The sequence below is a fragment of the Polyangium mundeleinium genome (genome assembly GCF_028369105.1).
GTDB classification, from domain to species: Bacteria; Myxococcota_A; Polyangia; order Polyangiales; family Polyangiaceae; genus Polyangium; species Polyangium mundeleinium.
Genome location: NZ_JAQNDO010000001.1, coordinates 12,736,200 through 12,793,870, shown reverse-complemented (window position 1 = coordinate 12,793,870; position 57,671 = coordinate 12,736,200). Strand labels below are relative to the sequence as shown.

44 protein-coding genes and 1 tRNA gene (2 of these 45 cut by a window edge) are annotated in these 57,671 nt (G+C 67.8%); 14 read left to right on the top strand and 31 right to left on the bottom strand.

Annotation, left to right across the window (positions count from 1 at the left end; translation table 11 throughout):
- A protein-coding gene (locus tag POL67_RS50685) for a reverse transcriptase domain-containing protein (RefSeq protein ID WP_271929846.1) crosses the window boundary here: on the top strand, nt 1–919 show its 3' portion. 47 nt of this gene lie to the left of the window's left edge; only the last 919 of its 966 coding nucleotides appear in the window; its start codon lies beyond the left edge, outside the window; the stop codon is at nt 917–919.
- Nucleotides 920–1,227: 308 nt separating this feature from the next.
- On the opposite strand, the gene POL67_RS50680 is transcribed toward POL67_RS50685, so the two are convergent.
- Complete coding sequence (locus tag POL67_RS50680) at nt 1,228–2,370, bottom strand: hypothetical protein (RefSeq protein WP_271929843.1); 1,143 nt, start codon at nt 2,368–2,370, stop codon at nt 1,228–1,230.
- 456 nt (nt 2,371–2,826) lie between these two features.
- On the opposite strand from POL67_RS50680, the gene POL67_RS50675 reads away from it, so the two are divergent.
- The 4 genes from POL67_RS50675 (at nt 2,827) to POL67_RS50660 (ending at nt 7,515) form a co-directional block, all read left to right on the top strand.
- Nucleotides 2,827–4,566 carry an AAA family ATPase gene (locus POL67_RS50675; RefSeq protein ID WP_271929841.1) on the top strand — a complete coding sequence of 580 codons (1,740 nt, stop codon included), beginning with the start codon at nt 2,827–2,829 and terminating at the stop codon, nt 4,564–4,566.
- A gap of 59 nt (nt 4,567–4,625) precedes the next feature.
- The gene (locus tag POL67_RS50670; protein WP_271929839.1) at nt 4,626–5,180 is read left to right on the top strand and encodes a glutathione peroxidase; all 555 of its coding nucleotides are present in this window, start codon (nt 4,626–4,628) and stop codon (nt 5,178–5,180) included.
- A gap of 32 nt (nt 5,181–5,212) precedes the next feature.
- Complete coding sequence (locus tag POL67_RS50665) at nt 5,213–6,067, top strand: SDR family NAD(P)-dependent oxidoreductase (protein ID WP_271929836.1); 855 nt, start codon at nt 5,213–5,215, stop codon at nt 6,065–6,067.
- Nucleotides 6,068–6,216: 149 nt separating this feature from the next.
- Nucleotides 6,217–7,515: a PAS domain-containing protein gene (locus tag POL67_RS50660; protein WP_271929833.1), complete on the top strand. Its 1,299-nt coding sequence runs from the start codon at nt 6,217–6,219 to the stop codon at nt 7,513–7,515.
- Here the strand turns inward: POL67_RS50660 and POL67_RS50655 are convergent.
- Nucleotides 7,494–8,117 carry a TetR/AcrR family transcriptional regulator gene (locus POL67_RS50655; RefSeq protein WP_271929832.1) on the bottom strand — a complete coding sequence of 208 codons (624 nt, stop codon included), beginning with the start codon at nt 8,115–8,117 and terminating at the stop codon, nt 7,494–7,496. The genes POL67_RS50660 and POL67_RS50655 overlap by 22 nt on opposite strands.
- Nucleotides 8,118–8,284: 167 nt before the next feature.
- Between POL67_RS50655 and POL67_RS50650 the strand changes: the two genes are divergently transcribed.
- A complete protein-coding gene (locus POL67_RS50650) occupies nt 8,285–9,034 on the top strand; it encodes an SDR family oxidoreductase (protein WP_271929830.1) in 750 nt (249 codons plus the stop codon).
- An 89-nt stretch (nt 9,035–9,123) separates the two neighbouring features.
- Nucleotides 9,124–10,746 carry a PAS domain-containing protein gene (locus POL67_RS50645; protein ID WP_271929827.1) on the top strand — a complete coding sequence of 541 codons (1,623 nt, stop codon included), beginning with the start codon at nt 9,124–9,126 and terminating at the stop codon, nt 10,744–10,746.
- Between the two features lie 3 nt (nt 10,747–10,749).
- Here POL67_RS50645 and POL67_RS50640 read toward each other — a convergent pair whose 3' ends face one another.
- From POL67_RS50640 to POL67_RS50605, 8 genes are all read right to left on the bottom strand, one after another.
- Nucleotides 10,750–11,652, bottom strand: coding sequence for a class I SAM-dependent methyltransferase (locus POL67_RS50640; RefSeq protein WP_271929824.1), 903 nt, complete (start codon nt 11,650–11,652; stop codon nt 10,750–10,752).
- A gap of 19 nt (nt 11,653–11,671) precedes the next feature.
- Nucleotides 11,672–13,309 carry an Aq_1262 family (lipo)protein gene (locus tag POL67_RS50635; RefSeq protein WP_271929822.1) on the bottom strand — a complete coding sequence of 546 codons (1,638 nt, stop codon included), beginning with the start codon at nt 13,307–13,309 and terminating at the stop codon, nt 11,672–11,674.
- On the bottom strand, nt 13,306–15,537 hold the full coding sequence (locus POL67_RS50630) for a PhoX family protein (protein ID WP_271929820.1): 2,232 nt from the start codon (nt 15,535–15,537) through the stop codon (nt 13,306–13,308). The genes POL67_RS50635 and POL67_RS50630 overlap by 4 nt, the downstream gene beginning before the upstream one ends.
- Before the next feature lie 107 nt (nt 15,538–15,644).
- On the bottom strand, nt 15,645–16,943 hold the full coding sequence (locus tag POL67_RS50625) for a hypothetical protein (RefSeq protein ID WP_271929817.1): 1,299 nt from the start codon (nt 16,941–16,943) through the stop codon (nt 15,645–15,647).
- 54 nt (nt 16,944–16,997) lie between these two features.
- Nucleotides 16,998–18,617 carry a golvesin C-terminal-like domain-containing protein gene (locus POL67_RS50620; protein WP_271929814.1) on the bottom strand — a complete coding sequence of 540 codons (1,620 nt, stop codon included), beginning with the start codon at nt 18,615–18,617 and terminating at the stop codon, nt 16,998–17,000.
- A 184-nt stretch (nt 18,618–18,801) separates the two neighbouring features.
- A complete protein-coding gene (locus POL67_RS50615) occupies nt 18,802–20,934 on the bottom strand; it encodes a hypothetical protein (RefSeq protein ID WP_271929812.1) in 2,133 nt (710 codons plus the stop codon).
- Nucleotides 20,935–21,014: 80 nt separating this feature from the next.
- Nucleotides 21,015–21,878 carry a phosphoribosylformylglycinamidine synthase subunit PurQ gene (locus tag POL67_RS50610; protein ID WP_271929810.1) on the bottom strand — a complete coding sequence of 288 codons (864 nt, stop codon included), beginning with the start codon at nt 21,876–21,878 and terminating at the stop codon, nt 21,015–21,017.
- Nucleotides 21,868–24,849, bottom strand: coding sequence for an AIR synthase-related protein (locus POL67_RS50605; RefSeq protein WP_271929807.1), 2,982 nt, complete (start codon nt 24,847–24,849; stop codon nt 21,868–21,870). Before POL67_RS50605 ends, POL67_RS50610 begins: the two co-directional genes overlap by 11 nt.
- A gap of 166 nt (nt 24,850–25,015) precedes the next feature.
- Here POL67_RS50605 and POL67_RS50600 point away from each other — a divergent pair, with 166 nt between their 5' ends.
- A complete protein-coding gene (locus POL67_RS50600; RefSeq protein ID WP_271929804.1) occupies nt 25,016–25,426 on the top strand; it encodes a hypothetical protein in 411 nt (136 codons plus the stop codon).
- Here the strand turns inward: POL67_RS50600 and POL67_RS50595 are convergent.
- The 11 genes from POL67_RS50595 to POL67_RS50545 all read right to left on the bottom strand — a co-directional run bounded on the left by POL67_RS50595 (nt 25,377) and on the right by POL67_RS50545 (nt 41,044).
- On the bottom strand, nt 25,377–25,742 hold the full coding sequence (locus POL67_RS50595) for a hypothetical protein (RefSeq protein ID WP_271929801.1): 366 nt from the start codon (nt 25,740–25,742) through the stop codon (nt 25,377–25,379). The two genes, POL67_RS50600 and POL67_RS50595, sit on opposite strands and share 50 nt — an antisense overlap.
- A gap of 84 nt (nt 25,743–25,826) precedes the next feature.
- A complete protein-coding gene (locus tag POL67_RS50590; RefSeq protein WP_271929800.1) occupies nt 25,827–27,137 on the bottom strand; it encodes a VWA domain-containing protein in 1,311 nt (436 codons plus the stop codon).
- A 5-nt stretch (nt 27,138–27,142) separates the two neighbouring features.
- Nucleotides 27,143–29,542, bottom strand: coding sequence for a DUF5682 family protein (locus POL67_RS50585; protein ID WP_271929798.1), 2,400 nt, complete (start codon nt 29,540–29,542; stop codon nt 27,143–27,145).
- Nucleotides 29,543–29,548: 6 nt separating this feature from the next.
- Nucleotides 29,549–30,679: an ATP-binding protein gene (locus tag POL67_RS50580; protein WP_271929797.1), complete on the bottom strand. Its 1,131-nt coding sequence runs from the start codon at nt 30,677–30,679 to the stop codon at nt 29,549–29,551.
- A 48-nt stretch (nt 30,680–30,727) separates the two neighbouring features.
- On the bottom strand, nt 30,728–32,611 hold the full coding sequence (locus POL67_RS50575) for a HEAT repeat domain-containing protein (protein ID WP_271929796.1): 1,884 nt from the start codon (nt 32,609–32,611) through the stop codon (nt 30,728–30,730).
- Nucleotides 32,612–32,624: 13 nt separating this feature from the next.
- Nucleotides 32,625–34,133 (bottom strand): SWIM zinc finger family protein, encoded by a 1,509-nt coding sequence (locus POL67_RS50570; protein ID WP_271929793.1) that lies wholly within the window; start codon nt 34,131–34,133, stop codon nt 32,625–32,627.
- Between the two features lie 88 nt (nt 34,134–34,221).
- On the bottom strand, nt 34,222–36,960 hold the full coding sequence (locus tag POL67_RS50565; protein ID WP_271929790.1) for a WD40 repeat domain-containing protein: 2,739 nt from the start codon (nt 36,958–36,960) through the stop codon (nt 34,222–34,224).
- A 41-nt stretch (nt 36,961–37,001) separates the two neighbouring features.
- A complete protein-coding gene (locus tag POL67_RS50560) occupies nt 37,002–38,231 on the bottom strand; it encodes a phosphatase domain-containing protein (RefSeq protein WP_271929787.1) in 1,230 nt (409 codons plus the stop codon).
- A gap of 45 nt (nt 38,232–38,276) precedes the next feature.
- Nucleotides 38,277–38,780: a deoxycytidylate deaminase gene (locus POL67_RS50555; RefSeq protein WP_271929785.1), complete on the bottom strand. Its 504-nt coding sequence runs from the start codon at nt 38,778–38,780 to the stop codon at nt 38,277–38,279.
- A 119-nt stretch (nt 38,781–38,899) separates the two neighbouring features.
- The gene (locus POL67_RS50550; protein WP_271929783.1) at nt 38,900–40,039 is read right to left on the bottom strand and encodes a right-handed parallel beta-helix repeat-containing protein; all 1,140 of its coding nucleotides are present in this window, start codon (nt 40,037–40,039) and stop codon (nt 38,900–38,902) included.
- A gap of 417 nt (nt 40,040–40,456) precedes the next feature.
- Nucleotides 40,457–41,044: a hypothetical protein gene (locus POL67_RS50545; RefSeq protein WP_271929782.1), complete on the bottom strand. Its 588-nt coding sequence runs from the start codon at nt 41,042–41,044 to the stop codon at nt 40,457–40,459.
- 41 nt (nt 41,045–41,085) lie between these two features.
- Here POL67_RS50545 and POL67_RS50540 point away from each other — a divergent pair, with 41 nt between their 5' ends.
- On the top strand, nt 41,086–41,691 hold the full coding sequence (locus tag POL67_RS50540) for a hypothetical protein (RefSeq protein WP_271929781.1): 606 nt from the start codon (nt 41,086–41,088) through the stop codon (nt 41,689–41,691).
- 16 nt (nt 41,692–41,707) lie between these two features.
- Nucleotides 41,708–42,127, top strand: a complete 420-nt coding sequence (locus tag POL67_RS50535) for an NUDIX domain-containing protein (RefSeq protein ID WP_271929778.1) — start codon at nt 41,708–41,710, stop codon at nt 42,125–42,127.
- A gap of 58 nt (nt 42,128–42,185) precedes the next feature.
- On the opposite strand, the gene POL67_RS50530 is transcribed toward POL67_RS50535, so the two are convergent.
- From POL67_RS50530 to POL67_RS50520, 3 genes are all read right to left on the bottom strand, one after another.
- On the bottom strand, nt 42,186–42,308 hold the full coding sequence (locus POL67_RS50530; protein ID WP_271929776.1) for a hypothetical protein: 123 nt from the start codon (nt 42,306–42,308) through the stop codon (nt 42,186–42,188).
- Nucleotides 42,309–42,391: 83 nt separating this feature from the next.
- On the bottom strand, nt 42,392–43,000 hold the full coding sequence (locus POL67_RS50525; RefSeq protein ID WP_271929774.1) for a thrombospondin type 3 repeat-containing protein: 609 nt from the start codon (nt 42,998–43,000) through the stop codon (nt 42,392–42,394).
- A gap of 112 nt (nt 43,001–43,112) precedes the next feature.
- Entirely contained in the window at nt 43,113–43,568 is a 456-nt protein-coding gene (locus tag POL67_RS50520; protein WP_271929772.1) for a thrombospondin type 3 repeat-containing protein, read from the bottom strand.
- Between the two features lie 534 nt (nt 43,569–44,102).
- Between POL67_RS50520 and POL67_RS50515 the strand changes: the two genes are divergently transcribed.
- A complete protein-coding gene (locus POL67_RS50515; protein WP_271929769.1) occupies nt 44,103–45,404 on the top strand; it encodes an IS701 family transposase in 1,302 nt (433 codons plus the stop codon).
- Nucleotides 45,405–45,535: 131 nt separating this feature from the next.
- On the opposite strand, the gene POL67_RS50510 is transcribed toward POL67_RS50515, so the two are convergent.
- Nucleotides 45,536–46,828, bottom strand: coding sequence for a thrombospondin type 3 repeat-containing protein (locus POL67_RS50510; protein ID WP_271929766.1), 1,293 nt, complete (start codon nt 46,826–46,828; stop codon nt 45,536–45,538).
- Nucleotides 46,829–47,213: 385 nt separating this feature from the next.
- Nucleotides 47,214–48,566 carry an NAD(P)/FAD-dependent oxidoreductase gene (locus POL67_RS50505; protein WP_271929763.1) on the bottom strand — a complete coding sequence of 451 codons (1,353 nt, stop codon included), beginning with the start codon at nt 48,564–48,566 and terminating at the stop codon, nt 47,214–47,216.
- A 234-nt stretch (nt 48,567–48,800) separates the two neighbouring features.
- Between POL67_RS50505 and POL67_RS50500 the strand changes: the two genes are divergently transcribed.
- Both POL67_RS50500 and POL67_RS50495 read left to right on the top strand, forming a co-directional pair.
- Entirely contained in the window at nt 48,801–49,154 is a 354-nt protein-coding gene (locus POL67_RS50500; protein WP_271929761.1) for a helix-turn-helix transcriptional regulator, read from the top strand.
- 164 nt (nt 49,155–49,318) lie between these two features.
- Nucleotides 49,319–49,408: transfer RNA gene (locus POL67_RS50495), tRNA-Ser, on the top strand.
- Nucleotides 49,409–49,440: 32 nt separating this feature from the next.
- Here the strand turns inward: POL67_RS50495 and POL67_RS50490 are convergent.
- The 4 genes from POL67_RS50490 to POL67_RS50475 are packed head-to-tail and all read right to left on the bottom strand — an operon-like array spanning nt 49,441 to nt 54,140.
- On the bottom strand, nt 49,441–51,492 hold the full coding sequence (locus tag POL67_RS50490) for an ATP-binding protein (protein ID WP_271929758.1): 2,052 nt from the start codon (nt 51,490–51,492) through the stop codon (nt 49,441–49,443).
- Complete coding sequence (locus POL67_RS50485) at nt 51,489–52,313, bottom strand: methyl-accepting chemotaxis protein (RefSeq protein WP_271929756.1); 825 nt, start codon at nt 52,311–52,313, stop codon at nt 51,489–51,491. The genes POL67_RS50490 and POL67_RS50485 overlap by 4 nt, the downstream gene beginning before the upstream one ends.
- Entirely contained in the window at nt 52,310–52,750 is a 441-nt protein-coding gene (locus POL67_RS50480) for a chemotaxis protein CheW (protein WP_271929754.1), read from the bottom strand. Before POL67_RS50480 ends, POL67_RS50485 begins: the two co-directional genes overlap by 4 nt.
- A gap of 4 nt (nt 52,751–52,754) precedes the next feature.
- Nucleotides 52,755–54,140, bottom strand: coding sequence for a DUF4388 domain-containing protein (locus POL67_RS50475; protein ID WP_271929751.1), 1,386 nt, complete (start codon nt 54,138–54,140; stop codon nt 52,755–52,757).
- A gap of 152 nt (nt 54,141–54,292) precedes the next feature.
- Between POL67_RS50475 and POL67_RS50470 the strand changes: the two genes are divergently transcribed.
- The gene (locus tag POL67_RS50470; protein ID WP_271929748.1) at nt 54,293–56,197 is read left to right on the top strand and encodes a hypothetical protein; all 1,905 of its coding nucleotides are present in this window, start codon (nt 54,293–54,295) and stop codon (nt 56,195–56,197) included.
- Nucleotides 56,198–56,210: 13 nt separating this feature from the next.
- Here POL67_RS50470 and POL67_RS50465 read toward each other — a convergent pair whose 3' ends face one another.
- Nucleotides 56,211–57,671, bottom strand: the 3' portion of a protein-coding gene (locus tag POL67_RS50465; RefSeq protein ID WP_271929745.1) for a transglutaminase TgpA family protein. 711 nt of this gene lie beyond the right edge of the window; 1,461 of the gene's 2,172 nt are visible here — the last part of the coding sequence; the start codon falls outside the window, past its right edge; the stop codon is at nt 56,211–56,213.

Here is a 57,671-nt window from a genome sequence, read left to right as displayed (position 1 = left end):
CCGCACGGCGGGTTCTGCGAGGGGGGACGAGCCCAAGGGAAACCAAGGGCCCGTCCCTACCCACCATGCCATCGACCACGGATGGCTACTCAGATTCGTCGAGCACAGGATTGCGGATAGGAAAACCCTGCGGCTCGTCCGCAAATGGCTGAGAGCAGGTGTGATGGAGGATGGTACGTGGACGGAGGGCAAGGTGGGTACGCCACAGGGGGCGACGATATCGCCGCTCCTGGCGAACATCTACTTGCACTACGTACTCGACCTGTGGATCCAGCAGTGGAGAACGCGGTACGCCACCGGCGACATGATCGTCGTGCGTTATGCCGATGACTTCATCGTGGGCTTCCAGCGTCACGCCGATGCGGTGCGGTTTCTCGAGGGGCTACGCGAGCGATTGCGCGGCTTCTCGCTGGATCTGCATCCCAAAAAGACGCGACTGATCTCCTTCGGGCTGTTCGCAGCCAGTAAGCGAGAAGAGCGTGGCTTGAAGGGCAAACCGGAGACTTTCAATTTCCTCGGCGTCACGCACATCTGCGGTAAGACGAGGAAAGGCAAGTTTCTTCTCATGCGGCGGACGATGCGGGACCGGCTGCGCGCCAAGCTCAGGGAGCTCAAGGGCGAGCTGATGCAAAGGCGCCACTTACCGATCCCGGAGCAGGGGAGGTGGTTGGGGCAGGTGGTGCGCGGCTATTACGCGTATCACGCGGTCCCGGCCAACATCGAGGCACTGCAAGCCTTTCGAACCCAGGCCGAGCGGCACTGGCGATTCGCGCTCGCGCGACGCAGCCAGCGAGGCCGGCCGAACTGGGAGAAGATGCGCAAGCTGTCAAAACGATGGATCCCGACCCCGAGAATCCTGCACCCCTGGCCCTTCGATCGCTTCGACGTCCGTACCCAAGGCAGGAGCCGAGTGCGTTAGCAGCGCACGCTCGGATCTGCGCGGGGGGCGGCCCGAGTCGGTGGTGACATCGAGGAAGGGCCGTCCCTACCGCGACCGCGAATTCCTGGCAAACGCCCCCTTCCGCGGTTCCTTGCCACCCCCAACCCCTCGAAACCACTCACTAAACCCATGCCACCCCCACCAGCACCCTCGTTTTTGAAAACCGCCGTACCCGGAAGGGTACCAGGGGTTCGAATCCCTTCTCCTCCGCTAGATCAAGACACCTGCGTTCGCTCAGGACGCGCTGTTCCCGCGATATCCATCGCTGCTGAGGAAAAGGCGCGCTTCTACACGCCGGCCTCCGAGAGCCACTTCAAGAGCGCTGCTTTGCGCGCGTGCCGGGTTCGAAAACCCTCGAGCAATGCCTGGAAGTCGACCGCTCCCGATCTTGCAGCGAGGTCGCGAAGGTCCACGAGGACCTTCACCGCTGCGAGGTATTTCTTGGGCTGTTTTGCCGCGACGAGCGCCTCGACATCCGCCCAGAGTTGCGTCTCCTTGCCCGCCAGCGCGTCCAGATGCTGCGCCCGCTCACGCGCTGCTTCTCGCTGAAGTCTCTCCGCCTTGGCAGCCGCTTTTCGTTCGGCGGTCTTCCTTCGATCCGCGGCGTACGTCTCGGCGATGCGGCGAAGCTCGCCGACGGTTCGCCGTTGCGGCGCCGCCGGGCTCGCCTTGCCCGGGGCTTGGTCCTGCAAGAACCGACGATGGAGCTCTGCTGGCACGGACCGCGTGTCCTCGGCAAACACGCGCGCGAGCCACGCATCCTTTGCCGCCAGCGGAATGGTGGCGAGCCACGCCATGAGCTCTTTCCGGCTGGGCGAGGGGTTGGACATCTGCGCGCTTGCATCGGCGGCCGCACGAAGCCAATCTGGGTCGATACGCAGAAACTCGACCAGCGCCTCGAGCGAAGCGCTGAGCTGCCCAAGCCCTGGCGGCACGGGCGGCTCCAGCTCGTCGTCATCGAGGTCGTCGGCCTGCACGGCGAGCAACCAGCCGAGGTACAGCGCCCTGCGATCGCGCCTGGCGAGCTCCGCGCGAATTGCGATGAGGGAGGAGAGGATGCCCTCGCCGGTGTCCCAATCCTCGGCATCATCGTCCTGCGAGGTGAAGGTCAGGACGATCTGGTCTTTGTCCTTGCGCGTGGCGAGGCAGTTTCCCGTGCAATACGGACGCACATCGGCGGGGTTGAGGAGCTGCAGGGGCAGGCGTACTTTGAATACGTGTGTGCCCCAATTCGCGAGGTAGAGGAACACGTCGAAGTAGCGGAACATCCAGGCGTCCTCGTCGCCCTTGAAGTTCCCCCACTCGTAATGGTTGACGAAGCTCGCCGGCGTGATGCGGGCGCGCGTGGAGTAGGAACGCAGCTCGGCCATCTCCTTTTCGGTGAGAGCTCTGTCAATGGCTTGAAATTCGTAATATTGATACTCGCTCATAGCAACAGTCCCGGCGACGCCAGATTTCGCATGTTCCGAGGCAAACTGCAAGAGCGGACAAACCGCTCCCTCCGGGGCTTCGACACGGACTCCTCCGGGCACGAGTTCTTGCCGCGGTGAGGAGGGACGAGCGCGGGCCGTCGGGGCGCGGTTTGGTAGCCCTGACGCTCGTGTGCCGGTTCGTTCGTACGCGTCGCCGAGAGCCGCCAGGAACTCGCGCACGGGCAAAAACCGACGTTCGGGCTGAACGGCAGAGCGTTCGCCCCTTGAGTTTGGCCGCGGACCGGCGTACATGGCAAACGGACCTGGAGACAACCCCGCCAGGAGCACGACCCATGGCGAAGTCCCGCCGGAAACCGCTCATCTTCTGGACGCCTGGTCAAACGCAAGGTTTTTCCGTCGTCCTGCGCCGAACCGTCGTGGTTCGTCAGGGCACGCGCGTGCATGGGGGTGTTCATGCGACCGCTTGATGTTCCCATCGGGGTTTCGGACTTCAAGGCGTTGCGCGAGGGCGGCAAGTACTACGTCGACAAGACGGCGTTCATCGGCGAGGTCCTCCGGGCGCCGCCGCAGGTGCTGCTGTTCCCGCGGCCGAGGCGGTTCGGCAAGTCGCTGAACCTGTCGATGCTCAAGTGCTTCCTCGAGCGGAGCCCGGAGGACCGGAGGCCGCTGTTCGAGGGGCTCGCGGTCATGCGCGACCCGGACGCGCTCGCTCATTTCCAGCAATACCCGGTCATCTACACGCGCCTCGGGACCGTGTGGGCTGGTGATCGCGTGGAGGCCCGGGAGACGCTCCGCGAGGAGGCTCGGCGGATCTACGAGGCGCATTCGTATCTCCTGACCGAGGGTGCCCTCACGCCGCACGAGCGAGCGCGTTTTCTGGAGATCTTCGAGCGTCGCGCAGACGAGGCCCTGTTGTGCTCGGCGCTGGATGATTTGTCCAGGTTCCTGCACCGGTACCATGGCAAGCGCGTGGTCATCCTCGTGGATGAATACGACGCGCCCCTGCACCTGTCTCATGTGCACAAATCGTTCGCCGAGACCGTCGACCTGATTCGAAAGTTTCTTCATTCTGGCATCAAGGACAACCCCCACCTGTTCAAGGGCGTCCTGACGGGCATTCTCCGGGTCTCCAACGAGAGCATCTTCTCGGGGCTCAACAACGTCGTGACGTATTCGATCCTGTGTTCGGAGTGCGCGACGTCGTTCGGGTTCACGGAGGAGGAGACGACGAGGATCCTCCGTGACGCCGAGACGTACGATCAGCTCGAGCGGGTGCGCAGGTGGTATCAGGGGTATCTGTTTGGCAAGCAGTCGATCTTCAATCCATGGTCGGTGCTCAATTTCGTGCGCCAGAGCGACGTACGGTTTCTCGATTACTGGGCGAGGGAGAGCCCGAGCGACATCTCCGAAGAGCTCATCGCCCGGTGGTTCACCCAATGTTACGAGGACTTCGAGAAGCTCCTGCGCGACGAGGCCATCGAGAAGCCCATTCAGGACCACATCGCGCTGCGGGACGCGACGAGCCACCAAGAAACGGTGTGGAGCATTTTGGTGATGGCCGGCTACCTGCGGGCCGAGGTGATCGCACAGCGCGAAGAAGACGAGGACGGCGAGCCGATCTGCAAGCTGTTTTTCCCGAACCGAGAGGTCCGGGGGAAGTTCACGCGCATCTTCAAGCGGTGGATGGAGGCTGGCATCGGTGGCAAGCCGGGGCTTGCCGAGCTCGAGATGTCCCTTTTCGAGGGGAACGCGGAGCGGCTCGCCGTCCTCCTGGAGGGCTTCCTGCTCAAATTATCCACCTACGATCGCGCGCCGAAAGAAATCGAAGCGCATTATCACGTGTTCCTCATGGGATTGCTCATCACGCTCGAAGGGCGAATCTTCGAGATAAAATCGAACCGTGAATCGGGGTATGGGCGATACGACGTGATGCTGATCCCGAAGAGGCCGGGCTTGCCTGGTGTGGTGATGGAGCTCAAGGTCCTGCCGGCGCGAGGCTCAAGGGTGCCCAGCAAGGCAAAGGTCGAGGCCACGCTGGAGGCCGCGCTCTTGCAGATCGAGACGCTCGAGTACGCACAGGATCTGCGCGAGCGAGGCGCGAAGCCCATCCATCAGATCGCGGTCGTCTTTTCGGGCAAGCGCGCCTGGGTGCGGTCGCGTCGTGCATCACCGAGGCGCTTGCCGCCACTGTAGCCGCCTCGGGGGGCAGGTCCCGGATTGCGCCCCGTGTCCGGCCCGAGTAATGCCACCTCATGGCATCTCCCCTCGAACGGATCCCCGTCAACACCATCGATGGCCGTCCCTCCTCGCTTGGCGCGTACAGCGGCAAAGTTCGCCTCGTCGTCAACGTCGCCTCGCGGTGCGGGCTCACGCCTCAGTACACGGCGCTCGAGGCCCTCTATCGCAAGTACAAGGACCAGGGGTTGGAGGTCCTCGCCTTCCCTGCGAACGAGTTCGGCGCGCAGGAGCCCGGGACCGACGCGGAGATCCAGTCGTTTTGCTCCACCTCGTACGACGTCACCTTCCCGCTCTTCTCCAAGATCGTCGTCAAGGGCGAGGGCCAGCACCCGCTCTATGGCGCGCTCACGTCGGCCAAGCCCGAGGCGCGCGCGCTCCCTGGCAGTGATTTCCGGGCGCGGCTCGTCGGCTACGGCATCGACCCGGGTGCGCCGCACGAGATCCTCTGGAACTTCGAGAAATTCCTCGTCGATCGCAACGGCGAGGTCGTCGACCGGTTCTCGCCCGACGTCCCGCCCGATGCCGACCTCCTCGTGGCCGCGATCGAGCGCGCGCTCGCGCAGACCTGAAAACCCCCGCGATTCTCACCGCAGGAGATGACATGATGCACCCCGCTTTCCTTCCGGGCGCCGTTGCCGTCGTCACGGGCGGCGCCTCGGGTATCGGGCTCGCGGCCGCGAAGAAACTCGCATCGCTCGGCCTTCGTGTTTGCATCGCCGACCTCGGCGCAGATCGGCTCGCACGGTCGCGTGAGGCGGTCGTGGCCGTGGCGAAAGGCGGCGACGCCGACGTGATGGCCTCCGAGACCGACGTCAGCCGCGTGGAGGCGCTCGTCGCGCTCGAAGCCGCCGTCACCGCGCGGTTTGGCGGAACGAACGTCCTCTTGAACAACGCCGGCATCGGCCCTCGAAGCACCGTGCTCGGACCCGCGGAGAGCTGGGCGCGCACGATCGACGTGAACCTCTGGGGCGTCATCCACGGCACGCAGGTCTTCGTGCCTCGGATGATCGAGCAAGGGCGGCCCGGCCTCGTGATCAACACCGGCTCGAAACAAGGCATCACCACGCCGCCCGGCAACCCGGCATACAATGTCTCGAAGGCTGGCGTGAAGGCATTCACCGAGGCGCTTCAGCATGAGCTTCGCAACACCCCGGGTTGCCAGGTCAGCGCGCACCTGCTCATTCCGGGATTCGTCTTCACGGAGCTCACCGCGTCCGGCCGTACCGACAAACCGGCGGGGGCGTGGACGCCGGAGCAGACGATCGACTTCATGATGGAGCGTCTGGCCGCGAATGATTTCTACATTCTCTGCCCTGACAACGAGGTCCCGCGCTCCCTCGACGAGCGCCGGATTCTCTGGGCGGCCGGCGACATCGTCGAGAACCGCCCGCCGCTCTCGCGGTGGCACCCCGACTACGCCGAGGCATTCAAGGCGTTCGCGTCGCAGCAGAAATAGCACGGTACCGTCGACGCGGTCGTTCCTCCGAGCTTGACGGCAAGCACGCCCACCCGGTAACTTCATCCCCAAGACGCGCAGGCGCGCAAGCTCACGGTTTTGGCCGTCGGGGGGCCAGGGCCGGGGCTCGGGTTTCGGGGGGAAGTTACATGCTGAAGGACACGCCGTCGTCCGGGAGTTCGTCCCATTTGGCCGAGGGGCCGTGGTCTGCGCTCGATGCGCTCACGGATCCGGTTGCGCTCGTCGACGCGCGCGGGGGAATTCGGTACGCCAATCTCGCATGGTATCGGCTCGCCGGCGACAGCGAGCCGGGGCGACGGAGCCGTGAGCTCACCGCAGGTACGGCGCCCGCAGCCATGCTCGACATGCACGAGACGGACCGAGAGGCGATGCGCGTCGGCATCGGCGAGGTGATCGCGGGCAGCCGCGCGCGCTTCGACCTGGAGCTCGGGACGAGCCACGCTGCGAACGAGGCGCAGCGATGGTTTTCGCTCGTCGTGACGCCGTGCCAGGTCGACCCGGAGGGCGGGGCGCTCGTCCATCTTCGCGAGGTGACGGCGCACAAAAAGACGGAAAGCGCGCTCCGCGCGAGTGAAGAAGGTCTGCTATGGGCGCAGCAGATCGGGAACATGGGCAATTGGGATTGGGACATTCCCACGGGGGGCTTGACCTGGTCCGACCAGATCTTCCGCATCTTTGGTTACGAGCCGCGCACATTCGACGTCAGCTATCAGGCGTTCATCGGCACGATTCATCCCGACGATCGGGCCATGGTCATCGAGGCCGTGAACAAGACCGTGAACGAGCGCGCCCCTTACAGCATCGAGCACCGCATCGTGCTGCCGACGGGCGGGATCCGCGTCGTCCACGAGCAAGGCAAGGTCTTTTACAGCGAATCGGGCACGCCGCTGCGGATGCTCGGCACCGTGCAGGACATCACGGAGCGCAGACAGTCCGCGGATATCATTCGCCTCCAGGCGGGGCGCCTCGAGCAAGAGCTCGCGGCGCGCGAGCAGGCCGAGCAAGCGCGTGCTGCCCTGCAGGACGAGGTGATCCGCGTGCAGCGCGCGCTCCTCGAAGAGCTGTCCACGCCCCTCATCCCCATCCGCGAGGACATCATGGTCATGCCGCTCATCGGCGTCGTCGACGCAAGGCGCGCCGACCAGATGCTGGAGACGGTGCTGCATGCGGCCGTGGGCAAGCAGACGCGGGTCGTGATCATCGATATCACCGGCGTCAAACAGGTGGATGCCCACGTCGCCAATACGATCCTGCGCACGGCGCAGGCGCTCGGGCTCGTCGGTGCGGACGTCGTGCTGACGGGCATCCGGTCGGATGTCGCGCGAACCCTGGTCGAGCTCGATGTCTCCCTCGCGTCGCTGGTCGTTCGCGGCACGCTGGCGAGCGGCATCGCCTACGCCACCGGTCAGGGTGGTCGACGGCGCTGACGCCGCGCCGGGGCAGCGCCGAGCAGCCTCGCCACGGCCGCCTCGCCGATTCGTCCGAGCGCCTCGCGTTCCATCCCCGTCTTGGCGAGAAACTCCATTCCTTGCAGGACCGCGAGCAGCAGCCGGCCGACTTCGCACGCGTCCGTGTCCGGCGGCAGATCCCCCGCGTCGCGCGCCTCCGCCACCAGCCCGACGAGTAGGTCTTCGAGCGCGCCGAACGTCTCCCGTGCCCGCTGGCGCACCTCGGGGTCGTGGGACGCGAGCTCCGAGGCGCTGTTGACCAGCAAACACCCCCGGTCGCAGACGGCGGCTGTTTCGGGGGCCGGAAGGTCCATCCGGAAGAGGCCACGAAGGCGGTCGATCGCGGGCGCGTCGCCGCCGAGCGCGGCGCGCATGGCGTCGAGGCGCCAGGCGGCGTAGGCGTCGAGCACGGCGAGGAAGAGCTGGTGCTTGTCGCCGAATGCCGCGTAAAGACTGCCTTTTCCGAGCCCCGTCGCCCGCATCAGGTCGTCGAGCGACGTCGCCGCGTACCCCTTCTCCCAGAACTGGTCCCGCGCGGCCTCGAGCACCTGTTCCACCTCGAACTTACGTGGACGACCCATACCTCTCTCTATGGTACTTGACCGATCGGTCCACAAGTCCAATACTGGACCACGTGGTCAACAACGCCGACGCGGACGTCCTCCTCGGCGGCGGCATGTCCTACCACGTCGGAGCGCGTGCCCGGCGAACCAAACCGAGCGGATCTCAAAGAAACGGGAGAATGATCATGGGTGCACTCGAAGGAAAAGTTGCCGTCGTCACGGGCGGGAGCACGGGCATCGGATTCGCCGCGGCCAAACGGTTCGCCTCGGAAGGCGCGCGCGTTTTCATCACGGGCCGGCGCCAGGCCGAGCTCGACGCCGCCGTCGCGGCGATCGGGAGCAGCGCCATCGGCGTCCGCGCCGATTCGTCGAACCTCGCGGATCTCGACCGCCTCTATGACGTCGTCCGCGAGCAGGCGGGCCGCATCGACGTCGTGTTCGCGAATGCCGGTGGTGGAGAGTTCCTCCCGCTCGGCGCGATCACCGAGGAGCATTACGACAGGACCTTCAACACGAACGTGAAGGGCGTGCTCTTCACGGTGCAGAAGGCATTGCCTCTTCTGGTCGACGGCGGCTCGATCATCCTGAACGCCTCGACCACGTCGACGATGGGCACCGAGTCCTTCAGCGTGTACAGCGCGACCAAAGCGGCCGTGCGAAATTTCGCACGAAGCTGGATTCTCGACCTCAAGGCGCGCCGCATTCGCGTGAACGTGATCAGCCCCGGACCCATCAAGACCCCGGGCCTCGCTTCGCTCGCGCCGACAGAGGAGCAGGCAAAGGCGCTTCTTCAGGGCCTCGCCACCACGATTCCCCTCGGCCGGCTCGGTGATCCGGACGAAGTCGGCAAGGCCGCCGTGTTCCTCGCCTCCGACGCGAGCAGCTTCGTCAACGGCGCCGAGCTCTTCGTCGACGGCGGGTACGCGCAGATCTGAGGGTAGCAGGATGGTTCGTCCAAGCGCTTGACGTTCCTGGAAAGGTGAGGTGTCGTGTTCTCCGTCACGGGCGGACAGAGGAGAGCGACATGAGCGACCAGGGGGCGACCACGTATCGCGCGTTTCTCGAAAGCCAGGCGCGCGACTTGGCGCTGGTGATTGCCGGCGACGCCACGACCGAGGTCGCGTGCCTCGGCAAGGCGACGACGGCGGAGGTCGCTGCGTGGTCCGAGGCCCTCGTGAGCGCGACGATCGACGCGCTCCTCGGAGACGATGCGGCCGCCGAGCGCGTCACGGCGGCCGCGCTCGGCCTCGGGCGTCGCGGCGCGCCCGCCGACGAGGTGCACCACGCGCTCTCCAAGGCCCGCCGCCATTTCCAGCGCGTGCTCCGCGCGTGGATTGCATCCGGGGGCGACGCCGCGACCCACGCCGACGCGCTCGACAGGTTGCTCGCCGTCTTCGACGAAGCGACGTACGCGCTCGCGCGGTGCGCCGTCTCCGCCACCGCTGCCGTTCGCTGCGATGGCGACGCGCGTTTTCGTAGCCTGATGAACGCCGTCAAGAGCGTCGTGATGCTCATTGGCGAGGACGGCACCATTCTCGAATGGAACACCGAGGCCGAGCGCGTCTACGGGTGGTCGAGGGAGGAGATCCTCGGGAAAAACTACCTCGAAATGTTCGTGCTGCCCGAGGCGTGGGCTGAAGTCGCGGCCGACATGCGCAAGGTGCTCGGGGGCGAGGAGACGCGCGGCTTCGAGAACCCGGTCGCGTCGCGGGACGGGGCTGTACATATCCTGCAATGGAACGTCGGGCGTCTGCTCGACGGCGAGGGACGACCGACCGCGGTCGTGGCCAGCGGCCATGACATCACCGAGCAGAAACGGGACCGCGAGGCGCGCGAGCGGAGCGAGGCGATCCTCCAAGCGGTCATCTCCAACGCGCCCATCTTCCTCTTCGTCAAGGACATCGAGGGACGTTATACCTTGACGAACCGCGGCTTCGACGAAGGGTTGGGCTTTGAACCGGGCTGCGCCGTGGGCAAATTGGACGCCGATGTCTTTCCGCCTGACGTCGTCGCGAGGAATCGCGCGGATGACCGGCGCGTCTTCGACGGGGGCGTGCCGGTCCAGCTCGAAGTGGAGATTCCCACAAAAAACGGCCCGCGCATCTTTCTCGGGTCGAAGTTCCCGCTGTTCGACGCGCAGGGCAAACCTTATGCGGTTTGCGCCATTGGCTCCGACGTCACCGACCTCCGGCGTGCCGAGGCGGAGCAGGCGACGTTCCAGGACCGGCTCATTGCGGCGCAACGCGAAACCTTGCGCGAGCTGTCGACGCCGCTCTTGCCGATTGCCCCGGGCGTCGTGCTCATGCCGCTCGTCGGCGCCATCGACGAAGGACGGGCGGCGCTCGTGCTCGAGGCGTTGCTCCAGGGCGTCGTCGCGCATCGCGCCGACGTCGCGATCCTCGACATCACCGGCGTTCGCACGGTGGACACGGGCGTCGCGCTCGGCCTCGTGCAGGCGGCGCAGGCGGCGGGATTGCTCGGCGCGGAGGTGGTCCTGACGGGCGTGCGCCCCGCGGCGGCGCGAACGCTCGTGGAAATCGGGATCGACATGCGCGGCATCAAAACGATGAGCAGCCTGGAACAAGGCGTCGCGCACGCCATGGGGCGTTCAGGCCGCCACGCCCGCCCGAAGGCGCCGGCGCGGTAGGAATCATCCCCGCTCCATCAATGCCAGATATTCATACGCCGCCACCGGCTCCTCGGGCAAACCGATGGGCGCGAGATACTCCTTCCGCAACGCCTCCCCGTCCACCTGCTCGACCACGAAAAGCCCCGCTTCCTCCGCGAATCCCCGCAGCCGTTCGGGCCGGATTCCCCACCGCATTCGCTCTCCGGCCAATCGCAGCGACGTGCGGATCAGCCAATCCAGCGTCCCGAGATGTGGCCGCCCGGCGTCGTCTCCATCCACGTACGAGAAGGCCACGCGGCTCCCGGCCCCCGTGTGCTCGTGGACTGCCCGGAAAAACGCCTTCACGTCCTTCACGTCCAGATACATGAGCAGCCCCTCGGCCACGACCACGCTTTGCGCGTCGCTCCGCCACGGCGTCTCGCGTAACACCTCGCCGAGGGATCGCTTCGACAGATCCGCCGCGCAGAGATGCAGGTTCGTCCGTTCAAACCCCGCGCCGCGCACCCCTTCTTGCTTCGGCGCTGCCGTCGCCGGCGCGTCGATCTCCACGCACGTCACCTTCGGATGACGCCGCGCGATGATCGTGGCCAGCGGATCGAACCCTGCGCCCACCACCAGAAGCTGCGTCGCTCCCGCTGCGATCGCCTCCTCCACGGCATCCGACATCCACCGCTTTCGCAGCCCGAACCAGACGAGCTGCCCGCGGGCCGTCCATGCCTCCGCGATCTCGTAGAATCGTTGTGTCCACGGCGCGCGCATCATGTCGATGTGTCGCCGCCCGACGGCCCCGGAGGCGCGCAGGATGGCCTCCGCCGTGGTTGCCGCATCTGCAGGCAAAAGGCCGGCGAATCGGGGCACGGCGTCGATCAGGATCAGGAACCGTGCAATCTTCTTGGCCGTCAGGCTCGGGCGCTCGTGGGACATGACGTCCCCGAGCGTAGCACTATCGCCAATCGAGTCGCAGCCGTCCGTCCGTGTAAACCCGGTCTGCCTTGCCGAGGTCCGTCGACCCGTTCTCGATCGCCCTGTGCACGTTCACCGCGGGCCGGAGCAGCGCGTCGCGGCCGAGATCAAAGCGTTGACCTCGAACGATCACCCGATACGCCTTGTCGAGCACGAGCGCGCGCTCGCGTGACGGCAGGAGCAGGAATGCGAGATCCCGATCGCCGCCGGGGGCTGCGCGTCGCAGCTCGGATTCCGCGAGGACCCCGCCCGGGAAAAAGCGCGCGAGCATCTCGTCGTTCGCGCGCAGCTCGTCGCCCCCGCCCACGCGACGCAGGTACGTGAGCACTTCGGGATCCGCGTGCCCGAGCTCAGGGACGTCGTGCATGCCGCGGAGGTCTTGCACCCGCCAGCCTTCCCTCCCCGGCACCTTGCGCGCGAGGGCAAACGTCTGATCGACCGTCACCCCGAGGCCCGAATGGCAGCCCATGCAGAATCGATGCTCCTCGTCCGTCGACAGCCGCAGCCGCCCCTCGGCGTCCTCGATGAACCCCTGCAGTTGCCAGCCGAATGCATTGCGCAGCCCGCTCGTCGCCGACCCCGTGTACACGGGCAGGAGCCCCTCGTCCTTCTCGTCTTGCTCTCTTTCGTAGGCCCGGAGGAGCGCCCATCGGTCGAGCTTCAGCACCTTGCGTGAATAGCGTACCTCCTTCATGCGCCGCGCGACGTATCCGGGCGCGCCCGGATCCAGGTAGCGAACCGAATGCAAGAACTCCACGCCCCGCGGATAGATCCCGCGTTCGAGCGGCTCACTCGACGCGGCGCCGGCGTACGTGCGGGGCAAGCGCCGCACGCGCGTCACGCCCGCGGAGAGCGCTCCATCGCCGTCGAGATCCTCCCCGAGGAGCCGCTCGTCCACCGACTCGATCACGCGGTCGATCCGCTCCGCCTTCGCGTCGGGATCCGTCGTGATCGCGGCTTCGAGCAGCGACAGATTCAGCGCGTAGATTGCGCGTGACGGCTTTCCGTGTTCGTCCGTGCGAAACGCCTCGGGCAAGCGGATGAACACATCGTCCGTGCTCCCGTTCGTGGGCCAGAACGTACCGGGAAACGGCTTGAATCGAACGGCGCGAAAGCCACTCCCATCACGCGCAAACCCCTCGTCGTCGAAACCGCGATCGAGGTCGAGATCCGGCACGTACCCTTCGTACCCGCGTGCACTCGCGAGCGCGCGCCGCAGCGGCGTGTAGTTGTCCTCGCGCACGTAGCGGAGGATCTCTTCGTCCGACATCTGCGCGATCTCCGCGCTCCGATCGACGAACAAGTTCTCGTAGTGGTTCTCGCGCGCCACGTCCGAAAACGCGTATTCCTCCTGCAAATGCGCGTCCGCGCGCACGTTCGTGCCGTGCGCGCTCGTGTGGCAGACCCAGCACGGATTCGAGGTCCCACCGGTCTTCGTGTAACAGAGCGGCGGCACCGAGGCTTCGGGGTTGTTCACCCTTCCAGCGGCCTCGCGGGCGCGCGCGAGAGGGTCGTAGAGGCCCTCGGCAGCCCGCTCCTCGCGTCGCCCGCAGGTGGCCGCCGCGAGGGCCACGAGGAGCCCGCACGCGAGCACAGACGAGGGCAGACGCGCCTTCACCGCGTCCCGTGGGGCCACACGCTCTGCACGTGCTCGCCCGGGTGCTGCACGCTCACGAAGAGCGTGCGCATGTCCGCAGCGAGCGTCGGCCCCGTGGCCTCCGCATCGCTCGGCAGCGCCACGATGCGGAACGCCTTGCCGAACGTCGGCGACGCGACGCCCGACGCGCCTGCAGCGTGCGCGCGATCGAGGTCGAGGAAGTACACCGCATCGGCGCGCTGGTTCGTCGCGAAGTTCCCATCCGTGCCGAACCACACGCCGCCCTCGTGATCGATCAGAATGTTGTCGGGGTTCGATGCATCGTACGGCCCCGTCGCATTCGTACCGGCCCAGGCGCGGAAGAATACGAACGTCGCCGACGCCCCGGGGCTCTTCGCATTCGAATCCTGCAACGCGAACAGATTGCCGATCATGTCGGGACGCTTCACCGACGCCTGCTCGTGCACCGCTGGATCGATCAGCCTGCCCGCCTGATCGAGCTGCGTCTTGTGCCCGTGGTTCGTGAACGACACGTAGATCCTCGGCGTGCCGCTCGGATCCCGCGGGTTGTACTCGACGTCCTCGGGCCGGTTCAGCTCCATGATCCCGACCTTCGCGCTCGCCGTGAACAGCGCGCGGCGCACGTCGTCGTCGCTCGCAAAGCCGCCGAGCCCGTTGTAGTCCAGGTCGGAGAGCGCTTCGCCCACGGTCTTGCCCGGCTCGCCGAGCGCGGCCGCGTTCGGGGCGATGGCCGTGCTCGCCGTGCCGAGCTCGATCCATTGCCCGATCCCCGGCTGCGCCTCCGTCGGCGCCTCGCCCGTCGCGAGCATCGTCACGCCCGTCGTGTTGTCGAGGCCGGCGAAATGCGCGGCGTAGACCTTCCCTTCGTCGAGCAGCGCGCGCGTCTCGGCCCGCGTCATGCCGGGATCGTATACGTTTTTCGAGACGAACTTGTACACGCGGCCGCTCCGCCGATCGTCCCCCGCGTAGAGGACGATGGGCTCGTTGGGCAGGAGCTTCCAGTCCGCGTCGACCACGAACGACGTGTTCTCCCACCGCGCGCGGCCCATCGCGCCGAGCTTCTTGTGCCCCACGCCCGCCGCGGTTTTTCCCTCGTATTCGTCGGACGCTTTGCCCGGATCGATCTCCACGAGGTAGCCGTACAGATCCTTCGCGTGGCGTGATCTCGCATCCGGCGACATCCCGAACAAGCTCGTAGGACTCGGCCTCGTATCGAACGTGATTGGCCCGCCCGGATCCGCGCCTGCGCCGAGGACGAGCTTTTGCTCGCTCGTCCAGAACACCTCCATGTCCCCATGGAAGTCCTGCACGTTTTCCTCCGCCGTGATCACCGTGCCCCACGGCGTCTGACCGCCCGAGCAATCGGACATGATGCCGCTCACGACGCCGGGCGGGAGCGCGTGGCCCTCGTCGTCGTGATCGATTTCGAGCGGCGTGATCCCCGTAAGGCGCGCGAGCGTCTTGCTCGTCGCGTCGTATCGAACGGCCCCGGCGCCGCGATCGACGCGCCATGTCCCCGCCGGATCCTGCACCACGTGAAACCACGAACCGCCGACCTGGCGCTTGGCCTCCCGCAGGTACGTCGCGAGATCCGCGTCTGACCATCGGTTTGCCGTCACGTCGTTCGTCAGCACCTTCTCCGCCGCGAGGTACTTCGCGAGCGTGAGGTGCTGGCCCGTCGGCGCCGTTGTCCATGTCGGAGCCTCATTCGAGATCGACTCGTGGTTCACCCACATCCACGCCGACGTGCCGCTGCCGTGCCATTGCGGCGCATCTCCAGGCACGTCGTTCCATCGATCCCCGAAAAACGCGATGTAATCGTTGTTCGTCCCGAACCGCGGCGCCGCGGGGCTCCGATCGAACGTCAGCGGATCGAACCACGACACCACAATGTTCGGCGAGAGCCCCGCGATCGCCCGCACGTTGTCCGTCGACGTATTCGGAAGCGGGAACTCCACGCCTTTCGGCAGCGTGCCTCGCGCGACCTGATCGACGCGCGTCCGGACGTATTGCCCGAGATCCGCCGCCCCCGTGCCGAGATTGTCCGCGAATGTGAATCCGACGACGCTCGAAAGCGGCCGCCCGTCGAGGACTCTCGCCGTCGCCGCGGTCCGGTCCGGACCCTCGCCGTCGCCCTGGCACGCGACGAATGCGACCGCAATCAGAGCGCCGGCCGTACCGAGCGCCTGGAAATGCCGTTGCTCCCAGTGGCCCGTTTTTTGTCTCATTCGCCGTTTCCTTGGGCGGCGCTCGCGGAAGCGGAGCGCGCGCTCGAGGATCTTGCCATTGCAGAGGTGGGACACCACCCGTTTTGCGGATCAGGCCGCTCGTCGTGCTACTTGCCGCCTTTCCCTTTGCTCGGCGGTATCCAGATAGGATTCCAGTTCCCGCCCGAAGAGCTCGTCAGCCTCGTCATGCCGGTCCCATCGGCCCGCACGATCCATATCTGCTGCTCGGACCCGCGGGTCACGGTCACGGCCAGGTAGCGCCCGTCGGGCGACCACGCGGGCTCACCCACTTGTCCCGCGCCCCCGGGCCCGCGCACGAACGTCTCTTTCCCGTCCTCCATGGCGACGAGCCCCACGCGTGACGGCTCCTCGGGGGCGCTCAGCACGTAGGCGATTTGTTTCCCCGTCGGGGACCAGGTCGGCTTGTCCTCGACGATCCGCGGCGCGGGCCGCATTTGCGTCAGGCGGCGCGCCTCGCCCCCGGATGAGGGCATCAGCCATACGCGATCCGCGCCTTCCCGATCGCTCACGAACACCAGCACCTTGCCGTCGGGTGAATACCGCGCGCCCCATTCGTCGCGATCCGTATTCGTCAGGCGGACGGGCTCACTCCCGTCCGGCCGCATGCGATAAAGCTCGGCCACGCGGTCACGGCTCGAAAGGAAGACGATCGCATCGCCTTTCGGCGAGAACGCGGGCTCGAAGTTCCCTTCGTCGTTCTTCGTGATGCGCTTGAAGCCGCTGCCGTCGCTGCCCACCCGGTAGAGATCGGAAAAATGGGCCGGGTCCACCTTCCCGCCGTTCGACTCGTAGACGACGAAGCGCCCGTCCGGCGAGAATGTAGGAAAGCGTACGCGCCCTGCCAGGGGTCCGAGGGGTTTTGGGGGGCTTCCGTCGAGGGGTTGGAGCAGGAGTTGTTGCGGTCCTTCCTCGCCTTCGACGCGAATCACGAGCAGCGCGCGGCCATCCGGCGAGGCGGGGCCATTGTAATCGGCGTGCGGGCTCTTCGTGAGCCGCTCTTCCCCTTTGCCATCCGCGCCGATCACGTAGATCTCGCGGTTCCCATCGCGCTCCGAGATGAACCCGATCTTTCCCGCGATTTTTTGCCGCTCTTCGGGGGGTATTTCGGCGCCCGTCGCCTGTTTTGGCCCCGCGCCCCCCTGTTTCGCCGATTCCGACGGCAATGGTTTGTCCTTGGTTGTCGGGACATCCGATTTGTTGTCGGTTGTCGGGACAGGTGGTTTTCCCTCAATCAGATTCGCGCTCGTGCTGGTTCCCGGCATTGCAGAGCGCGACGGCCATGCATTGTCCGGTTCTTTTTCTTTTTTCGTGCAGGACGTCGCCGCGAGGAGAGCGAGGAGGACGGGCGCGAGGCGGGAGAGGCGGGGCAGGGAAGGATGCGGCATGCGTATTGGAAAGGGCCCGCGGCGCGCGTGACGCCGCGGGCCTTGGAGAGAGGTTCAGCGGATCTGCACGGCGTCAGCGATGACCTGATAGCCGGTCGTCGTCCAGCGCGAGACGACGACCTTGTTCCAGCCGGCCGTGAAGTTGTACGTGCCGAGGAGCTGCCACGCGCCGCCGCCCGTCTGCTGGTTCTTGCTCACGGTGCCGAGGTTCGTGCCGCTCGCGTTGAACATGACGAAGGGCGTCGTCGTCGACCGGTCGGAGGCCGAGGTCCACCACGCGTAGACCTGCTTCGAGCCCGCCGCGGCCAGGTAGAACTCGAACGTCGCGCCGTCGGAGATCGCCGCCGTGGGCGCGGCATAATACCCCGTGCCGTAATACCCGGACACGTTCGTGGACGATGTCCAGTTCGCCGAGGGCGCCACGATGCGCGCCACCGCGCTGTTGTTGTTCGCATTGTTGCTGTCGACCGTGATGGTCGTGCTGCCGCCGCCACCGCCGCCATCGACGCAGGTGTTGATGCGGTTCATGTAATCGGCCCAGGGGAAACCGGTCCCCGGGTCGTTCGCGCGGTTCACCGGATCCGGCTGGTAATGGCCGATGATGTGCTGCCGGTCGCGGATGATGTTCTGCCGCTTCACGATATCGCAGGAGAGCTTGGCCGAGGCCGCGATCTGCCCCTCTTTCCACGGGTTCGCGCTGGTGTACGGATACCCGCCATGCTCGATGCCGACCGAGCGCGGGTTCGTGGGCAGGCCATTCCACGACGCGCCGACGTGGTGCGCCGTGTTCACCTCGTCGACGAGCGCCGAGATCTCGCTGCCGCTCTCGTTGACGACGTAATGCGCGCTCGTCTTGTTGGGGTTCGTCGGGTACGGCGTTGTCAGCCAGCCCCAGCACCCCGAATACGTGCCGGCGCAGGTGTGGATGACGAGCAGCTCGGCCTTTTTCCCGCCGCGGCCCGACGTGTAGTTCGACGACGGCGCCGCACGCCAGACGGAGCCGGAATACACGGCGTTCGCGGGCCCGGGCTTGCCCACGAACTGGGGCTTCGGGAACTTCGGCGTGGCCTCGGGGTTCGCCGCCAGGATCTCGTCGATCCCGCTGTCCTCGGGCGCCGCGATGCCCTCGCGCAGGTGGCGGTAGACCTCGTCATGGACGAAATGCGCCTGTGCGTCGAGGCTCGGATGGTTGAAGTACGCCGCCACCGCGGGCGCCCACGCGCCGATGTCCGCGCGGTCGAAGCCGAGCTCCTTTGCCTGCGCGTCGAGCAGCGCCGCCGCCGCGCGAATGTTGGCCTCGGGCTCCGATTGGACCTCCTCCTCGCTCATGCCCACGAGCGACGCGCCTTTCGCGAGCGCATCGCCGCGCAGAGCCATCACGCCATACGCAGCCGGGATACCATCGAATTCGGAGGTATCACCGGGCACATGATAGAGCTGCGTCTCGGCGTATCCGATCGCCACGAGGAGCGAGGCGGGTACGGAGAACTCCTTCGCGGCGGCGTCGAAATGGAGCTGATAAGGGTGCATCCCAGCGGTAGGGCTACCGGCCGCTTCACCGGGAATCAGCGTGGCGTCCCCCTCGCCGGAGCCTTCTTCGCCGCTGCAGCCGGAGAGCATGACAGAGGCAGAAAGCACGGGCGCGAACATCAGCAGACAAAGCAGACGTCTCATGGCTTGAACCCTTCTTCGTTTCCGGGGTGGGATCGAGTGAGCCTTCGGGACGCGATGCCGAGGCAAGGATACGAATATGGAGGCGTACGTTGATTGGGCGCCGGGTGCAAGTGCGAGTGACGCTCTGGTACGCCGTGTCTGTCCCGAGCAACGATGACGCACGGCGTAAAGTTCGAAAATCACGTCATTCGAGCTGATCCGATAAGAACATCTGTGTGGACAGGACGACCGTCCCATTCTGAATTTTTCCAGTCATGGTGAACAGGCTCGTCTTGCCGTCGCCGTCGAGGTCACCCTCGGCGGAGACTTCGAACCCGTCCTTGCCCGGATCGGGCCCGCCGCGCTTCGGCCCTTTGTAGTTCCCCCCCGCACGGTATTCGTACTGGTACCGGATCGGCTGCACGAGCGAGACCTGGAGGCAACGCCAGCCCGAGGTCGTATCGCCCTGCTCGAAATCCTGCCCCGGCTTCCCCGAGGGCAGATACGTCGTGTCCCGGGGCACGACGCTCGGCACCGGCGTCGCCGATTTGCACAACCTGTGCGTCCCTGGCTTTGCGTCGGCCTGTTCGCGCTCGTACGCAGCCACGGCCGCGCGCGCAATCATGCTCACCGTGCTCCTGGCCTCGACCGCTTTCGCGCTCGCCGTGTACCGCCGGACGCTGTTCACCGCGAGCGCCGCGCCGATCCCCAGGAGCTCCGCGGCGCCGTCTCCGGTCGCGGTGAGCTCGAGACCCCGATCACTCGGGAAAAGCACGAGCGAGAGCATCGATCCGCCCCCGACCCGCGTTCCGGGCTTCGCGCCCGACGTCGGATCGGCGATCAACCGGGCGAGCGCCGGATCGAAGAAAAGCAGCGCATGCGACGCCGCTTTTTCTTTCGCGCGCGCCGTGAGGAACGCTGGATTCGTGGCCAGCGTATTCGTGTCTTTCCCGAACCGCCGCACGGCGTCGAGCGCGACCTTTTTGTTGCCGAGCCCGATGACGGCGAACCCCGGCCGCATTTCGATGTGGAGGATGGAGCCGTCCCCCGTATCCCGCGTGAACGTATTCCCTCTGAGCGTGTCCTTCTTGTCCGGCTTTACACCCACGTGGAAGCTCGAAAAGCTCTTTTTTTGCGCGTCCGCATCCTTCGTCGCAATCACCACGAGCGCCGCCATGTCCTTCGCGGGATCGTCGCTCGCGTCGTCGAACGAAAACGGCCGCTTCGGATCCCGGTACAATCCGACCACGACCTCACCGCCGAGCGCCTTTTCGAAGTCCGCGAGCTCGATCCCGATGTCACCGAGCCCCCGCTTCAACAACCTCTGCGCGGAACCAGGCGATGTCGAGCGCCCGAGCACCACCTCCAGAACGTCCTCCACGGTTTTTCCGGACGAACGTTGCGTCGACAAACCAATGGCGGCGAGCGCCCCGTCCGGCAGCTTCGGCATGACGACCTGCGGCGCCGCGTCGAGCACCGAGCCGAGCGCCGGAAAATCGGGCCCGTACCCCGAGAATCGCACATCGAGCCCGAGCCCCTGCGGTTGCCCCACGAGCGCGACGAAGAGGCGTGAGCCCGGCTCCGGCGGCGATTTCGTACCGGCCCCCATTCCATGCAGATCGACCGCGATGAACGGATCGCTCGCGCGCTCTTTCACGAGGAGCGCCGAGCCCTCGGCCGAGGGAGCGCGCCCATGACCGACCTCGAACGCGTCGCGGAGGTGCTCCTTTTGCAGGCAGGCGGCGAGCACGCGTGGCCCCTCGATCCACGCTCCATGCAGGACTTCGAGACCTTTCGGCGAGCGGACGACGAAGACGCCACGCTCCCTTTTTTCCGCCCCGAGCGCGTCGAGCGCCTTCGTCACGAGCGCCCCGTCGCTCATCCGGGCCGCATAACAAAACCTGTCCATCGGCTCGGGCGGACCATCGGGCGTGGCCGGGCCCGCGAACACGACGGCGCCCTCGAAGGATTTCATGAGATCGGCGACGAGCGTCGGGTCGAGCCCGAGCTTCCCCGAGAGACCCCCCGCGAGCTCGGAGAGCAGCCCCGCCCGCAGCCCCGGATCCATCGCCGCGAGCGCCTTCTCGGGCGGCGGTACGTTCGCCACGAGCACGGCGTCCCGCGGCACGAGGCGGAGGAGCGAATCGACCTTCTGCGGCGGCTCGAGCGCCGTGTCTTTGGGCGGCGCGGCGGCGGCGGTAGGGGTGGGCGCGGGCGCCGCCACGTCGACCCGCTCGTCCGCTTGCTCGGGCGGCGTCTGCACGGCCGCGCCGCCGCAGGAAACGAGGGCCGACAAACCGACCCCGAAGAACAGCCCACGGACACGCCGCATCGCCATACAAAACCTCTCCTCCCGGGCATGAGAGCACGAACGCCCCCGGGCCGGCAAAAGGAGAATGGCGATGGTGCGAGGATGTTCTACCCCGCGAGCGCGGCCCGCACCCCATTCTCGAAGATGCGGAGGCCAAGGCCCGCGGCCGGGAGTGTCCCCGCGTCGTGTTGCCGGATCCAGTCGGGGTGGTTTTCCGGGTAAAGATACGCGTCGGGGTGCGGCATGAGCCCGAAGATGCGCCCCGTCGGATCGCAGAGCCCCGCGACGCCGCCCGGCGAGCCGTTGGGGTTGTCCGGCCAGACCTCCGTCGCCGCCCCGCTCGCGTCCGCGTATCGCACGGGTACGAGGCGCGAGGCGAGGATTTCGTCGCGGAGCGATTCGTCGAGGAAGAGCAGCTTGCCTTCGCCGTGGCGGCTCGGCATCTCGATCGTGGGGCCGACGCCGCGCGTCCACACGCAGGGGCTTTCGGCGTCGACGGCGAGCTTCACCCAGGTATCGAAATACCCGAGCCGGTCGTTGTGCACGAGCGCTGCTTGTTGCGTGGCGAGCGGCGTGCCGCGCGCGCGGTTCACGCCCGGCAGCAGGCCGAGACAAACCAATGTCTGGAATCCATTGCAGACCCCGAGCGCGAGGCCGCCGTCGTCCACGAACCGGCAGAGCGCCTCGCCGAGCCGGAAGCGCAGGCGATTGGCGAACACGCGCCCGCTCTGGATGTGATCACCGAAGGAAAACCCGCCGATGAACGCGAGGATGTGATACCCCGCGAGCGCGTCGGCCCGCGCGCCGCGATCGAGGATCTCGCTCAGGTGAAGGAGATCGACCGTCGCGCCCGCGCGGGAAAACCCGGCGGCCGTCTCGGCCTCGCAGTTCAGCCCGTAGCCCGTGAGCACGAGGACACGCACGTCGCGCGCCTCCTTCGGCGCGGGCCTGGTCGTGACTTCAGACGGCATGGGATTCCTCCTGGAAAGCGCGGCGGAGCGCGTCCGAGCCGAGCTCGACGAGCGTTTGTCCTCCATGACGAATACGTACATACCCCCGACCTGACGCACCGGGCTCGACCGCGCCGAGCCGGACGAGCGCGTGTGGCGCGAGGCGCGCTTCGAGCGCGGCGGCGTCCTCGGCCCGGGTGGTGAGCAGGATGCGCCCCGTCGATTCGCTGAACAGCGCGATCGCCGGAGCGAGCCCTTGGCCCATGGCATCGAGCGAGATCGACAAACCAAGCTCACTCGCCATCACCAGGTGCGAGAGCGCAACCGCGAGTCCGCCGCGCGAGAGCACGTGCGCCGATCGGACGAGGCCCGCCTCGTGCGCCGCGGCGAACGCGTGATACCGGGCCGCAAAGCGCTTCGGGTACGTCCGCGGGACGCCTTCGAGCGAGAGCCCGAGCAGCCGTGAAAGCTCGCTCTCGCCGCACGTATCCTCGGTCTCGCCGAGCAGATACACGACGTCGCCCGGGGCGCGCGGCGAAAGCGTGAGCGCGCGCCGCACGTCCTTCATTTGCCCGATGACGCTGACGAGCAACGTCGGCGGCACCGAGATCTTCACGCCGCCCATCGTGGCGTCGTTTTTCATCGAGTCCTTGCCCGAGATCAGCGGCAGCCCGTACGCCACGCACGCCTCGTACAGGCCCTCGCAGGCGCGCACGAGCTGCGCGAGCTTGTGCTCGCCGTCGGGCGTGGTCGCGCTCTTGATGGGGTCGGGCCAGCAGAAGTTGTCGAGCGCGGCCATGCGATCGATCCGCGCGCCGGCGCAGAGGATACGCCGCACGCCCTCGTCCGCGCAGGCGAGTGCCATCGCGTGCGCGTCGAGGTCGCTGTAATGCGGGTGGATCCCCTCGCCGAGCACCACGCCCTCGTCGCGCCCGTGCCGCACGCGCATGACCGTGGCCGTGGACGGTACGTCCCGAAAAACGCCCACGAACGGCTTGACCACGGCGAGCCCCTTCACCTCGTGATCGTAATGGCGCGCGTACCGCTCGCCGCTGCGGATGTTCGGCTGCGCGAGCATCGACACCACGAGATCGCCGAGGGGCCGTGCGGCGAGCGCCTTGTCCCGGTCCGCGGCGGTCGCGAACGCCCGCGTGGGCGGGCTCCAGCGCGCCGTTCGCACGACCTTCGGCAGCCCACCGTGCAGGAATGCGAGCGGGAGATCACAGGCCTTCTCCTCGCCGTACCTTACGACGAGCCTCCCCGAATTCGTGAACGTGCCGATCTCGGTGGCCTCCACCTCACGCCGCGCGGCGAGCGCGAAGAATGCTTCGAGTTTTTCCGGAGGCACGGCGACCGTCATCCGCTCCTGCGCCTCGCTGACGAGGATCTCCCAGGGGGCGAGGCCCGGGTATTTGAGCGGCACGCGGGCGAGGTCGATCTCCGCGCCGCCGGAAGCCTCGGCCATCTCGCCGACGCTGCTCGACAGCCCACCGGCGCCGTTGTCCGTGATGCCGCTGTAGAGGCCCCGATCCCGCGCCTCGGCGAGCATGTCGAACATCATCTTCTGCGTGATCGGGTCGCCGATCTGCACCGCCTGAACGGGCGAGCTCTCATTGAGCTCGACGCTGGAGAACGTGGCCCCGTGAATGCCGTCCTTGCCCACACGCCCGCCGATCATGACGATCCGATCCCCAGGCGCCGTGAATTTTTCGTGCGTGGGCCTTCCTGCCGTCGTCACGGGCATCGCCGCGACGGTGCCGCAATAGACGAGCGGTTTGCCCGTGAACCGGTCGTCGAACAATTCGAATCCGCGCATGTACGGGATGCCGGACTGGTTGCCGCCGTCGATGACGCCGTGGTGGACGCCGTCGCGAATGCGCCGCGGGGGCATGAGGCCCTTCGGGAGCGTGCCGGTATGGTTTGGCTTGCCCAAACAATACCCCCATACGTTCGCGAGCAGGTCCGCTCCGAGCCCGCAGCCGAAGCTGTCACGGTTGACGCCCACGATGCCGGTCATCGCGCCGCCGTACGGATCGAGCGCCGAGGGCGAGTTGTGCGTCTCGACCTTGTAGACGAGGTGGCATTCCTCCGTGAAGCGCACGACGCCCGCGTTGTCGCTGAAGACGGAGACCAGGAAATCGCCCGCGTCCCCGTCGATCCCCGACGACGCCCGGGCCTTGCGCACGTCCTCGGTCGCGGCGACGACGTACGTCTTGAACACGCCCCGCTCGATGCGCCGCGTGTTCCCTTCCGGATCGGTGTAATCGATCGGCGCGTTGAAAATCTTGTGCTTGCAGTGCTCGCTCCACGTCTGCGCGATGCACTCGAGCTCGGCGTCCGTGGGCTCGCGGCCTTCCGCCTCGAAATGGGCGCGTGTCGCGTGCATCTCGGGCACCGAGAGCGCGAGGAGCCGCGTGTGCGAGAGCCGTTCGAGCGCCTCGTCGGAGAGGCCACGCAGCGTGACGACCTCGGTCCGCGGCGTCGAGGTCGCGCCGGCGCGTGGGACGCCGAGGTCGGGCCTGCGCGGCGGCTCGTCGATGCGGATGCGCTGAATGAGCGGGTTGTGCAGGACCTCGGCCGCGGCGCGCTCGACGTCGGCCCGCGCGAGGCCCCAAACGAGGTACATCGTGCCCGTGTACACCTGGCCCGCGAGCGCGCGCCCGAGCGCGTCCTCGCATGCGGTCTTGACGCTCTTGCCGACTGCGTCCGTCACGCCAGGCATAAAGGAGACGGTCAGGATCACGGGCGGATCGCCGGGCTCGCCATCGGGCAGTACGCCGAGGGCCGCGACCTCGATGACGGGGTCGGCGATGGCGGCGAGGACCTTGTGGGCCTCGGCCTCGGACATGTCGAGATCACAGAGGTATACCTTGCGCGTGCGAATCCGCGCCGGAGAGAGGCCGAGCCAGGCCGAGAGCGTCTGCGCGGTTTTCGTGGCGAGCGCGTCCGGAACGGCCGGCCGGTTCTCGATCTCGAGCCGGTAGATGGGCATGGTGGGTAGGCTCCTCGTCCGCGCAGCCGTCTAGCACAACCTGGGGGATGTGGAAGGTTTGCGGGCGCGGCTTCGTTCGCTTCGCCGAGGAGCCCGAGCGAGGGCCGCGCGCCCCGCGCTTGGAAGGTCCTGCGTAAAAGGATAATCTCTGCGAAGGAGCGATCTCGTGCCTCGATGGATCCGGTGGGCCGCAGGTTTGCTCGTGCTCGCTTTCCCGTGCGTGGCGCGGGCGGAGGTGCTCGACAAGGTCGCGCCGCCGTGGGAGCCGTTCGTCCTCGGCTGCACGCTCGTCGTGCTCGCCGTCACGGTCGCGCTTGCCCTCTCCGCGAAGAAGACGCGGCGCGCGAGCGGCTTCGTGATCGCGCTCTTGTGGGCGCTCTATCGGATCGGCGGGGATGAGTGGTTCTCGGACGACGTGGGGCCGTACATCCGCGTGGAGCTCTCTGCGGGGGAGGCGCGGGTTTGGCTGGGCACGATCGTTTTGGAGGGGCTCGCGCCGCTCGTGGCCGTGCTCGTGATCGTCGCCGTCACCACCAGCCGATATCGGCGACCATCCCGCCCACGTCGCCGTGCTTGACGATGGCGCGGTTCTTCCGGATCTCGTAGGACTTCGGCGACGCGTCCACGATGTCCTGCTCGAAGTGGTGCGCTTCGAGCTTGTACTTCCCCTCGCCGTGCATCAGGCCGCCCTTGAGCTTGATGTACGTGGAGTGGAACCGCGATTCGAGGTCGACGATCTGGGTCGCCGAGATCTGCATGCCGAGCTCGAGGTGGACGGATTTTACCGCGTGCGGATGGGATGCATCGAATGCCAGCGCGAGATGGGCGCCGACCGTGAGGAGCGCGTCGATGTCGGCCTTCGTGAACGTCTCGTAGATCGTGATTTTCGCCACTGGATCTCCTCCCTGCGTTCGTTTGGAACCCAAGCATCATGACATGAGGAGACCCGGCGTGGCAACCCGCTGAGAGCGCCGAGGCTACGCGTCGCGCCCCTCCGCCTTCCGCGCGTCGAACCGCCGCGCGATCATCTCCAGATCGTGCCCCTTGAGCGCCGCCTCCAGCATCGGCGGCAGTGCATTCGGCGTGCACGCGAAACAAGGCACGCCGAGCTTCGCGAGTTTCTTCGCGAGTTCCGCGTCGTACATCGGCGTCCCCGAATCGTCGAGCGCGAGGAGGCACATCGCGCGTACGCCACTCTGCACCATCTCCTCCATGCGCTTCACCATCTGCTCCTGATTGCCGCCTTCGTAAAGATCCGTCAGCAGAATGAAGAGCGTCCGGCGCGGGTTCGAGACGAGGCCCTGACAATACCCGACCGCGCGGTTGATGTCCGTCCCGCCGCCGAGCTGGATGCCGAAGATGAGGTCCACCGGATCCACGAGCCGCGGCGTTAGATCCACGACCTCCGTGTCGAAGGCCACCACGTGCGTTTCGAGCGCGGGCAAGCTTGCCAGGATCGAGCCCATCACGCCGCCGTAGACGACGCTGCTCGCCATCGAGCCGGACTGGTCCATCGCGACGATCACGTTCCACTCCCGCCGCCGGTGCTGCCGAGCGAAAAAGAAGAACCGATCGGGGACGATCGTACGGCGCTCCTTTTGATAGTTCTTGAGGTTTTTTCCGATCGTACGCCGCCAGTCGAGGTTCGGCAGGCTCGGGATGGGCTGGTGGCGCGAGCGGTCGAGCGCGCCGCGCACCGCGCGTTCGAGCTCGCCTTGCATTCGCTTCTTGATCTCCTCCACGACGGCCCGGACGATCTCGCGCGCGGCGTCCTTGGCCCGGTCCGGGATCATGTCTTTCATCGTGAGCAGCGTGCCCACGAGCTCGACGCTCGGCGTGATCTGCGCGAGCGACTCAGGCTCGAAGAGCAGCTCTTTCCAGCCCTTTTTCTCGATCGCGTCCTGCTGAATGACGGCGACCACGTCCTGCTCGAAATACTTGCGCACGTCGCCGAGCCACGCCGCGAGCTTCGGGCGGCTCGCGCCGAGCCCCGCGCTGCGTTTGTTGCTGCTGCCGCTCCCATTCCCAGGATCGGTCTCCTCGATGTCGTAAAGGGCGCCGAGCGCGGCGTCCATTTCCGCCATCTCGCGCGTGAGGAGCCCGCTGCCGCCGCGGCCACCCATGCCCGCGCCCCCGCCGCCGCACAATTGGTCCTCGACACGCTTGCCGAGGATCAGCCGCCAGCGCTGGTGCCGGTCGAACGTCATCGGCCCCGCGGGCGCGGGCGTCGCGGCGGGCGGGTTCGTCGCAGAAGGGGTGGGGGCGGGAGGCGCCTTCTTTTTGGCCATGGCTTTTACAGGTCCAGATCCAGATCGACGAGGTCATCCTGGAGGGCCGCGAGTTCGGCGTCGTCCACCTTGGTCTCGATGGCCCGGAGCAGCTCTTTTTCGTTGCCGCCCCAAAGCTCCGCGAGCAACGCCGCGATCTTTCGCGCCTCGCTCGTCTCGAACGAGCCGAATGCGCGGCGGAGCGCGACGACGGCGCGCCGGAAATCGTCGTGGTCCATTGCTTCGACGAACGTGCTCATGGCGGCCCAGAGCGAGCGGCGCGAGAGCAAGGCATACCGGTTTCGCGTCGCGAGCCCTTCGAAAAACCCCGCGCCTTCGCTCGGCGAGACGCCGGGGCAGAGGCGGCGCGAGATGCGGCGGTCGAGGACGTCGTCCTTTAGGACGCCACGTTCGAGGAGGATCGCGCTCGCGACGCCCGCGACGTGCGCCGAGGCGAGGTCGTCGTCGGCGAGCGCGTCGAGCATGCTCGCGAAACGATCACCGTCGAGTTTGTCGGGGAACATCAGCCCTACGCGGTGCAGGTGCCCGAGCGCGGTGCCGACGTTTCGCGAGGCTTCCTCGTTGCAGCGCGAGGCCTCGGGCGCGAGGAGCGCGCCGCGCAAAAAGAGCTGGGCGACGAGCGGTTCGAGCGGCGTGACGTCGATCTTGCGTACGTCCTTGTAGGCGACGAGGTGGCTCAATTCGAGGGCGGCCCCCGCGACGGCCACGAAATCCCCGTCGTCGACGGCGAGCGATGAGACGCGGGCGAGTGCCGCCGCCGTCGCGTCCGAGAGGTCGCACTCCACGCTCCTTCGCGCGAGGTTCGCCGCGGCGTGCACGTTCTCGGCCGCTTCGAGTGCTTCGCCGATGGAGCGCGCCGCCGCGATCTCGATCGTATCGCCCCGGAGCGCGTTCTCGACGAGCTGGATCTCGCAATCGGGCGTCCAGCGCGCGGCCCATATTTCCTTGTACGTGCTCTGCGTCCGATCCTCCGCGCTCGTCTTGTTCGCCGCGAATCCGATGCCGAGCGCGGTGAGGCGGTGCAGGAAGATGGAGCGATTGCGATCCCGATGCGCCGCGTCCTCCGATTTCGCGAAACGGTCTTGCCGGAGGTCGAGCCAGTCCTTGTTCGTCGACCCCTTGATGATCTGTTCCTTGTCCTTGAGGTACTCCTCCAGGCGCAGATCCTTCACCCAGCGATAAAAATCGTCCTGAATCGAAGTGCGCAAGACGCCCGGGGGCACCTTGCCGAGCGCGTCGCCGACCGCGACATCGTTAATAAACCGCGCGACGTTCAGAGGCTCGCCTTGGCCGAGGCAGGTCGCGGCTGCGTCTTCGAGGTCGCGCAGCGTCGGCGCGTGCGCGTCGCGCAGGGAGGCCATGCCTTCGGCGAGCCGTACGGCCTCGATGACCTCCGCGCTCGATCGCACCATGCCCGCCTTGCGCAACCTGCCAGCGACCTCCGCGAGGAATCGCGTCCCGAGCCGCGCCGTCGAGCCCTCCTGGGCCTCCTCGTAAAGCGTCTGGAAATACCCGGGCGCCTTGTTGCCCGCGCCGTATCCCGATTGTGAACTCAATCGAAAGAAGCTGTACGGCATCAGCGTGCGCGTGACCGGTACAGCCGGGAGCTTTTCGATTTCCTCGTCCGTCATCGCCGGCTCCTCGGCGACGAGCACCGGCGCGTGATAGGCACCGCAGATGACGACGATCCGGTCCGGATCGTGCCCTTCGGCGATCGTATCGCGGATCCGACGGCGCATGAACGCCTCGCGCACGAGCGTCTCCTCGCGCCGCCGCGGCGACTCGTATTCGAGCGCGCGGAGCTCGCGGCCGAGCTCGAAGATGCTCAGGCGATAGGAATCCGGCGTCATCGAGTGCTCGAAATAGCGCTCCCACCAGGTGTCGTGGTCCGGATCGCCCGAGAGCTGCGCAATGGCCTCGTAGGGATCGCCGAGGTAACGCTGCGTGTCCGTCTCTTGTTTTTCCTCCGCCTCGCCGGATTCGTCTTCGTGCGTGTGCTCGGGCGCGGGCTCGCTGCGGGCGAGGTAGACCGAGGCGGGGAGGTCGATGAAGCGGGCCACGCGGCTTTTCTGGAGCGCCCAGCGGAGCGCCACCCACTCGGGCGAATAAGCGGCGAGGGGGAACAGGACGGAGCGGACGGGTCGCTTCTGCGTGAAGGCAAGCAGCGCAACCGGAGGCTTCGTGCGTTTGTCGAGGAGGTGCGCGATCTCGTCGGTCGCGTCGCTCGGGCCTTCGACGAGCACGGCCGTGGGATCGACCTGTTCGAGGAATCGCTCGACGTGCCAGGCCCCCATCGGCGAGAGGTGGCGCACGCCGAAGATACGGGCGAGCGGCCCCGCGGTGGGTGTGGTTTTTCCCGGCACCACCGTCGTCACCGCCCCGAGGTTTGCCTTCCTCGCCGCCATGGCTGTCTACACGAGCTCCTTGCAGGCCGTATAAAGCGGCTCCCAGGCGCCGCCGCGCTTCTTCATCACGTTTTCGAGGTACTCGACGAACACCGCCTCGTCCTTCGAATCCTCCTTGACGACCGCGCCGAGCAGGCTCGCGGCAAGGTCGCGGTCGCTCACGCGGCCGGTGCCGAAATGGCCGGCGAGGGCCATTCCATTGCCGAGCACCGAGATGGCCTCGGCCGTGGAGAGGACGCCCGAGGGGCTCTTCAGCTTTTGCTTGCCGTCGATCGTCTGGCCTCGCCGGAGCTCCTGGAAGACCTGCACCACACGACGCACGGCCTCCTCGGCCGGCGGCGCTGCGGGCAATTGCAGGCTCGATCCAATCTCGCGGACGCGGCGGGCCACGATGGCGACCTCGGTGTCGATGTCGCTCGGCACGGGGAGCACGACGATGTTGAAGCGTCGCTTCAAGGCTGCGCTCATGTCATTGACGCCGCGGTCGCGCGTGTTCGCCGTGGCGATCACGTTGAACCCGCGCTTCGCCTGCACGTGCAAGCCGAGCTCGGGCACGGCGAGGACCTTCTCGCTGAGGAGCGTGATCAGCGCGTCCTGCACCTCCGAGGGGCAACGCGTGATTTCTTCGAATCGGACGAGCTTGCCCGTTTCGAGTCCACGGTGAATGGGCGAGGGCACGAGCGCCTTCGGGCTCGGCCCCTCCGCGAGGAGGAGCGCGTAATTCCACGTATACCGAATCTGCTCTTCGGTGGTGCCCGCCGTGCCCTGGACGAGGAGCTGCGAGTCATTGCAGATGGCCGCCGCGAGGTGCTCCGAGAGCCAGCTCTTCGCGGTGCCCGGCTCGCCGATCAGCAGGAGCGCGCGGTCCGTGGCGAGCGTGGCGATCGCGATCTCCACGATGCGCGACGCGCCCACGTATTTCGGCGTGATGTTCGTCTCGCCGACCTTGCCGCCCATGATGTAGAGGAGCACGGCCTTCGGCGAGAGCCGCCAGCCCGCTGGCTTTTCGAATTTGTCGACCGCCGCGATGGCCTCGAGCTCGCTCGCATAGAGCCGCTCCGCCGGCTCGCGGAGCACGTCCGATTTCACAGCGCCCTCGCCGCCGTCCGCCTTTTGGGTGTCCTTTTTCGTCGCCATGCTCTTGTCCCCGACCGTGCGTTCGATGAAGATACGTGGGTTGTCGTGTCAATCGTCCGTGGACGCCGCCGTCCGGGCTCGTTCGAGGAAGCGCAGGCATTCCTCGAAGGGCGTCGCCTCGGCGCGCGAGAGGCGCTTCCTCTTTTGCTTCGCGTCGAGCCAGCTCCGGAGCATCGGGGCCAGGGCCGGATCGTCGTACGCGATCATGACGTTGCAGGCGCGGCCGTATTCGTAGCTGCCATGCAAGGGCTCGAGGAGGCGAATGAACGCGTGCAGGATGCGCGAATCCCGCTGCTTGCCGAGGTACTCGAAGACGAGCAGGGCCTCGTCGCTGGGCAGACCCTCCTGGCGCGAGATCGACAGCTCGTCGCCGAGCGTCTTCGGCGAGTTCGCATGCAAGAGCAGGGTGAGCGCAGGAGCGCGCAGTCCCTCCTGTTCGAGCATGGCGGCCCCGAGATCCACCCAGCGCTCGTCTTTTCTGATCACCGCGATGGCCTCGGCCGCTTCCCCGGTGTCCAGCGCGCCGTCATCCCCCTCTTCCATCTCCACGAAATGGTTCGCGATCCGCGTGAGGATACCCTGCGCGAGATGGATGCCATTTTTCCGCGCGAGCGCCGCCGGCTCGAAGAAACGCGCGAGGCGGTCGTGAGCCTTCGCCGCGTCGAGGGCGATGACGCCGCCGACGAAATCGTCCCTCGTGGCGTCGGGCGCGTCGTAGAGCGACGGCATGAGCTCCTCCCATGCGCCGGGAAAACCGATCCGCAAGAGCGCACGCGCCGCCGCGTCGCGCACTTCCTTGACCTTGTGGTGGCGGAACGTTTCGAGCACGAGGTTCGCCCCCTCGTCCGTGCCGCGCGTGGTGAGGAGGTCGACGAGGTCGACGAGGTATTCGATCTGGTTCGTATGGGCCTTCTGCGCCTTCGTGGCCGCGTCCTTTTCCTCTTTCGTCGTGGTCTTCTTGATCCGGAAATGGCCGAGGTCGCGGAGCTCAGGCGTGAAGAGCGCGAGGATCCGCTCGTTCGCGCGTGGGTGCTTGCTCACGGCGAGCGAGCTTTCGGCGGCCGAGCGCATTTCCGCCGTGCCCCCGAAGGCGCGGAGGAGCACGTCGAGCGCCTCGTCGCTCGGGGCCCCGGCGAGGGCATGCACGGCCGCGACGCGCACGTCCTTCGACCGATCCTTGTCTGAGAGCACGATCGCAATGGGCTCGGCCGCGAGGGGATCGATTCGGCCAAGCTGGGCGATCGCCGCGGCGCGGATGTCCGGCCCGCCCTTTTCGATGGCTTCGCGGAGCATGTTCGTGGCCTTCGCCCCCTCGATCTGCGCAATGGCGCGGAGCAGCCGCACGTCGAGCGCGCGGCCCTTTTCGAGGTCGAGGTGCTTTTGAAGGCTCGGCACGATCGCCTCGCCGAGCGCCGGCACGAGGTATTGCACGACCACCTCGGCGATGGCGCCGTCCGAGAGCGCCGGAAGGACGAGCGGCAGGATGCGCAGGTCCCGCGCCGCGCCGCGATCCGACGTCGCGTAATCGCGGATGATGCGGGAGCGCTGGCGCGAATCCGGCGCGTTCGTCAGGGCGCCGACGAGCGTATTGAGCTCCGTGGGCGTGAGCGGCGTGCCGATTTTCCGCGCCGGCGGGAGCGGCTGCATGTCGCCGCTCGCCTCGGGCAGGGCCGGCGTCGCCTGCGCGCCGCGCACCTGCGCCATGAGGGAGGCGAGCGCGAGGAGCTCGGACGCCGCGGCTTTGCCCGTGGCGCTCTGGAGTTTTTCGATCTGGTCGGTGACCTTGCCGAGCGCGGGCGCGCGCGCGGCGAGCGGGGCGAGCGTGTCCCTCGCGCCAGCGAGGTTCGGGTCTGTCCGGGCAATCTGCGCGCCGGCGAAGAGCCAGCGGTCGACGTCACGGTCGAGTTGCTTCAGGGTATCCTTGGCCATCATCGTTCCCCTTCGATCAGGCGCGGAGGCGCAGGTGCTCGGCGCCCACGAAGAGCGCGAGCGGGTCGCCGTAGATGGCGCGCGCCAGGAGGTCGTAATGGAGGCGGACGGCGAGCGTGCCCGGGCCGAATGCCGCGGCCGCGTGGCGAAGCGCGTCGGTGCTCGGGAGCCTGCCGTCGTTCGTGTTGCGGAGGACGAGCCGCATGCCCGCCTCGTCCTCGAGCACGAGCTCGCCGCCCACGTCGCCGAACTTTTTCGCCGCGACCAGAAACACCGCGTCGAGCGGGTGGAGCGGGTTCTTGAGCTGATTGCGCATCGCGCGCAGCACCGGGTCGAGCGGTTTTCCGTGGCGGTGCACGGCCTCGTAATCGGCGGCCTCGCGCGGCCGCTCGCGCACGGCGCCCTCGACCTTTTCGTCCCAGCGGACGCGGCGGTTCACGAGGTCGCCCGGATACAGCGCGGCTTCCGCGATTTCGAGCGTGCCGAGGCGCGACGCGCGGAGCTTCGTGAAAGGCAGGGTGTGGAACGGGAGCGACGTGACCTCGCAGACGACCGAGCCGTCGTCGAGGTCGACCAGGAAGCCGATCGCCGTGGCGAACTGGTTGATCTCGTCGTCGGAGCGCTCGTGCGCGAGCTCCAGGAACCTGCGATTCTTGACCCAGTAGCCGGCCTCGCGGAGCTCGGGCAATCGCCAGGCCTTGCCGAGGATCGATTCGAGCTGCGCGTCGGCCTCGCTCTGCGTCGTGCCCTCTTCGACGAATTTCCCTTCGAGCGCCTTCTTTCCGCGGCGAACGGTGGTGTAGAGCTGCGTGAGCATGAAGGCGATGCGCGCCTCCTGCGCTTCGCCGAGGCCTCGCGCGACGTCCCGCACGCCGGGGGCATCTTCGTCGTCCTCGTCGCCGAGCCAATCGCCGGATACGTACGCCGCGAGGCGCGTGAGCACGCCGGCCGTGCGCTTCATGTCCGCGTCGGCCATGCGCTTCGCCTGGTGCTCGATCGCTTCGATGCTCTTGCTGGAGAGGCCGCCGAGCCCGCCCGAGACGAGGTCGACGAGGAACGTCTCCAGGGTATCGAGGGCGTCGCTCTGCTCCTTGGCTTTTTTCGCGAGCGCGGTCTTGTTCACGCTGCGCGGGGCCGCGGCGGCCGCGGCCGGCTTCTTTTCGGCGGCCGCCTTTTGCGCCTGCTTTTCGCGCTTTTGGACAAGGTCCTTCGGCGGCTCCTCGACGGGGAAGAGCGCGCCTTTTTGCGCGTACGCGAGCAGGAGCGCGAGCCCGTGCTTGCAAGGGAAGAGGCGCGAAGGGCAGGAGCATCGGACGGTGGGTTTGTCCGCTCCGGTCGTGAGGTCCATGGAGACCGCATAAGGCGACCTGCCAGAGCCGTCGCAGTGGCCGAAGGCGAGGGTCCCATCGTCGTTCTTGGCGAGCTTCTTCAGCGCGCCTTTCCGCAAGAGCGCCCTCGCGTCGATGAGCACCTTCTCGTTCGGCGCCCACTCGGCGATCGATTGCTCGGTGACGACCACAGCCATGCATCGGACCGTACCAGAAGGACGCCGACGTGGGGAGGGGGAGTTTGGAGAGGTGTGACAGGAAAAGTCCGGGCGAGGACGAACCGGTTCAGCGGGCGCAACGCGGGGGATCGTCCTCGTGCGAGGGGTCGCCTCCGGCGGGCTTTCCGGCGAGGATCGTGGCGAGCAGGCCGCTCGTGAACGCGCGCTCCTCGCAGAGGTCGAACGGCATTCCGAAGCGGCCGGCGCGGCAGTGGAGGCGGGCGCGGGCGGCGCAGGGGTTTTTGCCGAGGAAATCGGCGTGGCCTTCGCCGTCGAGGACGTGGGCCGCGTCCTCTTTGTCGAGGAAATGGATCCTGGCAGTCGGGCCCTCGCCCGTGGAGCGCTGGAAAAGGAGCGTCCCGTCGCTCCAGCCCGTGACGAGCCATTGGCCGTCGGGCGTGAAGGCCAGGGAATAGACGCTCGCGCCTGCCTTCTGCATGGCGCGTGGCTCGCCAGTCGCGAGGTCCCAGAGCCGGAGGGTATTGTCGGACCCGCCCACGGCGAGCTGTGTGCCATCGGGGGAGAACGCGAGCTCGTTGACGCTCTCCGTGCGGCCTGCGTGCTTGTCCACAAAGGTTTGGCGAGACGTACCCGTTGTCGCGTCCCATACCCGCGCGGACTTGTCGGCGGAGCCCGAAGCGAGGAGTTTTCCGTCGGGGGAGAACGCGACGGCCGTCACGGCGTCGCCGTGCTCCGGCAAGCGGAGTTTTTCGGTGCCCGCGGCGACATCCCAGATCCGCACGGTCTTGTCGCGCGAGCCGGAGGCGAGGTATTTTCCATCGAGGGAAAACGAGAGGGCCCGGATCGAGCCCGTGTGCCCCTGGAAAGAGCGTGCCGGCGCCTTCGTCTTCGTCAGAGAAAAAAGGAGGATCGCATCGCCCATGTCGACGGCGGCCCACGTGCCATCGGGCGAGAATGCGAAGGCCTGGGCAGGATCGACGAACTTCTCCTCGCGGACCGTGGCGCCCGTCGCGGCGTTCCAGACGCGCATGCCCTTCCCCGCCCCGCCAAGGAGCTTTCCGTCGCCCGAGAGGACCACGTTGCCTTCGTCGTCGGAGAGCGGCTGGGTGCTCCGCAGGGTCCCCTTTTCGAGATCGAGGATCCGCAAGGCGCCGTCCCAGGGCCGCGCGACCAGGGTCTTTCCGTCGGTGGAAATCGACAGCGCTCCTATGCCCGCGTCTTGCAAGCGAAGCTTCTTCAAGAGGGCGCCGTTGTTCGCGTCGACCACGCAGACCGGACCGGACTCGCAGGTGACCGCGAGGCGGCGGCCGTCGGGCGAGAAGGCAATGTCCCCGTAATACACGAACTGCTCGAGTTTCGTCCGGACAGACCCGGTCTTTGCATCCCACACGGAGACGCCGCCGATGTTGGCCGTGGCGACGAGGGAGCCATCCGGCGAGAGGGCGAGCGTATGGACGGGGTCGTCCGCGGCGACCGAGATCGTCTTTTTCGTGGCCCCGCTACGCGGATCCGAGAGCTGCACGTCGCCCTTGTCGGTGGAAATGGCGACGGTGCTCCCATCTCGCGAAAAGGCCGTCTGCCAGATGGGCCCACGATTTCCCCCGAGGATCGCGGAGACGCGGCGCTTTTCGATGTTCCAGAGGCGGACCTTCTCGTCGGTGTAGGGAATGGCGAGCGTCTTGCCATCCGGAGAGAACGTTGCGCTGATGGGCCGCGCCTCCTCGTCCTCGCCGGGCAAGCCGTCCTTCACCTCGATCGTGGACCACGGCGCGAACTGGCGGATCAGGGCCTCGTCGTATTTCACCGCCGCAAGGCGCCCGAGGTCGGGCGAAAATGCGGTCGTGTACGAGACGGGGAGATTGTCGAGATCGCGCACGATGAAGCGCGAGGCGATATCGAGGACGAACCCCTTCGAGGAGGTCTTCGCGCCGAGGAGCTTGCCGTCGCTCGACAACGCGACGTGGTCCTCCTGGCCCCAGGGCAAAAAGAGGTGGAGGTGCTCGCGATTCGTCTCCGCGTCGAGGAGGGAGATCTCGATGTCACCACCGCCGACGGCCTCGCCTTGCGAGAGCGCGAGGAAGCGGCCGTCGCTCGACCAATCGAGCCAGCTCGTGACGAGGGAACGGTTTGGCAGGACGACCGTGGGCGTTCGTTTTTCGGTCCTGGCGAGCAGCCCGAAGGCACGATCGAAGAGTTTCTGCGCCTCGGCCGCGTCGCCGAGCCTGCGCGTCACCAGGGCCGCGCCGAGCGCGGCCTGGCCATTCGGGTGCGCCGCGAAGGCGCCGAGGTACGCCTCGCGCGCGGCGCGGAGCGAGGCCTCGTCGCCCTTGGCCGCGAGGGCATCGGCTTGCGCGACGAGCGGCAGCGCGACCTTCGTGATGTCGGGCGCGGACAGGGACGCGAGCTTCTTTTCGGTTTTGTTGGCCGCCGCGCGGGCCGTCTGCCATCGCTGCTTATGGGCGTCGCTCACGCCGGGGATGCTGAGCAGCTTCGTTGCGAGCTTGTATGCGGACGTGAAATCGTACAGCTCGACGGCGAGCTCGGCGCTCGTCGTCAGATCCTCGGCCAGCACCTCCGGAGCCGGTTCGGGGCAGAGTTCTCGCACGCGCGCCATCACGCGCGCGGCGCGGTCGAGCTTTCCTTTGCCCAGGAGCGCGGGGACCTTCTTTCGCAGCGCGTCCGCGGTCTCGCAAGGGGTCGCCGGGGGCGGCGTGGGCGGGGCGGGTTTGGCGACGGACGAGGGCGGCGTGGGCGGGGGCGCAGGCGGCGCGCCCCCGCAGGCGAGGAGCCCGAGGAGCGGTGCGGCAGGAAGAACCCCAACGAGGCGAAGCGAGCGGGCGAACATGCGCGGACCGTATCACGGGGGATCCGCATGCCGCAATGCGGCTAAGGGGAGAGGTGTTCGTCCTCCGGCAAGAGCGCATTCACGCGCGCGATGTCGCGGCGAAACTCGGTCCACCGGGCTTCGCGCTGGCCGAGGTCGTCGAAGGGGACGTCGTGGAGGTCGCGGAGGGCGGCGTCGGCAACGCGGCGGAGGGCGGCGCGATCGAGGAGGCCGAGCGCGTGGGCGTCGAGCGCGTGGCCGATGTAGGTGTCATTGAAGGCGACGCCTTTCGCGCGCCAGGCGGCGCGGCCTTCCGCGTCCGTGTTCACGACGTCGTGAATGAAGACGGCCCGCATGCCGTCGCCGGGGTGCTCCATCATGCGAGCGCCGGCGATGGCGTCGCCCTGGCCGCTGTCGCCGCAAAAGACGAACGTGTATTCGGGGAAGAGCTTGCGGTATTCGATGAAGCTTCCGTATTTCTTGTCGGCCATGAGGTCGTGCGTGGCGAGGTGGCCGAAATCGCCGGTGAGGACCTTGGCATGAGGGAGACCGAGCGCCGTAAGGTGCTTGCGCGTGATTCCCTCGCCGAAGCCGACACGATCACCAGGGCGGGCCGTGAGAAAGGTGAGGTCGCCGAGGTCGCCGTGCGGGGAGAACGCGAGGTCGAGCTCGTTGTAGAAGGCGCGCACGCCGGGGTAGGGGCGGGGTTCTTTCGTGCGGGGATAACGGGCGTCTTTCCAGTTCGGATAGAGCGTGTCGTCGATGTCGGAGAGGACCTTCAGATCGGCGCGGGGGGTCGCCGCGACGCGGAAATGCTCGAAGAGCTTTTCGCGGAGGAGGTCGTCGTCGAGATCGCGAAAAAAGAGCTGCTGGAGGTCGCGGTAATCGCCGCCGTCGTCGATGGCGTTCTTCAGGTCGGTGAGCTCCGCGCCACGCGTGCCGAGGAGGATGCGGCCGAGGGCCGTTTCGTCGGCGGTGTCGGTGCGGCCCCGCTGGAGGGCGAAGATCAGCGCCGCGCGGGTCGAGATGGAGAGGTCGCCGAGCCGCTCCTCGCAGAGCAGGCGAAAGAGGGCGGTGCGGTTGTCCGGACCAACGACACGGTCGTCGATGCTGGAGACGAGCCTTTGGAGCGGGAGGCGCCCGAGGAGATGGTCGAGCTCGCGGGGGCGGGCGTCGCGGAGGAGGTCGAGGATCCGCGCCTCCTCGGTCCGATCGGTGTGGCGCGCGAGGAGGCGCTCGATCGTCGCGATGGTTGCGTCGGCGGCGGTCTTGTCGAAGTCGTTCGGGCCCATCAAAGATAACGATAGAGCCCAGGCCGCGCGGCCGTCAACGGCCCGTCAAGCGGGGCCGCCCTCGCCCTCGGTCGCGCCCAAGAGGCGCGGATCTTTCGGGCCCTCCGTCGTTTCCACGGCGATTCCATGGCGGGTCAAATACTCCACGCCGTTCTCGCCCGCATACCCCTCGGCCACCACGATGACCTTCGTGATGCCCGCGTGGTGGATGAGCTTGGCACACAGGATGCACGGCTCGCCCGTGACGATGATCCAGGCGCCCCGCGTGGCCACGCCGCTCGCGGCAGCGTTGCAGACGACGTTCATCTCGGCGTGGTGGCAGCCGATCTCCATGCGCGTGCCGCTCGGGATCTGCATGCTGTCTCGCAGGCACACGTCGCCGCCGCAGAGGTCGCCGCCGCCGCGCGGGCCGCCGTTGTAGCCGTCCATCAGGATGACGTTGCGGTCGGGGTCGAGCAGGAGGGCGCCGAACTTGCGGCGGGGGCAGTTCGACGCCTTGGCGAGGGCCAAGCATTGCTCGATCCGGATGCGCAGGTGTTTCGCCTTCATGACGGGGACGTCTCGGCGAGGGTTTTACCCGGCTCGCTCGATCGGCGCAAGGAGGATCCCGCGCAGAGCGATCCAGCGAGCCGGACCCGGGAGGGGCGTCGAAATGGGCGCGGCGCGCCTCAATTCGTGCATTCGATGTTCGAGAGCATGCCCGTGCCGGTGAACTTGTTGTCGCATTTCACGATCGAGCCCGTCGTGCCAGGACCGATGTTGATGCCGAGGTTCGGATTGTTGATGCCATTGGCCGTGTTTTTCTCGAACACGTTGTCGTTGCCCCAGCCCATCGTCGCCTGGCGCACGACGAAGCCGTCCTTCGGGCTCTTGTCGCCGATGTTCTCCGCGAAGAGGTACTTGTTGCCCGTGACGGCCACCCATGCGTCCTCCGAGCCGTCGGGCGTGAGGCCCTCGCCGTCGAAGGTATTTCCGCGGATCTCGCCGCCCTGCGTGCCCTCCTTGAGGTCGACGTGCTCGGTCTGGATCCCGGGGCCGAACTTGTTCCAGAGGATCTTCGTGCCGTCGCAGGCGTCCGGCATGTCCGGAGACGGCCAGGCGCTGTCGTCGCTGCCCACGTAGACGCCCTCCGCCGAATCCGGCACGGTGCGGCCCGTGTTCGTGATTTCGCAATACTCGATCGTGTTGCGGCTGGCCCCATTGCGGAGCTGAATGGCCATTTCTCCGACGTCGTGCACGAAGAGGTTCGAGAGGATGTTGTCGCTCGATCCGTCGACGTAGATGCCCTTGCGGCCGCCCATGATCGTGATGCCCGAGACGACCCAATGGTTCACCTGGAGCAAGCGGAGGCCGGTGTTCGAGGGCATGGCGCTCGTGTCGAGGATCGCGTCGCGCGGGCCGCAGACGACGATGGGTTTTTCCGCGGTTCCGCTCACGAGCTCGAGGTCGAACGTGTCGGCATAGGTGCCCGGCGCGAGGCGGATGAGCTGGCCGGGCGTGGCCTTGGAGAGCGCGTCTGTCAAGGCGGCCGCGTCGGCGACCTCGACCACGACGTCATGCGGCCACTTGCAAGGATCGGCCGGCGGACCACCGCCCATGCCGCCCTCGCCGCCCATGCCGCCGGATCCTCCTATGCCACCCGCGCCGCCCGAGGCGCCGGTGGCGCCCGAACCCCCCGCACCACTCGAGCCATCCCCACACGCGGAGACGATGGGGAGCGCGAGCAAGAGGGCCGTCAAGGAGACGACACCCGAGCCCGAAAGGAACGACCGGATCAACGAAGAAGTGCGCGAGTTTCTGACGATCATGAAGGTTCTCCAGCGAAGAGCTTACCTGGAGCCGCGGCGGGCGGGAACCACTTTGCATCGAGCAGAAGCGTGCTCGCGCGCCCGGCGCGCGTCCCATCGTTGGCCTCGGTTGATTCGATGGTTTGCCGAGCCGGCAAGTGCACAGCCGTCTGCGCGCGCATTCGGAATGCGGGCCACAGGCCGATCAGAAGCAGATTGCTGCACCAGGGACGGACGTTTTGTATGTGCTGCAATGATTGCTCGCGACGACCCGGATCCGGGGAACGTGTGTGGTTTTTGATACATGCAACAGGGGCCGCCGCGCGAGGCTCGGTCTTCTGCTTGAAGGGCCTCATGGCCGTTGACGCGCTGCTCGTCCGCGTGCTGCGGCGGTCCGTGACGCGTTCTCGAAGGTCGTGGGCGAAGCCTCGGGCGTGATCAGTAAGACCAGCCGAAGCGGAGCTCGAACCGCGCGGGCGCGTCGCGGGGCACGACGCCGACGAGCTCCAGCGTGGAGGGGACCGGCAGGAAGATCGTGCGCACCGCGCTCAGGAAAAACGCCGGGGAGGAGGCGCCGATGCCGAAACGCGCCGAGCCGATGTCGAGGGCCGAGGCGAAGCGGTAGCCGCCGAGGAGGTAGACGGTGCCCTGGAGGAGATAACGGCGCGTCGCGCTGAACCAGGCGGAGCCGATACGGAGGTCGACGCCCCAAGGCAAGGCGATCTCGTCGCCGGCGCTCTGGACCTCGAGGGCCCCGGCGAGGGACCAGAAAAACGTATGGGGTCCCGACATGGGGTAGTGGGCCGCGCCGAGCCAGGCGCCGCCGAGGAAGCGCGTCGTCGGAGCGCCGAAGCTCGGGCCGAGGACGAGGCCGGCGGTGGGCAGGAGCGGAAACCGGCGGCGTTTGAAGGTGCGCAGGTCGTCGACGTCGACATCGGGGGCGTCGTCGGCGCGCGCCGAGGTGCTCGTCGTGGTCGACGCCGCGAGGGCGAGGAGGAGCGAAGGAAGGGCAAGGGTCATTCTCATGGCCCAATCATGGCACGGGCTGGTAGGCTGCGGACGCCCTCATGAACCTTCGAGCCCCCGGAATCGTTTTGGCCGTTGCTGGTTGTCTGTTTCCCGCCTGCGGCGGTGAGAGTGCGTCGTCTCCGCCGCCGGAGTTCGCACCGTCGAGCAGCGCCGCGGAGCGAGAAGAAGCGCCGCCCCCGCCTCCCGAGGCCGATCACGGGCCGGAGCCCGGAGAGAGCCCCGCGGCGAGCGAAGACAAACCGAGCCCCAAGGCATCCCCGACGACCGAGGAAAAACCCGCACCCCCGGCGGACGGCAAAGCCGCGGCAGCGTCGGACGTGCCGGGCGCGAACCTGTCGATCGGGCAGCTCGAAGCGGACGGGCTCATGGCGAAGGACATTCAGTGCAAGACCGAGGGCGGCGGAATGGCGCTGCTCGGGGCGGTGCTGGTGACTGCATGGATGTCGCCGCAGAAAAAAGCGCTCGACGCGTGCGCGCCCGCCGGGACGGAGACGCGCGTGGTATGGAAGGCGCGCGGCGGGAAGGTGGCCGAAGTGCAAGCAGCGGGCAGCCCGAAGGTGAAGGCGTGCGTCGAGCGAGCGCTCTCCGGGGGAAAACCGGTGCTCGAAGGGCATTGCGCCGCCACGATCGTGCACGGAAAATGAAGGGGAGGACGAGCGAATGACCCGCCGCGCATTTTCCGTCGCCGTGTATCCGCGGTATGAAGGCCGCATTCTCTTGATCCGCCACCGGCGGCTCGGAATCTGGCTGCCGCCGGGCGGAGAGATGCTGCCCGACGAGACGCCGCTCGAAGCGGCCGCGCGCGAGCTGCGCGAAGAGACGGGGCTCGTCGGTCGGTTTCCCGTGGTGAGCGACGTCGACGGGACGCCGCCGGGGTTCATCGGCTACGAGGAGCACCCGGCCGGGAGCAAGGGGATTCACTTGAACTTCGTGTTCGTGGCCGACGTGGACACGGACGAGGTGCACCCGAATGACGAATTCGAGGAGTGGCGCTGGGTGACGCATTTCGACGACGTCGGCGGGCCGCCGAACGTGGCGCAGCTCGGGAGGATCGCGCTCGCGGCGCGGGCGCGCGGGTGAAGGGCGCGCGGGGCAGTCTTGCCGCCCCGCGCGTTGATTCAGGAGGATCGAGAGTGCGTCAGTAGACGGACCCGATCCAGGTCTGCATGGCGCTCGGGCTGCAGCCGTGCTTCTTGTGGCCCGCGCCGAGGTTGAGCTCCTTGATGATCTGCGCGCAGGAGCAGCCCGCGGTGTCCTTCATGGTGAAGTCGAAGTTGGGGCCATTCGGCGCGCCGATTTCGAACTTCAGGCCGCTCTTGCTCGTCCAGATGGAGTTGTTCGGGTTCAGGCCGTCGGGCGCCGTGTCGTACTTCGTGTAGGGACACTCGTCGACGTTGTTGCAGACGCCGTCGTAATCGCTGTCGCCCGTGCAGCCGTACTCGCAGGCGTTGCCGATGCCGTCGTCGTCGTCGTCCCTCTGCGCGGGGTTCGCCACGTACACGCAGTTGTCGCAGACATCGCCGACCTGTCGTAATCGGCGTCTTCCTGGTAGGGGTTCTGCGTGTACTTGCAGTTGTCGCAGGCGTCGCCGATGCCGTCGTAATCGGCGTCGTACTGGTCCTTGTTCGCCGTGCCCGGGCAGTTGTCGCAGGCGTCTCCGATGCCGTCGTAATCGGCGTCCGCCTGGTCCGCGTTTGCGACGTACTTGCAGTTGTCGCAGACGTCGCCGACCTTGTCGTAATCGATGTCCGCCTGGTTCGCGTTCGCCACGTACGGGCAGTTGTCGTAAGCTGTGCACACGTAATCGTAGTCGACGTCCGCGCAATCCAGACGACCTTCGGCCGTCCCGAGCTCCTGCGCCTCGTCTTCGGGGGTCGCGGCGTTCATGCAGCCCACCGCGATGAGCGTCGTCAAGACAGCGGTCAACGAGTAGAAAGCATTCTTTCGTTTCATGCGAAACACGCCCCTCTTTTCGTGCGAAGCTGGCACGGAAGTGCACTATTGGCGAGTCACTTGTTCACAAGGTTGATCCAATGCTGCATGATGCCGGGCGGGCAGCCGTGCTTCAGCGGGCCTTGGCCGTTAACGCCGAGCTTGAAAAGGATCTGCTTGCAGGAGCACCCGCGGGTCTGCTCCACAGTGAAGAAGAACTTGGAGGGGTCGCCGTTCCCCAAGTCCCCGACCGTGAACGCCGTGTCCCCCGTCTTGGCCAGCTGGGGGCGTCGCCGACGTCGTCGTTATCGCTGTCCGCCTGATCGGGATTGTCCACGGTGACGCAGTTGTCGCAGGCGTCGCCGATGCCGTCCCCGTCGATGTCCTTCTGATTGTAATTGGCGACCGTCGGGCAGTTGTCGTCCGTGCTGCACACTTTGTCGTTGTCGGCGTCCACGCAAAAGAGCAGTCGCCCGTCGACCGTATCGACATTCTCGTCCTCTTCACGCGTCACGGATTCCATGCAACCGACGGCGACGAGCATGCCGAAGAAAGCAGTCACGTAGTGGAAGCCATGGATTCGTTTCATGCGAGACCCACCCCTCTCGTTCGACGGTCATGGCCGAGCCCGGCGCTTCGCTCGGCGCCGAACATTGAAATGCTCACGCGCTGTTCAGCCCGACACACGGAGGCGGAACGCGCGACGCGAGGCCGGTGGTGGCAGTACCCCTCCGTGTGTGGCTTTCCCGCCTCCACGAAGGTCGGTACAATCAGGAGCACCGCCCCGGCGTCGAATTCGTGCCGCACTATTCATCACGGAGGGGTGGTCATCAAGAAGAAATCGGGAGGTCGAGGCGAGTAGGGAAGGGCGCAAAGCCGCGACGAACCCGCTCCGTCGGCGAAAAGGCGCGGTCGTCGAGAACGCCGGGGTTTTTCCCGTCGCTCGAATGATTGTCTGGAGGATCGGGAAGGGGGTCCGCGCTATGGAGCAGCGGGTGGTCAGCGGAGTGACCAGACGGCCGCGCGCGGCATTCGATCGGCTAGCACTACTCTGCCATCCTGACCGACCCTGCCCGCGACCTGACGCGTGCCGAGCTTGATCTACGGCCCTTCGTGGTCTGCCGTGGCGAAAAATTTGGCCCAGCGTCTTCCCTTGCGCTGGTTTGCCCGCGTGACCGCCGTCAAACCCACATTCGAGAGTGACGAACTTCCTGAGGAACACTGGGAGCGCGAGTTCGAGCACTGGTTTGCACCGTTCCTGCACGAGTTCGGCTACCCGTCCCAGCAGAAGTGGGGGCCGGTCTACCTACGTGGGCTGCTCGGGCCAGGCGACCGCAAGAGCATCGAGCCGATGGCCGCGCGAGTTTGCCCAGGTGAGACGCAGCAGCTTCACCCCTTCATCTCGACCTCTCGCTGGGACACGGCCGGGCACGAGCGCGTGCTCCTCGAGAAGGCTGGAGCGCTCGTCGGCGGCAAGAACGCCCACCTCATCATTGACGACACCGCAATTCCAAAGAAGGGAACGCACTCGGTCGGCGTCGCGCATCAGTACTGCGGGCAACTCGGCAAGAACGCCAACTGCCAGGCTCTCGTCTCCATCACGCTTGCGCGTGACGAGGTGCCCGTCCCGGTCGCGCTCCGGCTTTACCTCCCGAAGGAATGGGCGCGCGATCCAGAGCGACGGCGACGCGCGAAGGTACCCGAGGACGTGGTATTCCGGACGAAGTGGCAGATCGCGCTCGCCGAGATCGAGCGCATCATGCGCAGCGGCATCGAGTTCGGCGATGTCTTGGCGGACGCGGGGTACGGCGCGTGCGCCGCGTTCCGGCGTGGGCTTTCGGAGTTGAAGCTGAAGTGGGCAGTGGGCGTGAATCCGAACCAGCTCGTCTATCCGAAGTCCGTTCGTGTGGCCGCGCCCGAGCGAACACGACCAGGCGGGCGTCCGCCAAAGCGTGGGAAGGTGTCGGCTGCTCCGAGGAAGGCGCAGGAGGTATTCTCGACGCGCGCAAAGAACGGCTTCAAGGAGGTACAATGGCGTGACGGGACGAAAGGCCCGCTCTCCGCGTCGTTTGCCGCCATCCGCGTGCGTGTGGCTGATGGGCCGAAGGTCATCGGACACAATCGTGGGCCAGGCGAAGAAGCCTGGCTCGTCTGCGAAAAGCGCGCGAACGGCGTGCGGAAATATTACCTTTCGAACTACCCGCCCGACACCGAACTCGGAACGCTCGCCTCGGTGATCAAGGCGCGCTGGGCTTGCGAGCAAGCACATCAGCAGATGAAAGAGGAGCTCGGACTCGACCATGTCGAGTGCCGCTCCTGGCACGCGCTGCATCATCACGCGCTCCTGACAATGATGGCCTTCGCCTTCCTTCAGCACCTACGCAACGCCGAAAAAAAAGCTTGGGCACAGCGGCCCACCGCCTGAACCGTCGCTACCGGAGATCCGGCGGCGACTGATTCAAAGGCTCGCTGCGCCCATGAGATGCGCGCGGTGCGGAGCGACGGTGCGGGCGCTCGTGCCGATATGAAGGTGTGGTTGGTGGTGGCAGAGTAGTGCTAGGGGTGCATCACGGAAATCCAGTATTCCATGGTGCTGATGCTGCAGCCGTGGTCGAGCACTCCCTGGCCGAGGTTGAGCGCCGCGACGATCTGCTCGCAGGAGCAGCCGCGGGTGTCTTCGAGGGTATAAAGGCGCGGCGCGGGTTGGCCCTTCAAGCCGCCCGAGTCGAAGACGGGGTCATTGTCGACGAGGGCATAGCGGTTGTACCAGAGCAAGACGGCCGGCACGGTCAACTCCGGGATGACGGTGAATGGGCAGAAATCGTCCACGTCGCAGATGAAGTCACGGTCCTTGTCGATGCAATCACACGCGTCGCCGAAGCCGTCGAGATCCCCATCGAGCTGATCGGGGTTCGGGACGTCGAGGCAATTGTCGTCGATGTCGCAGACGAGATCGGCGTCCACGTCCGAGCAAGGAGGCGGGGGCGGCGGAGGCGGGGGCAGGGGCGGTTCGCAGGCGTCGCCGAAGCCGTCGAGATCGCCGTCGAACTGATCGGGGTTCGGGACGTCGAGGCAATTGTCGTCGATGTCGCAAACGAGATCGGCGTCCACGTCCGAGCAAGGAGGCGGGGGCGGCGGAGGCGGGAGCTCTTCGCAAACGTCGCCGATGCCGTCGCCATCGGTGTCGAGCTGGTCGGGGTTCGGGACGGCGGGGCAAATATCATCGATATCGCAGATGAGATCGCCGTCCCCGTCGACGCAGGCGTCACACACGTCGCCGAGGCCGTCGAGGTCCACGTCTTCCTGGCCCAGGTTCGGGTGGTGCGGGCAGTTGTCGTCGGGGTCGCAGATCGTGTCCTTGTCGGCGTCGGGGCATTCGCAGGCGTCGCCGATGCCGTCGCCGTCGGTGTCCTCCTGGAAGGGATTTCCCCACTCCGGGCAGTTGTCGACGTCGTTGCAGATTTTATCGCCATCGATGTCGGGGCAGGCCGAATCGCAGGCGTCGCCGATGCCGTCGCCGTCGGTGTCCTTCTGGTCGGGGTTTTTCCAAGCAGGGCAGTTGTCCGCGAAGTTGCAGATGAAATCGCCGTCGATGTCCGGACAATCGCAGACGTCGCCGAGGCCGTTGCCGTCGGTGTCTTGCTGGTCCGGATTTTCGTCGTCGGGGCAGTTGTCGACGTTGTCGCAGATTCCATCGAAGTCGCGATCCGGGCAGGTCACCGGCGGCGCGACCAGGTTGTCCTGGGACGACTCCAGGTCCTCGCCGTGGCCGCCGAAATCCATGCAGCCGGCCAGGATCATCGCGGTGAAGAATCCCGTCGCGTAATGGAAGCCATTCCTTGGATTCATGGAAATTGTACCTCGCTTCCGTGAAGACGATTGCCAAGAGCGTGACGGTGGCGCGCCGTGCATGACGGCACGTCCCCCCATGCACGTGCCATAAGGGACGCGGAGGCTCGCGCGGCTCGGTTCGATCGATGAGGCGCGGCCTCGTCGTGCGCGGATTCGCGGCGCACGCGCGTCCGCGACGCACCGGTCCGCCAGACCCCGCGTCAATTCATACCGTTACAATCTAGCCGTGGAGGCTCGGCTATCAAGCCGATTCCGCGATCATCACGGCTGCGTCATTGCGGCGAATATCCAGGTGGTGAGGAGACCTGGAGACCTGGAGGGGGCACGAAGAGAGGGGAGGGGTGCGTCGTTTCCGCGCGTCGCAGACGCCCAGGACGTGCCGTCAGCGCGTCGACGCCGGCTTCGAGGCAGCGTCGGCCGCGCGCAAAGAAGGCACGGGCCCGTCGGGCGCGGCGGCGAGCAGGAGCTGCGGCTCGACGCCGGTATGCGTGGTGATGAGCCGCGCGCCGCGCTTCCACGTGAAGTATTGCCAGATCCAGTTGAACATGACGAGGAAGCGGTTCTTGAAGCCGATCAGGAAGAAGACGTGGACGGCCATCCACGCGAGCCAGGCGAGGAAGCCCGCGAGCTCCAGCTTTCCCATCATCGCAATGGCGCGCTTGCGGCCCACGGTGGCCATCGTGCCCTTGTCGAGGTACACAAAAGGCTCGCGCGGTTTTCCCCGGACCTCGGCGCGAATGGTGCGCGCGACGTATTTTCCCTGCTGAATGGCCGCAGGGCAGAGGCCGGGGACGTCGACGCCGTGTTTGTCGCGGCAAGCAGCCATGTCGCCGATCGCGAAGACCTCGGGGTGGTCCGGGAGGGAGCAATCCGAGGAGACCTTGACCCGGCCGCCGCGGTCGAGCTCGACGCCGAGCGCACGCGAGAGCTTGGTGCCGCGGACGCCCGCAGCCCAGACGACGGTGGCGGCGTCGATACGCTCGCCATCCCCGAACGCAATGCCATCGTCGTCGATGCGCGCGACGGGCCGGCCTTTTTCGACGGTGACGCCGAGGGAGGCGAGCTGGGCTTCGGCGCGCTTTCCGAGGTCCTCGGGGAACGCCGCGAGGATACGCGGGCCGGCCTCGACGAGGACGACGCGCGCCTGGGAGGGGTCGATGGCGCGAAAGTCCTTGGAGAGGACGTGTGTGGCGAGCTCGGAGAAGGCGCCGGCCATTTCGACGCCCGTGGGGCCGCCGCCAATGACGACGAAGGTGAGCAGGCGCTTGCGTGCCTCGGGGTCGGTCGTGCGTTCGGCGCCCTCGAACGCGAGGAGCATTCGCTCGCGAATGCGGAGCGCCTCGTCGAGCGTCTTCAGGCCGAGCGCGTGCGTGCCCCACTCGTCGTGGCCAAAGAAGTTGTGCGTCGCGCCGACGGCGAGGACGAGGTAATCGTAGCGGAGCTCGCCCTTGTCGAGCAAAAGGCGCTTGCCCGGGAGGTCGACGCCGTTCGCCTCGGCGAGGAGGACGCGGACGTTCCGCTGGCGCGAGAAGACCGAGCGGATGGGGACCGCGATGTCGGCCGGGGAGAGGCCCGCGGTCGCGACCTGGTAGAGCAAGGGCTGGAAGAGGTGGTGGTTGGTCCGGTCGACGAGCGTGACGCGGACGGGCGCGCCCGCGAGCGACATGGCGGCGTTGAGCCCGCCGAATCCACCACCAACGATCACCACATGAGGCATGTCCTTGCGATCGGCCATGCGGCACCTCCCAGGCGGCCCGGGTTCGAGTAGAGCCCGGGCGCGTCGCGGAACGGAAGTCTTTTCGACGACTCCGTAGGGAAGGGGACATGCGGAGGCGAGAGGGCACGCGTAGCAAGCGGAGGTGATGGGCGTCGTCCCGATTCATGACTTACCATTCCGCTTGCGGGGGGCGCCGCGCCCGATGGCGAGCGCCGGTCGTGCATGATCAAGAAATCACGAAACGAACGTCGCGTGTCGGGGAGCGCGGCCCGTGCGCCGTCGAGGCGTCGCGCGGCCCCGCCCGAAGAAGCGGCGGGGTGGACGTTCCTGACGAACCACGCGCACGTGCTGTTCTGTCTGGCCGAGGATCCGGAGGTGCGGCTGCGCGACGTGGCCGAGCGGGTGGGGATCACGGAGCGCGCAGTGCAGCGGATCGTGACGGACCTGGAAGGGGAGGGGTTCGTGACACGAGAGCGGGTGGGGCGGCGGAACCTGTACGAGGTGCATCCGGACAAGCCGCTGCGGCACCCGATCGAGGCGCACCGCGACGTCAAGGCGCTCCTCGCGTTGATCCTCCGCGGCCGGGCGCCGAGGGCCACGCGCTGACGCGAAGCCCCCCGTCGAGACAAAAAGCACCGGGAAACGCGCCGGCCTTCCCGTTTGGGGTTGGCTCGGGAGGAAGAGCCGTGCTACCTCGGTGGCGCTTTGGGCGCGCGTCCAAGGCCGTACGACCAAACGGTCACGGCCGATGGGCTCGTCGTCTGGAGGCTGGAGAGATGGCCGAGTGGCTTAAGGCACACGCTTGCTAAGCGTGCGATCGGGAAACTGATCCGAGGGTTCGAATCCCTCTCTCTCCGCCAGCCACGAACAGGAAGCAGGAACGAAGAGCGCGTCAGGGCGCGCGCCGTCCCTGCACCAGGTACACGAGCTCCGCCAGCGCGTGGACGTCGAGGCACAAGCGCACGGTGTCGCCTCGCACGATCGCGCCGTTGTACGGGCCCGCGAGCGCGACGAGCGGCGGAGCCGCATGCAACGAGGCCTCCTCGATCTCGCCGACGGACGTGACCGAGACGAAGAAGGAAGGCTCGTCCTCGCGGCCCGGATCGAGCTCGAGGAGGTACGAAGGTCCATCGTCGGGGCCAAGCGCCTCGCCGGTCTCGAGCGCGCCGAGCCCACGCACGCAAGCCGCGAGCGGAAACGCGAGCATGTTCGGGAGGTCGGCGCCAAAGGCGATGCGTCGAACGAGGCGCGCCGGGATCGCATAGACGTCCTCGCCCGCGCGGACCCACAGGACACGCACGAGGCCGCGCTCGAGCGGGACGTCGAGGGTGGCCGTGAGGCCTTCGGAAGGTCGGCTCGCGAGGCGCACGGTGCCGCCGAGGCGGCGCACGGACTCACGCACGAGGCCAAGGCCGAGGCCACGGCCCGCGAGGAGGTCGACGTTCTCGCGCAAGGTGAAGCCCGGGACGAAGAGGAGGCCGAGGAGCGCTTTGTGATCGGCCGTGACAGCACGCGCCGAGGCGATGGCGCCACGCGAGACGGCACGTGAACGCACGCGCTCGATGTCGACGCCGGCGCCGTCATCCCGCACGACGATGCGGAGCGCGGCGCCGCGCTGCTCGGCGGAGATCTCGACGCGGCCGGCGGGAGGTTTGCCGTGATGCGCGCGCGTGATCTCGGGCTCGATGCCGTGGACGATGGCGTTCTGGACGAGCTGGAGGAGCGGGTCGAAGAGGCCCTCGGCGACACGGCGATCGATGAGGGTTTCGCCGCCGCGCGCGAGGACACGGACGTCACGGCCGAGCCTGCGGGCCTGCGCGATCGCCGCGGAGACGACACGATCGAAGAGGGTCGCGACGGTGGTGGTGCGCATGAGCGCGATGTCGGCGTGCGCGGAGGCCGCCTCGAAGCGCGAGCGCTCGGCGATGCCGAGGAGCGTGGCAGCCTCGGCGTCGAGGGCGTCGGAGAGAGCCGCGACGGCAGCGGTGGCCTTGCGGAGGCGTTTCGCGCGGCGAGGGAGGGCGTCGTGCGGGCCGCGGGTCTCGGCGAGGGAGCTGCGGACGCGACGCGCGCGGGTGGCAAGGACGCCGAGCTCACGGCCGGCCGCGGCGATGGCGGATTCGGCGCGTTCGAGGGAGCGGACACGATCGAGGAGGCGATCGAGAGCGGCGGTGGAGACGCGGAGGGTGTCGCCGGAGAGGCGCGCGGCGCGAGGATCGAGCGAGGGCTCGGGGGTGCTGTGCGGAGGCTGATCGGGCGTGCTGTAGGAGGGCGGGGGCTGCGAGCTCGAACGAGCGCCGTACGCGAGGCGGCGGAGGACTTCGACCGCACGATCGGGCGCGGCGACGAGCTCGCCGAGCAGGCCCCGCCAGCGCGCGATTTCGCCGATGGCCCGGCGCGCCTCGACGTCGCTGCGGCTCGCGTCGCGCGCGCGATCTTCGAGGCCATGGCAAAACCACGCGGTGGCGTCGTCGCCGGCCGCGAGCGCGGCGGCCTTCATGGCGTGCACCTCGCGGAAGATGCCGGCGATGGCGTGCGGCTCGGGGAGCTCACCCGCGAGGAGCTCGTCGACCCGCGCGAGGCGATCGCTCATTTCCGCCGCATAACGCGCGCGTTTTTCGGGCGGCGCCGGGCGTCCGCGGAGATCCCACGGAGGCTCGGGCCATGCAGGCGCCGGGATGGGGCGGCCCGCAGCGAGGGCGTCGCCCGCGATGGAGAGGACCGCACGCGCGTCGACGAGGGCAGTGGCGTCGCCGTCGACGAGGCGTCGTTCGAGCCGCGCGAGGGAGTCGAAGAGCGCGCGCTCGCCCGCGAGGCCGGCCGATCCTTTCAGCGCGTGGATCGCGCGGCGCGGGGCGTCGTCGAGCGCGTCGCCGTCGAGCGCAGGGGCGTGGCGCTGGATCTCTTCGAGGAGGAGGCGGGTGATCTCGCGATCCGCCGTCACGGCGAAGCCCCACCGTCGTCGCCCTGCGGCGATCCGGGCGAGGCTTCCCCTGCACGACCTTCGTCCCCGAGTTCGCCGAGCAAGCGCGAGAGAGGCGCGAGCACAGGGCGGAGCGCGCCGAGCAGGAGCGGGCGCGCAGGGGTGGTGGCGCGGAGCGTGGAGAGCGCCGAGAGGAGGCCACGCGCATGCTCGGCCGCGAGCGCGACGGCCCGCGCGACCTCGGGATCGATGCCCGTGGCGCGGCGCAGGTGCTTCTCGACGTCGCCGAGCGCGAGGCCCGCGCGGACAGCGGCGTCGCCGAGCGTGCGCGCGGATCCGCCCGTCTCGTCGGCGGCCATGAGGACGTTTGTGAGCTCGCCGCGGAGCAGGCTCGTCTCGGCGGCCATCTCCTCGACGACCGCGACGAGATCACGCGTGGCCTCGGCCCCGCGCGCGGCGTGCGTGCGGATCTCCTCGGAGACCAGGAGCAGCGCCTTGCCTTGGGGCTCCGGCGTGCGCGCGCCTTCGAGGCCCGCGTTCAGCGCGATCACGCTGAGGCGCTCGAACAGATCGGCGACACGCGTGGCCGCGAGCGTGAGGCCATCGGCGTGCGCGGCCATCGCGCCGGCGCGCTCGGAGACGCCCTCGATCGAGGCGCGTTGCCGCGTGACAGCTTCCATCAGGCGCGGCGCGCCCTCGGCCGCCTCGGTCACGGCGCGTTGCGCTTCGCCGTGCGCCGACCAGAGCGCCGTGTCGACGTCCGCAGGCGTCTCGGGCGCGCTCGCGGGCTCGGCCGCGCGCCGGAGCACGTCGATCCACCTCCGCCTGCGCGGCGCGCTCACGACGCCGCCTGCGGCGAACGAAGCACCGCCGTGCGCGCCGTCCAGATTGCCTCCTCGGCCTCGCGACGGAGGGCCGCGACATCGAGGATCGCGGCGTCCGTCTCGCCCGCGCGCACGAACCCGTCTCGCGCCTCTTCGAAGAGCCCCGACGACTCGATCGCGCGGCCCACGATGGCGACGGGCTCGCCGCCGAGGTCGCAGAGGACGGCCGTCGTGCGTTCGTTCTGCGACGACGGCGAGAGCCCTTCCTCGTCGATGCAGAGGACCGTGACGACCTCGCCGTTCGCGAGCCCGACGCCCGCGGCAGGCTTGCGCAGGCCCTCGACGGGCGTGATCGAGGGGAGCACGAAGACGCCGCGCACGACCTCCGCCGGCACGAGCACGAAGCGTCCGTCCTTCGCGACCGAGACCCTCACGAGCACGCCCCCGCGTCGCACACGCCTACCTCGTGCGAAGGACGCGCGATTGCAAGAACTGGTAGATGATCTTCACCGCGTCGAAGGAGCCGACGGTGCTCTCCTTGACGACCTCGCTCACCGTGCGCTGCCCGTTCACTGCGTCGAGCACGAGCCGCTCGGGCCGCGCGAGCTGGCCGGGCGAAAGTCCTTCGAGCGCAAACTGATCGATCACGGGCACCTGATCGAAGTGGATCGTGCCCTCCATGAGCCGCCACTCGTCGACGCGGCGGAAGCCTTCGAGGACGAGCGCGCTCACGCCGAGGGTGAGCTTCGCCATGTCGGCCTCGGGGCGGAACGGCTCCTTCGTGAAGGAGAAGCGCCCGTACGGCCAGCGGAGCATGTCGTAGATGAGCTCGCTCGACTGCTTGGTCAGGATGTCGACGAGCTCCTCGCGCGTGACGATGCCGCGGGCCACGACCTCTTCGCCGAGCAGCTTGTTCGAGCCGCGGAGATCGGCGAGGAGCGTATCGAGCTGGTCACGCGAGAGCGCGCCCTTCTCCAGGAAGTAGCGGCCGAGGCGGTACTCTTCGGTGGCGCCGCGCGACTGCACGAAATCGATCTGCCCCTGCCGCATGGAGATCGTGATCGAGGTGCGGTTGTTCGTGACGTGCAGGACGCCCGTCTGGCGCTGCATGCCGAGCACCTGGAGGATCTCGGCGAGCGCCACGACCGAGAGGTCACCGCTCATCGCCTCGCGCACGCCGTCGCCCGGGTCGAGGTCCTTCACCGTGAGCGAGAGCGCCGCGAGGATGTCGGGCGTCATCGCGCGCGCGACGGCGGCCATGACGGAGGCCTCGCTCGCGCGATCCTCGGGCGAGATGGCGAGGATCGCAGGCACGACGGCGTTCGCGACCTGCTGCGCGAACTCCACGCTGGCGCGCTGCCGCGCGTGCCGGATGTGCATGCTCGGGCGCATGCTCTCGACCGGCAGCACCTCCTCCTCGGGCATCTTCTGGCCCTCGGGGACGGGGCGCGGCGAGCGGCCCTCGGCGGTCTTGGCGAGCGCGCCCTCGACCACGGTGACGAGCGCGCGCGCGTCGAAGGGTTTCGTGATCGCGTCGACGGCGCCCGTTTGCTGGACGAACGTGCCGCGGATCTTGTCGCCCTTGGCGCTCATCAGCACGACGGGCAAGGTGCGGTGCGTCGCGTCCGACCGGAGCTCGCGGCAGAACTGGTAGCCGTTCATCCGCGGCATCACGAAGTCGAGCAGGACGAGGTCGAACTTCGGGCCTTTGCGGATGAGCTCGAGCCCCGCCACGCCGTCGCGGGCGGTGGTAGGCTCGTAGCCGTTGCGGGCCAGGATGGCGCTGACGACCTTCAGAATGGTCGGGCTGTCGTCGATGACCAGGACACGCGCCGCGCTTGCCATGTGGGCGGCGCAAGCCTAACTCGGGCCGACGGAGATTCGCGCAGCGAAAACCGTAAATCGTACCGCTCCGCCGAACGGGCGGTCGAAGCGGGGCGCGGCGGCCCGAAACTTGGCCGTCTCCAGTGGTCCCTGGCACGAGAGACCCCGTGCCGATGCCTCGTTCGTCCCCCGCGCCCGCCGAGACCCGCCTCGCTTGGCACGAGCGCGCCCTGCGTTTCGTGGCCGTGGCGCTACCGTTCGGGCTCGCGCTCACGAGGGCCGCGGGCAGTGGGCAGTGGAGAGACGATCTACCAGCGCTGCGTGACCTCGGGCTGCTCGCGGTCGGCATCGGAGGTGGCGCGTCGACGCCGCTGACGCAGGCGCTCGGCCTGCTTCCGCTCGGCCCCCGGACCTTTCGGGCTGCGCTCGGTGGGGCGATCGCGCTGGGCGTCGCGTCGATCCTGCTCTTTGGCCTCGCGCGGCGGCTCTTGCGGGCGCTCGGCGCCGGGCCGACGCTCGCCTCGGCGCTCGCGGCGCTCGGGACGCTGACGGCTGCGCTCTCGCCGGTCTTTCAACGCGAGGCGACCGTCGGCGGCGGCGCGATGATCGCTGTCGCGCTCGCGCTGGGGACGCTGCTCGCGGGGACCTCGGCGTTGCGCGCGGAAGGCGCCCTCGCGGTGCGCGGCGCCGTGCTCTTCGGCGCGCTCGCGGGCGCGACCCTCGCAGAGAGCCCGCCGGCCGCGTTCGCTGCGGTCCTTGCCGTGCTCGCGACGCCAATCGCCGAGCGGCTCCCGTTCGGCAACATGGCGGGGATCGAGCCCTCGCCGATCCCGTCGCGCAAGCTCGTCGCTATCTCGTTCGCGTCGATGGCGGCCGTCGCGCTCCTTTTGCTCGTGCCGCTCGTGGTCCGGCCGCTCGCGCCGCGGGCGTTCGCCGACGTCGGTCGCGCGCTCTCGGCCGCGGATCTGACGGGCTTCGACGTGGCCGGGCCGCGGCTCTCGAGCCTCACGGCGTGGGCGCGCGAGGTCGGCGTGGCATCGCTGCTGATCGCGCTCGGCGGGGCCGTCGTCTCGCTCCTCGTGCCCGGCGCGCGTGGGCTCGTCGCGCCGCTCGTCGCGTTCGTCGCGTTCGATACGCTGATCCCGGCGCGTGCGTTCGCCGCGCTGTACGCCGATCCGATGACGCCGGTCCGCGCGCTCGCCGTGGCCGCGCTCGCCGTGTGCTCGGCGCTCGGCGTCTGCGCGGTGGCGCGCAAGCTGCTCGATCTGCGCCTGCCGATGGCGAAGAGCGGCGCGGTGCTCGTCGTGGTTTTTCACGTGACGCTCGTCGCGCTCTCCTCGGAGGAGGCCGGATACGTTGCGGATCGTGGCAAGCTGCTCGCGGCCGAGGAGTGGACGGACGGCGCGCTCGGCCGGCTGGAGCCAAGCTCGGCGATCCTCGTGCGCTCGCCGGCGCTCGCGTTCCGGCTCTGGGCGGCGCGGCTCCTGCGCGGCGAGCGGCCCGATGTGCTGATCGTCCCCGAGCGGCTCCTGCACCGCGGGCGCGTGGCGCTCAGCCTGCTCGCGGTGGAGCCGGAGATCGAGCCGCTCCTCCGGGACTACGCGATCTCCGGGCAGCCGAGCGAGTACGCGCTCTCCAAGCTCGCCGACGTGCGGCCGCTGCACGCGGAGATCGAGCGGAGCTGGCCGCGGCGGCTCGTCTCGCACCTCACGGTGGACGGATGCTGGCTGGAGTATGCGCCGCAGCCGCTCGGGCCTTCGGACCGCAAGCTCTCGACGACCGCCTCACTCCAGCCGATCCAGCGCGTGATGGCCGCGATCGCCGCGCCGATCGTGCCGGACACGGCGACGTCGACGGTGGTGGCGGGGACCTTGCGGGATCAGAGCGCGGTGCTCTCGATGCTCGGCGAGCACGACGCGGCACAAGCGTTCCTCGACCAGGTCGGCCGTCTTGCGCCGGGCGAGGCAGGCCTGACGGGCGCCTCGATCAAGCACGTGATCCTGGCGAAGGCGATGATGGTCGCCGCGAACGCGCGCGCGCCGCGCCGGCCGGGGATCTCGGCGTCACGCGCGCCCTGACAGGGCGACTCCCTCAGGACGCGGGCAACGTCATGGCCTGCTGGCTCGGCCGTTCCGGCTGACGGATCGACTTCACGCGCCGCTCGAAGCTCCGCCGATCCTCGTCGGAAATCGTCACGCCTCCGAACCGCGCTGCGATGTAGATCTCGGTGAGCTCGAGGACCTCCTCCGCGAGCGGATGCGACATCGACACGAGCGCCTGCGCATGCCGGAGCGGCGGTACGCTCGGCGAACGGCCCACGCCCCGCGCGCCCATCGCCGCGTCGAGCGACTCGTACAGCGCCGTCGCGAGCACCGCGCTCGCCGAGCGAGGATCCGCCGCGCGTGAGGCCGCCGCCGCGCGTTGTTTCTTTCGTCGCATCCAGAGCGCCGCGCCACCGGCCGTCGCGACGATCGCCGCCACGACCAGGAGGCCCGCGCGGCCCCGCGGCCCGTCCGTGCCCTTCGATCCGCCGCGGCGATACCGCGACGTGAGGCTGTTCAAGAGCCCCACCTGCTGGCTCAGATCGTAGCTCACCACGTGCCGATCCCAGCGCTGGCTCGTCGCTTCGATCAGGTCGCGCAGGTAGGCCCACACGCCGACGATCTCGCTCTTCGGCGCGGCGTCGGCGGGCGGGGTCGGGTCGAAGGTGAGCCAGCCGTATTCGTCGATCCACGCCTCGACCCACGAGTGCGCGTCGCCCTGGCGCACGGCGTAGAACCGGCCGAAGCGGTTGTAGCTGCCGCCGACGAAGCCCGTCACGTTGCGCGTCGGCACGTCGAGCGTGCGCAGCATGATGGCCATCGCGGTCGAGTAAAACTCGCAGTGCCCGCGCTTTGACTCGAACAGGAAGTGGTCGAGCGGCTGCGGGTCCTTGCCGGACGGCGAGGCGAGGTCGTACCGATAGTCCGTCCTCAAATGATTTTCGATCGCGCGGGCTCGTTCGAGCGAGGTCGTGGACTCCTTCGTCCACTCTGCGGCGAGCTCGCGGATCCGCACCGACATGTTCCGCGGCAGCGTGAGGTACTTCCAGCGCTCGCCGCTCGGCAGCTTGCGGAAGGACGGGGTCTTCTTGCGCGAGAGGAAGACGTCGTACTTGATGCCGCGGTCGTCGATGGGCTGGTAGCGGAGCTCGCCCTCGGGGCCCTTGAAGGCCATCGCTTGCGGCTCGGGCGCCACCGTCGCGCGTGTCCGCAGCCGCAGGCCCGAGGCGTAGGGCGGCAGGAACATCACGGGCGGGTCGATCGGCTCGAGGTCGATCCGCATCACCGGATCGAGCGCGGAGTCGGGCCAGCGGTCGTCGATCGGGACGATGCCCGCCTCGTTCTCCGCCGCGCGCTTCCACGACTCGCTCTGCGTCCACGTGCGGCCGTCGTACGCGTCGAGCGCGGCGCCGCGCAGGTGCAGCGGGATTCGCGCGGGCGGCGGATCCGGCAGGTTCGGCATCTCGATGCGCATGACGAGCGTCGGGTCGCTGCGGAGCACGCCCACCTC

What these genes read in the sequence shown, in the direction of transcription:
- POL67_RS50580 (WP_271929797.1), bottom strand. Translation starts at nt 30,679, where the DNA reads ATGGCGACGAAAAAGGACACCCAAAAGGCGGACGGCGGCGAGGGCGCT.
- POL67_RS50570 (WP_271929793.1), bottom strand. Translation starts at nt 34,133, where the DNA reads ATGGCTGTGGTCGTCACCGAGCAATCGATCGCCGAGTGGGCGCCGAAC.
- POL67_RS50585 (WP_271929798.1), bottom strand. Translation starts at nt 29,542, where the DNA reads ATGGCGGCGAGGAAGGCAAACCTCGGGGCGGTGACGACGGTGGTGCCG.
- POL67_RS50560 (WP_271929787.1), bottom strand. Translation starts at nt 38,231, where the DNA reads ATGGGCCCGAACGACTTCGACAAGACCGCCGCCGACGCAACCATCGCG.
- POL67_RS50575 (WP_271929796.1), bottom strand. Translation starts at nt 32,611, where the DNA reads ATGATGGCCAAGGATACCCTGAAGCAACTCGACCGTGACGTCGACCGC.
- POL67_RS50620 (WP_271929814.1), bottom strand. Translation starts at nt 18,617, where the DNA reads ATGAGACGTCTGCTTTGTCTGCTGATGTTCGCGCCCGTGCTTTCTGCC.
- POL67_RS50670 (WP_271929839.1), top strand. Translation starts at nt 4,626, where the DNA reads ATGGCATCTCCCCTCGAACGGATCCCCGTCAACACCATCGATGGCCGT.
- POL67_RS50645 (WP_271929827.1), top strand. Translation starts at nt 9,124, where the DNA reads ATGAGCGACCAGGGGGCGACCACGTATCGCGCGTTTCTCGAAAGCCAG.
- POL67_RS50555 (WP_271929785.1), bottom strand. Translation starts at nt 38,780, where the DNA reads ATGAAGGCGAAACACCTGCGCATCCGGATCGAGCAATGCTTGGCCCTC.
- POL67_RS50535 (WP_271929778.1), top strand. Translation starts at nt 41,708, where the DNA reads ATGACCCGCCGCGCATTTTCCGTCGCCGTGTATCCGCGGTATGAAGGC.
- POL67_RS50660 (WP_271929833.1), top strand. Translation starts at nt 6,217, where the DNA reads ATGCTGAAGGACACGCCGTCGTCCGGGAGTTCGTCCCATTTGGCCGAG.
- POL67_RS50530 (WP_271929776.1), bottom strand. Translation starts at nt 42,308, where the DNA reads ATGAAGGACACCGCGGGCTGCTCCTGCGCGCAGATCATCAAGGAGCTC.
- POL67_RS50680 (WP_271929843.1), bottom strand. Translation starts at nt 2,370, where the DNA reads ATGAGCGAGTATCAATATTACGAATTTCAAGCCATTGACAGAGCTCTC.
- POL67_RS50615 (WP_271929812.1), bottom strand. Translation starts at nt 20,934, where the DNA reads ATGGCGATGCGGCGTGTCCGTGGGCTGTTCTTCGGGGTCGGTTTGTCG.
- POL67_RS50625 (WP_271929817.1), bottom strand. Translation starts at nt 16,943, where the DNA reads ATGCCGCATCCTTCCCTGCCCCGCCTCTCCCGCCTCGCGCCCGTCCTC.
- POL67_RS50540 (WP_271929781.1), top strand. Translation starts at nt 41,086, where the DNA reads ATGAACCTTCGAGCCCCCGGAATCGTTTTGGCCGTTGCTGGTTGTCTG.
- POL67_RS50525 (WP_271929774.1), bottom strand. Translation starts at nt 43,000, where the DNA reads ATGAAACGAAAGAATGCTTTCTACTCGTTGACCGCTGTCTTGACGACG.
- POL67_RS50650 (WP_271929830.1), top strand. Translation starts at nt 8,285, where the DNA reads ATGGGTGCACTCGAAGGAAAAGTTGCCGTCGTCACGGGCGGGAGCACG.
- POL67_RS50510 (WP_271929766.1), bottom strand. Translation starts at nt 46,828, where the DNA reads ATGAATCCAAGGAATGGCTTCCATTACGCGACGGGATTCTTCACCGCG.
- POL67_RS50630 (WP_271929820.1), bottom strand. Translation starts at nt 15,537, where the DNA reads ATGAGACAAAAAACGGGCCACTGGGAGCAACGGCATTTCCAGGCGCTC.
- POL67_RS50665 (WP_271929836.1), top strand. Translation starts at nt 5,213, where the DNA reads ATGATGCACCCCGCTTTCCTTCCGGGCGCCGTTGCCGTCGTCACGGGC.
- POL67_RS50565 (WP_271929790.1), bottom strand. Translation starts at nt 36,960, where the DNA reads ATGTTCGCCCGCTCGCTTCGCCTCGTTGGGGTTCTTCCTGCCGCACCG.
- POL67_RS50475 (WP_271929751.1), bottom strand. Translation starts at nt 54,140, where the DNA reads ATGGCAAGCGCGGCGCGTGTCCTGGTCATCGACGACAGCCCGACCATT.
- POL67_RS50655 (WP_271929832.1), bottom strand. Translation starts at nt 8,117, where the DNA reads ATGGGTCGTCCACGTAAGTTCGAGGTGGAACAGGTGCTCGAGGCCGCG.
- POL67_RS50505 (WP_271929763.1), bottom strand. Translation starts at nt 48,566, where the DNA reads ATGGCCGATCGCAAGGACATGCCTCATGTGGTGATCGTTGGTGGTGGA.
- POL67_RS50590 (WP_271929800.1), bottom strand. Translation starts at nt 27,137, where the DNA reads ATGGCCAAAAAGAAGGCGCCTCCCGCCCCCACCCCTTCTGCGACGAAC.
- POL67_RS50605 (WP_271929807.1), bottom strand. Translation starts at nt 24,849, where the DNA reads ATGCCCATCTACCGGCTCGAGATCGAGAACCGGCCGGCCGTTCCGGAC.
- POL67_RS50675 (WP_271929841.1), top strand. Translation starts at nt 2,827, where the DNA reads ATGCGACCGCTTGATGTTCCCATCGGGGTTTCGGACTTCAAGGCGTTG.
- POL67_RS50550 (WP_271929783.1), bottom strand. Translation starts at nt 40,039, where the DNA reads ATGATCGTCAGAAACTCGCGCACTTCTTCGTTGATCCGGTCGTTCCTT.
- POL67_RS50545 (WP_271929782.1), bottom strand. Translation starts at nt 41,044, where the DNA reads ATGAGAATGACCCTTGCCCTTCCTTCGCTCCTCCTCGCCCTCGCGGCG.
- POL67_RS50520 (WP_271929772.1), bottom strand. Translation starts at nt 43,568, where the DNA reads ATGAAACGAATCCATGGCTTCCACTACGTGACTGCTTTCTTCGGCATG.
- POL67_RS50610 (WP_271929810.1), bottom strand. Translation starts at nt 21,878, where the DNA reads ATGCCGTCTGAAGTCACGACCAGGCCCGCGCCGAAGGAGGCGCGCGAC.
- POL67_RS50640 (WP_271929824.1), bottom strand. Translation starts at nt 11,652, where the DNA reads ATGTCCCACGAGCGCCCGAGCCTGACGGCCAAGAAGATTGCACGGTTC.
- POL67_RS50470 (WP_271929748.1), top strand. Translation starts at nt 54,293, where the DNA reads ATGCCTCGTTCGTCCCCCGCGCCCGCCGAGACCCGCCTCGCTTGGCAC.